Source organism: Streptosporangium sp. NPDC049644 (genome assembly GCF_040675205.1).
Taxonomy (GTDB): domain Bacteria; phylum Actinomycetota; class Actinomycetes; order Streptosporangiales; family Streptosporangiaceae; genus Streptosporangium; species Streptosporangium fukuiense.
Window position 1 is genome coordinate 1 of record NZ_JBFAOJ010000028.1, and the last position, 55,184, is coordinate 55,184.

Here is a 55,184-nt window from a genome sequence, read left to right on the forward strand (position 1 = left end):
GCGGGCGTCGGCGGCGCCCCCGGCCCCCCCCCCCCCCCCCCACGACCGGAATTCGACCCTCGCGGGGGTGTTCAGGCGTTGGCGGCGGCTATCTCGTCGATGCGGGCGGCCAGAGTGAAGTCCATCTCGGTCAGCCCGCCGGCGTCGTGCGTGCTGAGCGCGAGATGGAGGGTGCGCCAGCGGATGTCGATGTCGGGGTGGTGGTTTAGCTTCTCGGCCTCGACCGCGATCTCGTCCACGATGCGGATCGCGGTCGGGAAGTCGGCAGCGGTGATCTTCCGGCGGATCTCGTCTCCCTCGCGCCGCCATTCGGGCAGGCCGGTGAGCCGGTCGTCCACCGCGGAGTCGTCAAGCAGGTTCATCCCCCCAGGAGACCACGTCCCCGGCGAGGACACCAAGCCTGGGCAGGCTTCCGGCGCGCCGGGCCATGGCCATGATGCCCTGGGCCATGGCGGTGGCGTGGCTGGCCCCCTCCAGGAGGGGCTCCAACTCGGACAGCAGATCGGGCAGCCGGGACAGGCTCCAGTCGTGCCAGCCGGACAGCCGGGTGCCACCGCTGTCGGGATCCTCGGCGCGGTAGGCGGCCAGGATCGGGCACTCCCGGTGAATGCGGAGCAGCCATCTCTCGATGTCGGCGTTGAGCGCGGCTATCCGGGAAGGTGCGGCGTACAGCCAGCCGTCCTCGCCGATCCGGTCGGACTCGCCGCCGAGGGCGGGGTAGGAGCGGGCCACCGTGCCGTGCAGGAACAGGCCGCTGGCCACCATGAGCTGGCGCCCCTCGCACCAGTCGAGCGCCCCGCGCAGGGGTGCCGGGACGGTGTCGACGATGACCGCGCGCTGGGAGGCCGTGGGCTGCCGGGCGAAGCGGACGTGCACCTCGGCCCACATGTAATAGCTCGCCTCCCCCGCTCCGAAGAAGGGGAAGGGGAAGTCCTGGTCGGGGTGGGCCATGGGTCGGGTTTCTCCGTGGAGAGGGGACAGGAGTCGTTCCGAATATGAACGACTCCCGACCTCGGCCCCGGGATTACTCGCCGACGCCGGTAGTTTGACCGGATCCGGTCACTTGACCGCGCCAGAGGTGAGACCCGACTGGATCTGGCGCTGGAAGATGATGTAGACGATCATGACCGGGATGATGGCCATGCTCAGCGCGGCGAACAGGCCGGGCCAGTCGGCCTCGTAACCGGCACTGGTGGAGATGTTGGCGACGCCCTGGGTGATCAGCCACTTGTCCTCGACGTTGCCCGACAGCAGCACGATCGGCAGAAGGTACTGGTTCCACTGGCCCAGGATGTTGAAGATCGTGATGCTGATCAGCCCCGGCCTGGCCATCGGCACCATGATCTGGAAGAACGTCCGGGTGTGCGAGCAGCCGTCCATCATCGCCGCCTCGGCCACCGAGGTGGGCAGTGTCTTGAAGAACGCCGACAGGAAGAAGACGGTGAACGGCAGCGAGTAGGCGATGTAGACCAGGATCACGCCGAGATGGGTGTCGATCAGGCCCAGGTTCTTCACCACGAAGAAGAGCGGGACCAGCGCGAGGAAGACCGGGAACGTCATCCCCGACACGAACAGGAAGTAGATCGCCCGGTTGCCGGGGAAGCTGTAGCGCGCCAGCACGTACGCGGCCATCGAGCCGAGCAGCATGGTGCCGGCCGTGCTGCACGCCACCACGAAGACGGTGTTCAGCATGTACTGCCCGATGTGCGCCTTCGCCCATGCCCGGCCCCAGGCCTCCCAGCCGAAGGAGGAGGGCAGCGTGATGGCGTCCCCGAAGATCTCGGCGTTGGTCTTGAAGGAGGCCAGGAAGGTCCAGAGGATCGGACCGACGATCAGGATCGCCCAGACCAGCAGCGCGAGGTGGGAGAGCACCCCGAAGGGGCCCAGCGAGCTCCTGGTTCGCCTGGCACGCGCGGGGGCGGCGGGGCGGGAGGCGGCGGGCTTGCGAGCCGTGTCCGTGGCCATCAGAACTCGATCCTCTCGCGCCGGGTCACGCGCAGGGTGAGGGCGGCGAACGTGATGGTCATGAAGAACAGCGCCACGCCCATCGCCGACGCGTAGCCGAACTTGGAGAAGTTGAACGCCGTGCGCCAGATCTCCATCGGGAGCACCGTGGTGGCGTTGTCGGGCCCGCCACGGTCGACCGAGAGGACCTGCACCAGGGCGAAGGCGTCGAAGGCGGCGATGCCGAGATAGACCCAGGCGACCTGCATGGTGTCCCAGAGCAGCGGGATCGTGATCCTGAAGAACAGGGTGAACCTGCCCGCGCCGTCGAGGGCGGCGGCCTCGAACACGTCCTTGGGGATGGAGGACATGCCCGCCGAGAACAGCACCACGTAGAAGCCGACGGCCTGCCAGACCATCACGCCGATGATGGCCAGCAGGGCGATGTCGGGATCGATGAGCCAGCCGACCGGCTCGATGCCGACCTTGCCGAGCAGGCCGTTGATCACGCCGGTCCCGTCCGGGCGATAGATCGCCTGGAAGAGCACGCCGACGATGGCGACCGCCAGGACCTGGGGCATGAAGAAGATCACCCGGTAGACCTTCGAGCCCCAGATCCCGGTCATCCGACCGCCCCGCTGCCCCCCGCTCAGGTTGAGCAGGAAGGAGAAGAACAGCGCGATCGCGATGGTGACCAGCGGCATGACAAGCAGCAGAACACCGTGGTGACGCACCGCAGCCCAGAAGACCTCGTCGTCGAGGAGCCTGCTGAAGTTCTCCAGGCCGATGAACTGAGGGTTCGCCGAGATGCCCTTCCAGTTGGTCACCGCGATGTAGAAAGCCTGGATGTACGGGCTGACCACGAAGACCACGTAGAGGAGCACCGGCGCGGCGAGAAAGCCGACGATGAACGGATACCTGCCGTGCCGCATCGGGGGCTACACCGTCCGGTTCTGCTTGGTGATGGACGAGTCGGCCTTGGTCTTGTCGGCGGCCTTCTGCATCTTCTCGCAGAACTCGTCGGCGGAGATGCGGCCGAACATCAGCGCGTTGGTCTGCTTGCGCAGCTCGGTCTCGAACTCCTTGTACCAGTTCTCGAAGCTGCTGAAGGTGACGATGTTCTGGCCTGCGGCGGTCTGCGCGGCGCTGAGGCTGGCGTTGCCCGGCGACAGCTCCAGGCCGTCGGCGGCGCCGGTCACCACGGTGATGTTGCCCGACTTCTCGGTGAAGCCCCTCGCGCCCTCCTTGGAGAGCATGATGCGCAGGTACTCAAGGCCGCCCTTGGGGTTCTTGGCCTTGGCCGGGACGATGTACGCCTCGCCGGCGGCGGCGCGGATGGCCTCGAACGGCATCTTGTCGGCCGCGGTGACGCTGGGGGTGGGCGACAGCGCGTACTTGAAGCCTTCGGGGGTCTGCTCCTTCTGCTCGTTCTCCAGCCAGGAACCGGAGGGGTAGAGGGCGACCTTGCCCTGGTTCTGGCGGAGCTGCACCTCGGTGTGGATCAGGCCCTCGAAGGACTTGTCCATGTACTTGGCGATCTCGGCCCAGGCGGCGGCGGACTGCTTCATGGCGTCGCGCTGCCAGACTCCGTCGACGAGGTTGTCGACGTCGAGCAGGATCTGGTTGCCCTCGATCTTCGCGGCGGAGATGAGGATCATCCAGTACGCGTAGTAGGCGGCGTTCTTGCCCGCGTACGCGAACGGGGTGATCCCGGCGGCCTTGGCCTTCTCGGCGAAGGCCTTGAACTCCTCGAAGGTCTTCGGCGGGGTCCAGCCGTTCTTCTCGAACAGCGCGGAGTCGTACCAGAGGCCGTACGCGGAGAAGACGTAGTTCATCAGGTACGGCTTGCCGTTGATGAGGCCCGACTCCACGGTGCCCGGCGCGACCAGGTCGCGGACCTTCTTGCTCGGGTCGTCGATGGAGGGGGCCTCCCACAGCTCGGTGAGTTCGAGGAGCTGGCCCTCCTGCTGCAGGGCGCCGTTGTCCATCAGGTCGGTGCCGGAGTTGGCGATCACGTCGGGGACGTCGCCGCCGGCGAACCGCGGCTGCAGGGTCTGTGCGATCTGCTGGGTGGCGACGTGCTTGACCTGCGCCTGGGCGAACGCCTTCTTGTACAGCGGCTCGTGCACCTCGGTGGCGTAACTGTCACCGAGGCCGCCCTTGAAGATGACGACCTCAAGCGGGGCGTCGGCGGCGACGCCGAACGGGTTCGCCGCGGAGATCGCGCCACCCGCGGAGGGGGCCGCGGAGGTGCTGGCCGCCGGAGCCGCGCCACCGGTGGCGCAGGCGCTGAGCAGCCCGGCGCCCGGGCCGACGATCAGAGCGCTCATGCCGATCCGGCGGAGCAGCTGCCGCCGGGTGATGTCTCCGGGCGTACCGGCCGAGTTTGACATGCAACCCTCCTGAACGGGGGATCAATTAGGAAAGTTTCCTAAACGTTTGCCCGAAGGTACGTATCCGCGGAGTCCAGCGTCAAGACTTCCCGGCCGGTCTAGACCGAGCCGTGATGTCCTCGCGACCTATCCGCTAGCTACCAAACGCCAAGGAGGTGCAATTGAATGACAGAACGGTACACAGTGCTCGATATTTCCCTGGAACCATTGACGCCGACACCGCCAGGGAGATAAAGGAACCGTGCTCACCGGCAGCCCAGGGACGAAAACCGGTCTAGACCAGATAATGAGGGTTTGCCGCCCGGTACCGCAAGCCCCTACTTTTGACGGCATGTTGCTGGCCGAGCAGCGCCGCCTGCTGTGTGAGTACGGCCGCCGGGCCGCCACGACCGGACTGGTCGTCGGAACCGCGGGAAATCTCAGCGTGCGCGCGGGCGAACTCGTCGCCGTGACGCCCAGCGGCGTCTCGCTCGACCGGCTGGAACCCGAGTCCTGCCCGATCGTCGACGTCGAGGGCCGTCTCGTCGAGGGCGACCTGCGGCCGTCCTCGGAGACCCCCATGCACCTGGCGGTCTATACGACCACCGATGCGGGCGCGATCGTGCACACCCACTCCGTCTTCGGCACCGTGGTCGCCACGACCATGAGCGAGCTGCCGCCCATCCACTACAACACCCTGCTGCTCGGCGGGACCGTCCGCGTCGCCGAGTACGCCACCTACGGCACGCCCGAGCTCGCCGCCTCCGTCCGGGCCGCGCTGACGGACCGGCGCGCGGCGCTGCTGGCCAACCACGGCGGGGTCACGATCGGCGACGACCTGGACGGGGCCTTCGAGGCGACCAGGCTGCTGGAGTGGCTCTGCGAGGTCTACGTGCGGGCCAAGGCGATCGGTGAGCCACGCGTGCTCACCGAGGAACAGCTCGCCGCGGTGGTCCGGCGCGCCTTCGAGCCGCCCACGTTCCCCCGCCGCGAGCACTGACCGCGACACGACCGCCCTCTGCCCGTACGCCCTCGTCGCGAGGACCCAGCGCGACGCGACCCCCGCCCCGTACGCCCCCCCTTCGCGAGGACTGACCCGATGCCTCTCCAGCTCACCGGCGCCCCGAGCGATCCGGACCTCATCCGCCTGCCCTGGGACGTCCCGCTGGAGGACTGGCCCGAGCATCGCCTGGTCTCCCTGCCCCGCGGCATCTCCCGGCACGTGGTGCGCTTCACCCGCCTGGCGGGCAGGGTCTACGCGATCAAGGAGATCAGCGAGTACTACGCCAAGCGCGAGTACCGCCTGCTGTGGGACCTGAGCCGGATGGACACCCCGTCGGTCGAGCCGGTGGCCGTGGTCACCGGACGGACCGACGCCGCCGGTGAGCCGCTCGACTCGGCGCTCATCACCCAGCACCTGCAGTTCTCCCTGCCCTACCGGGCGGTCATGTCCGGAACGGTACGCCCCGAGACGCTCAACCGGCTGCTCGACGCCCTGGCCGTGCTGCTGGTACGGCTGCACCTCAGCGGTTTCTACTGGGGCGACTGCTCGCTGTCGAACATCCTGTTCCGCCGGGACGCGGGCTCCTTCGCCGCCTACCTCGTCGACGCCGAGACCGGCGAGCTGCATCCCATGATCAGTGAGGGCCAGCGGCTGTACGACATCGAGGTGGCGCACACCAACATCTTCGGCGAGATGCTCGACCTGGAGGCGGGCGGCCTGCTGCACTCCTCCATCGACCCCGAGCAGGTCGCCGACTCCATCTGCGAGCGCTACCACCGCCTCTGGGGCGAGCTCACCTCCGACGACATCATCGACGAGGTCGACTGGCACATGATCGACCAGCGGATCCGCCGGCTGAACTCGCTGGGCTTCGACGTCGCCGAGATGATGGTCCGCCGCAAGGCGGGCACCGGGCGGCTGATCGTCCGCCCCAAGGTGGTGGACGCCGGGCACCACCAGCGCAGGCTGCTCCGGCTCACCGGCCTGGACGTGGAGGAGAACCAGGCCAGGCGGCTCCTCAACGACCTCGACTCCTTTCGGGTGTCGTACGGCCTGCGCCACGAGGACGAGGCGATCGTGGCCCACCGCTGGCTGGCCGAGGTCTTCCAGCCCACGGTGGAGGCCGTCCCGCAGGATCTGCGCGGCAAGCTGGAGCCCGCCCAGTTCTTCCACGAGGTGCTCGACCACCGCTGGTTCATGTCGGAGGAGGCCGGGAACGACGTCGGCCTGCCCACCGCGGTGAATTCCTATGTGAAGAACATTCTTGTTTTCAAGCCGGACGAAAAGGCGATTATCACCGACCAGCCAACGAGTTGATTTCCACCCGGGGTGTATATCTTCCTACTCGGTTGGTGAATCCTACGCTTTTTCCTATCAAGACCCTGGCTGGAAAGGACGAATCCCGAGAGCTTTCCCTACGCTGACCGGGCGACGCCTGAAGTCGCCGGCAAGGGAGAGCACGTGCTCGGAATCGAAGACTGCCTCACTGAGGTAATGGCCATCCCCGGCGCCCTGGACGCGATCCTCATCGATCAGACCAGCGGGACGGTCGTGGCGACCGGTGGCGCGAGCCGCCACGGTGACGTGGAGCGATCGGCCGCGGGACTGAGCGAGACCCTGCGCGCGACGCTGGACGGACTCGCCGTCACCGCACCGGGCGGCGCGGTCCGGATCGACGACATGATCATAACCACGGACGGCGGCCACCATTTGCTACGGCCGTTGGAAACGCTTTTCGACGGCCCCCTGGTGATTTATGTCAGGCTCGACCTTGAACGATCGAACCTGGCACTGGCCCGCCACCGCCTCCAGGCCCTTTCCGGCCGCCTGATATCGACGTGAAGCCGTGCCGAGCGTCGAGATCATCCTCAGCGGGCTCGCCAGTGATCGCGCCACCGGCTCGCTCCGCCTCGGCAAGGCGGGCGCCATCTATCTCACCGACGGCCGCGTGACCTACGCCGAGAGCGCGGCGGCCCCCCGGCTGGAGGACCTGCTGGCGGCCTGCCGCGGGATCTCCGCCCACGCCGTACGACAGGCCAGGCAGGCCGCGACCGAGGATCTGCGGGGCGGCGAGCCGCCGGTCGCCGCCCCGCAGATCCTCGGAGGCGACCGGCTCCTCGCCCAGGGGCTGCTCACCAGGGGCGAGCTGGAGTTCTGCGTGCTGAGCACGGTGCTCGACGCCAGCTACTTCCTGCTGGAGTCGACCGGGCACCGGCCCAGGTTCCGGCGGGGAGAGCGGCACTGGCTCGGACCGCAGTGGTACTTCGACGCGGCCGGCCTGCTCCGGGAGTGCAAGCGGAGGAAGGCTCAGTTGGAACAGACCTGGCCGTCCGCGGAGCTGGACACGCTCCCGGTCATCCCGCGAAGGCGCATCGCCGCCCAGCGGGTGGTGTTGAGCTCGCTGCAGTGGGAGGTGCTGGTCGGCGCCGACTCCACGGCGACCCCGGCCGACCTGGCACGCAGGCTGGGCCGCCCGGCGTACTCGGTGCTGCTCGCCGTACGGCAGCTCGCCTCCCGTGGGCTGCTGCGCGTCCCGGAACCCGACGCGGCCGCCGCACCCGCCGCGCAGGACCCGCTGCCGAGACGGACGAGGGGTGCCTCGGAGATCCCGGCGGCCGGAACGGGCTCCCTCGCGACGCCCGCGTCGCTCCCCGGAGCCACCGGGGACCCGACCGACGTCAACCTGCTCATCCGGCTCAGGAACGCATTGGAGGCACTGACTTGAGCCTGGTTCGATGCCGCCGATAAGGCTGCGGACGCTGAAGCTGATCGGAAGGAGGGTGCCGGTGGAACTGCGTGAGGAGATACGCCAGGAGATGGCGCTGCTGCGAGAGCGCATCCCGGACGTGGACGGGAGCGTCGTGTGCAGCGTCGACGGCCTGACCCTGGCCAGCGATCTGGGCCGTGACATCGCCGCCGAGCAGACCGGCGCGCTCTCCTCCGCGCTCCTGGCCCTCAGCCGCCGGATGACCGACATGGCCGGCAAGGGCACCTTCGAGGAGACGCTGATCTCCGGCACCAACGGCTACACGGCCTGCTACGCCGCCGGACCCAAGATCGTCCTCACAGTCCTGGCACGCCCAGGGACCAATCTCGGGCTGCTCCGGCTGGAGGGCCGCAAGACGGCGGCCAGGTTGGCCGCCATCACCTCGCGTATCTCGATAACCCAGTGATCGGAGACAGAAATGGGCAACATGGACATCTCTCTCAAGGAGATGATGGCGATCGACGGTGCCATCGGCGCGGTCATCGTCGACTACAACAGCGGGATGGCGCTGGGCGCGCTCGGCGGCTCCAAGGATCTCGACCTCCAGGTGGCGGCTGCGGGCAACACCGAGGTCGTCAAGGCCAAGATGCGGACCATGGAGTCGCTCGGCCTCAAGGACGGCATCGAGGACATCCTCATCACGCTCGGCACGCAGTACCACGTGATCCGCCCGCTCTCCGGCCGGAGCGGCAAAGGCCTGTTCATCTACATGGCCCTCGACCGGAACCGGGCCAACCTCGCGCTCGCGCGGCACATCCTGCGCGGCATCGAGGAGAAACTCGAGATCTGATCCTGTCGAGGCCCGTGCCCTTCCGGAAGGGCACGGGCCTCGACAGGAGCTCACCGCCCGGACGTCACCCCGGCGGTGAGCTCATCGACCGCGTCGGTGCGGGGTGGGCCGGAGATCGCGCCGGGCCTCAGCTCTCCTCGGCGACCGCCCTGCGGCGGAGACGGCCGGCGACCAGGTAGGTGCCGCCGCCCGCGGCGAGCACTCCCGCCAGGGCCAGGGAGGCGGCCGTGGAGGGACCGGTCGAGGTCTCGGCCGCCACCGGGGCGTTGGCGCCCAGGTCCCGGACCCCCTGCTCGGCGGCCCCGGCGGTGCCGGACAGGGCGAGCGGCTTGGCGGCGATGATCGCCTCGGGCGCGGTGAGGGGCTCGGACATGATCTTGGGCTTGGCGAACGTCTGGATCGCCTGCTGGGTCTTCACGGACTTCTTGGACTGCTCGGCCTTGACCAGGGCCGTCTGCGGGGGCTTCGCCGGGTTCGCGTCCCGGTAACGCCAGGCACCGGTGGAGAACGCCACGGGGTGGTTCTTCTTGCCCACGCCGTCCCCCCACTTGGTGACCACGTACTTGACGTCGATGTGGCCCATGCCGCCGTTGCCGTCCACGCCGAGCGTGGCGGGGTTGAACCGGCCGCCGGTCAGGTCGGCGAAGGTCTTGGCGTCGAGGTCGATCATGACGCCCGAATTGGAGGGCACGCCGGGACCGCGGTCACCGACGAAGAACTTGGCCTTCTTGCCCTTGTAGACGACGTAGCCCTCGGTGAACAGGGGCCAGCTCGGGCTGGCGATCATGCCCTTCTGCATCGGCTTGCCACTGGCCGGCAGACCGGTGTCGCCGGCCCTGCCCGAGGAGTCGTCCCAGAAGTAGGAGGCCCTGGTCGAGCCCTGGAGGAGCACGACCCCGTTGGCGACCGGCTCGGTGTCCGCTCCGGGGGAGGCGACGGAGGCGGGGGCGGCGGCCGCGGGGGAGGCGGGCAGCGCGGAGACGACGCCGCCGGAGACGAGCAGGCCGGCCCCGACGAGGGCGGCGGTGGCGAGGCGGTTCTGGTACGGGAGGCTCTTGGGCAGGCCGTTCTCGGGCAGGCCGAAAGGAAGACGCATGAAGAATGGGCTCTTTCGCGAGGGAACGGGACAACCAGCTGCGACACACGGCAAGAGGTGCACTGGCGGGGACGCGCTCTTCGGAAAAGTGGCGTGGCGAGATCAGCGGGTCGTCACGCGGAGCACGGTCCAGACGCCGCGATCAGGCGCGGCGTAGGAAAGGACGAGGTTCAGGTGGTCGGCACGGGCAGGGCGGGCACCGACGTGGTGACGCGGTGATCCATGAGGGGGATCTCCTCTCCAGCTCGTCTACCGGGTTAGCTGACGGGTTCGGGCGGTGGAGTTGCCCTACCGCCGCACGTTCGCAGCGGATTCACCCCAGGAAAGTGGTTCCCCGGTTCCCTGGCCCCTGGGGGCCGGTGGGATTCGACGTCGGCCGGCCGCTCCCTCTTGTGAAGGGCAGGTCGCCAACCGATATCCGTGGACACTACCTGCCGAAATCGGACAAAGCAAAGCAAATGCCATGAAAACCCCAGAAGATCTACCTGCAAGCTTCAAGAAAGCCCCACCGGAGACCCCGTCCCACCAACAGTCGCCCTACCAGCGAGAACGTCTTGCCGATCCCGGGTTTCGCCCCCGAGCCCCGCATCCGAGGCCTTTCCGCGCCCGCGGGGAGCCCGGTCGCCCGAAGGTCGTCCACACTCGAAGCCCTTTCACGCCCGGAGGGACCACCTCCGAGGTGGACCACCGCCAAAGACGCGCGTCGCCGGAAGCCGCGCCTCCGGGGGCGAACTCAGTCCCACCAGAACGACCAGGCGTTCCTGCCCTTGATCTGCTCGGCGTAGTCGACGAGGGTCCCCGCGCCCTGGATGATGCTGTCCGGGCAGAACGTCCAGTGCTCCGCGGCGACGTGCAGGGCGTGCTCCGAGGTCGTCGGGGGCGCGGCGACGCTGAGGTCGAGGGTGTTGAACCCCATCCCGACCAGCCGCACCCCGAACCTGTCCTCCCAGCTCCGCACCACCGCCGCGAGCGGGACCATCCACTCGTTGTGGTTCAGGGCGCCCTGCCAGCCCATCACGGCGAGGGCGTCGGCCCCGCGCTCGACCGCGACGAGCCCGAGCGGGGTCCGGCGCTCGGCCACCAGGCCGGCGTACCAGTCGGCGACCACGCCGGGATCGGCGGCGAGCCTTCCCGCCGGGGCCGGACCCGGACATTCGACTCCGAAGGGGTCGAGGATTTCGAGCTGGTCGACGTGCGCCTTGGCGATCCAGTCGGACCAGACCTCGGCCATGAAGGCGGCCGCATGGTAGTTGTCGATCTCGACGGCGGTGTCCGGGGCGATCTGACCGGCCGACCAGGGCTGCACCGAGTCCTCCAGCAGTACCGGCCACAGGCCGGAGTGCTCGTGCTGCGCCCGCAGCCGTGCCCAGTACTCGCCGGAGACCGCCACCTCGCTGAGCCAGAACGCCGGACGGCGACGAAAGGAGAGCTGAGCGTAACCGGGGTCGGGCCACACCACGTCACCCGGTGGCAGGTCCACCGAGAGCCTCCGGCCCTCTCCCCCGCTGCTCCCGTCGGCCCCGTCAGCGAACAACTGGCCCAGAACTGGCGGAAGCCTCCCACCCTCGCAATCGCTCATTCCTACCGATCCGATCCTGACCACGGACCAATTTTGGCCTGTCAACCATCCCGAGGGACAGTTCTGCCCTGGTCCAGGCAAAAATTATCGGTACGGGAGGGAACGGCGCCTGGCGGGTCTCACCCCTTCCCCACTCTGTGAACGTCACTCTGTGAACGTCACTCTGTGAACGTCACTCTGTGAACGTCGCGCCACACGACAGCCCGGGAGACCGGACCCGGCCGGTCTCTCTCCTTTTCCGCTCCGCGAACGTCGTGCCGCACAGTGGCCATCGGGGACCGTACTCGCCTATTTTGCCGTTGATCACCACTATGGGGACACGCCGGTCGACCGGGCCTCCACCCGCTGATCGGTCGAGCCGGGCACGGCCCGCCCACCGACCTACCGAGGAGACGTTTTCCGATGACCGACCTGGTAACGCTCGGCGAGAGCATGGCGCTGTTCAGCGCGCGGCGCACCGGCCCGCTCAGGCACGCCCGCGACTTCGGGCTCGGCGTGGGCGGCGCGGAGTCCAACGTGGCCATCGGCGTCTGCCGCCTCGGCGGGCGCGCGGCCTGGATCGGCAGGGTGGGCGCCGACGAGTTCGGGGAACTGCTCCGCTCGACGCTGGCCGGCGAGGGCGTCGACGTGCGGGGGATGCTGGTCGACCCCGAGGCGCCCACAGGCCTGATGATCAAGAGCAGGCGTACCTCCGAGGTGGTCGACGTGCGCTACTACCGCTCGGCGAGCGCCGGGTCCCGGCTCCGCCCCGCCGACCTGGACGTCTCGCTGATCCGCTCGGCACGCGTGCTGCACGTCACCGGCATCACCCTCGCGCTGTCGGCGTCGGCCGCCGAGGCGGTGCGGGCCGCGATCGCCGAGGCCCGCGACGCGGGCGCGACCGTGTCGATGGACATCAACTACCGCCGTGCCCTGTGGACACCCGCCAAGGCGTCCGCCGCGCTGCGCGAGACCGTCGCCGCCGTGGACGTCCTGTTCGCCACCGAGGCCGAGGCCAGGTTGATCGTCGAGGGCGGCGACCCGCTCACCCTGGCCCGCGCCCTGTCGGACCTCGGCCCGCGCCACGTCCTCATCAAACGCGGCGCCCTCGGCGCGATCGAGCTCTCCGACGGCACCGTACGGCACGCGGAGCCTCACCGGGTCGCCGAGCTCGACCCGGTGGGCGCCGGGGACGCCTTCGCCGCCGGCTGGATCGCCGAGACCCTCGCCGGGGCCACCTCCGAGCGGCGCCTCGCCACCGCCTCCGCCGCCGGGGCCTTCGCGGTGACCGCCGACGGCGACTGGGAGAGCCTCCCCCGCCGTGCCGACCTCGACCTGCTCCGCCCGTCCGACGGGGTCAGCCGCTGACCGTGGCCGACGCCGATCGGGAACGACGCCAGCCGGCCGTCACGGCGCGGAGAGCAGGTCGCGCAGGGCACGGCACTCGCGGATGACCTGGGTGGAGCCCTTGCGCCGGGCGACCGCCGTGACCTCGGGGATCTCGCCGGTCGCCTTCGCCCGCCGGGCCACCCGCCGGGCGAAGGCCAGGAAATCGACCAGTTCCTTGGGGGGCCGCCCGCCCGAGACGGCCAGCAGACCGGGCAGGGCGGCGGCGATCATGGCCCACGCCTCGCGGTGGGTGCCCACGCAGACCGCGTCCTCCATGATCGCCTGGAGCCTGGAGATCGAGAGCCAGGACCGGCGTATCCGCTCCCCGAACTCCGTACCCATCCGGGCGGCGGGCAGGTCACCGGTGGCCAGCAGGTACTGCACGGCCCGGCGCCGGTACACCGACATGCTCGGGGCGAGCCGTTCCACCAGCAGCAGGGCGGTCGCCTGCCCGACCGGTCCCCGCGCGCACGCGAGGTCGGTGAGCCTCGGCCCGTCGACGAGGCCACCGGTCCAGTCGCTGCGGTACCGGAGCGGGACCATGTGCGCGGCGATCACCTCGCGGTGGGACGGCATGACCCCCGGCCACCAGCCGATCAACCTGCCGTGATGGCCGCGTCCCTCCTCCAGGAACCGGGGCGGCGAGACCAGGAGTCCGGCGATCAACGACGCCGCGGCACGGACCGCCTGCTCACCGGCCGACCTTCCCGCCTCCTCGTCCGGGCAGTCGCTCGGGGTGATGTCGGTCGGCGTGCAGTCGCTCGGGGTGATGGAGGCCACCGCCAGGGTCTGCCATGCCTGGAGAGGCTCCTTCGGCTCGCGCTCGTCGAGCCAGTGCCCGGCCGGATCCTCCGCGAGCCTCCAGTCCGGCTTCGCGCCGGGAGAGCAGAACCGGCGGACGGTCACCACCGGATCGGGCAGCCCGTTCCCCGCCAGCCAGCGGGCGGTCTCGCGCCCGGCCGCCGAGGTCAGCGCGGCGGCCCGCGCCACCGCGACGGGATCGGCCCCCCTGGGCAGCCGGAGCAGCGCCTGCGCCAGATCGGCCGGAAGCGGCTCCACACCCGCCCGCTCCAGTTCCTCGATCCTGGCGACCAGTTCCACCGGGTCGAGGTGGCCGGTGGAGAGGGTGGGCGTGGCCAGCAGCAGCGGCGGCAGGACGCCCTCCTTGAGCGCGACGAGGATCTCCGCGTGGCGGCGCAGCACCAGCCACTCCGGCGCGCAGACCTCATCCCGGCCGGGAAGCCTCGTCCACGGTGACTCCGACAGCGACTCCGACGTTGACTCCGACGGCGACTCCGGCCGCACGTCGGTGGGGAGGCCGACCCCTGACCCGGGCTCCAGGGGCTCCGCGCCGGGATCGACGAACTCCGCCACGATCGCGGCGCCCCAGCACTCGGGACTCGTCCAGTCGCCTTGCGTCGGCGGCCTCTCGGAACGTGCCGCCAGCGCGTCCCGGAGCCCAGTGGGATCTCCGGCGGCGAGGCGGACGAACCCTCCGAGGAATCCCTCGGCCTCGGCCCAGTCCTTCTTCCCGAACAGGGCGGCCACCTGCTGGGGCGTCCGCGGCACCGGGAACACCGTGGCGGGCGGCGGTCCGGGGATCTCGGCGGGAACGAAGGGCTCCTCCGGCTCCGGCTCGGGCTCGGGTTCCTCCTGGAGATCTCCGCCGAAGACCGCGACCAACCTGTTGGACAGGCCGGCGGGAAGCTGCCCGGAGGCGTCCCGTACGGCCTCGGCACCGAGCGGGCCGAAGGCCGCCGCGTGCCCGACCAGCAGGCGCACGGCCCGCTCCTGGACGGCGGGCGCCTCGTGGCCGAGCGCCGACGCCAGGGCCGGCGACAGTTCGTCGGCCCGTTCCGGCTCCCGCTGGAGGAGCCGGTCCAGCCAGGCCAGCCCGGCCCTGACCAGTCCGCTCTCCGCGCGGAACAGCAGGCCGGACAGGGCCTCGCTCACGTCGTCGGGGTCGAGGTCGGCCGCGTCGTCCCCGGAGAGGGAGTCCAGGTGACGCAGGTGCCTGAACGACAGTTCGGCCACCGGCCCCGGCGCCGTCGGCAGCAGCCGCAGGTAGTCGCGGGCGCGGGAGGCCACCTCGGCGGGAGTCGGTTCGAGCAGTTCGTGCAGGCGGGCGAAGAACCGCAGGTCGGTCGCGCCGCCCCCGCGCAGGAACCGGCCCACGCAGCCTTCCAGCAACGCCTCCCGGCTCACCCTTCCCTCGGCGGCCAGGGTGTGCAGCGCGCCCAGCCACGATTCGGCGGCGAGCGGGTCGGCCCGCTCCTCGCGCAGCGCGCGGCCCACCCCCTGCGCCTGGAAGAGCCTGGGCAGCAGCACGTCGAGCAGCGGGTCCTCGCGCAGCCGCTCCGCGGTCGGCGGTGTGCCGGCCCAGGCGACCACGAGCGGGTCGTGCTCGGGCGGCGTGGCGCCGGTGCGGCCCAGCAGTGCCAGGGTGAGCGGCAGGTTCCGGTCGCGGGGATCGCCCTCCCAGCCTCCGCGCCGGACACGCACCCGGAGCGCGAGCCGTACGGCGAGATCGGCCTGCCACTCGGCAGGGCGGGTGGCGACCGCCTGGAGCACCGGCTCGACGAGGTCGGCGGAGCGATGGCGGCGTTCGAAGTCGCGCCGGTTGAGCCAGGCGACCACGGCCGCCGCACCGGGGAGCGTGCCCGCCCCCGCGACCCGCATCGGGTCGATCCAGGCATCGGCGTCGAACGTGGACGGGAACGCTCTGTAGTACTCCCGATTGTTCTTGGGCCCCTCCCAGGTGCCCTCCATGTCGCCGCCCCAGCCGAGGGTCTCTGCCCACCGCCGGTGGATCTCACGCTCGGAGACCCCGCGTTCGCGGGCGAACCGCTTGTACGCCTCCCCCCGGGCCAGCCTGATCCGGTCGTACTCCTTCCCGCGCTCACGCAGCCGCCGTGCCACCTCCTCGCGGGCCTCCTGGATGTGACCCGGCAGTTCCAGGGCCACCTCCCTCCGCCCGGCGTCGTCGAGGTCGGCGACCCTGGCCGCGACCTTGAAGGCATCACCGGTGCCGATGAGGTCGCGGACTTCTTCCCACACGGTCATGACGGCATCTCCCGAGAACCGGTCCGGATCGCCCGGACGCAAACGTGCGGCGCCTTCGCCATGAGGGGACACTAGGCAGCGGCCCGGACAGTAACGGGCCGTTGGAGCCCCGGCGAGCAGAAGATCAACCGCTGAGCGGACACCGTCTCCCCCCGGAGGCGGACGCGCTCTGGGCGGAGGGGGCGCCCCGGTCACCCGTCGCCCGCCTCCCGGGAGTCGATCGCGCCGGGCCTACGGTTCGAACAGCACCAGGGGATGCCGCCGGGCCAGCTCCAGCACCACGCGGCACACCTCTCCTGAGCGTGGGAAGACCGCGTCCATCAGCACGAACTCCTCCCCCACGACCAGCGGTGCGGACCACGGCGAGACCGCGTAGTTCTCGGCGGTCAGGTCCGGGAAGAGCGAGGTCAGCTCCTCGTAGAAGGCCGCCGTCTCCGGGCGCGGCTCACCGGGCGCGGCGTCGCTCCGGCTCCAGACGAGATACCTGCGAAGCGCCTCGTCCGCGGTGATCGGTTCGGGCCCAAGCCAGGCTCCAAGCTCAAAGCTCACGTCGCGTCCTCGCACTCGCCCCGGTCATCCGGCTGTCGGATCATATGTGTCCGATGGATGCCCGGCACTCCTCCCTGGAGTTGGACCGTCGCGGCTTTCGCCGTGAGATCGCCGTTCCCACCGGCCGGTGAGACGCCCGCGACTTCCCGTATGAAGGAAGGCCGGACACCGGCCGGAGCCGGCCCGGTCGCGCCGGATCCCGCCAGTCGACGGCGGCGGTGCGGGTCCAAGGCACCAGCAGACTATCTTTGGAAAAAAAGGGGGTCCCGCCATGACCGACAAGCCCATCCTGCAGCCCGGCCCCGATCATCCGATCACGATCGAGGCGAACCCGGCCCGGATCGTCGTCTCGCTGGGCGGCCGGGTGATCGCCGACTCGCGGCGGGCGTTGACGCTGCGGGAGGCGTCGTACCCGCCGGTTCAGTACATCCCGATCGCCGACGTCGACCGCTCGCTGCTGGAACGGACCGGCACCGCCACCTACTGCCCGTACAAGGGCGACGCGGGCTACTACACCGTCACGGTGGACGGGAAGCGGTCGGTGGACGCGGTCTGGTTCTACGAGTCGCCGCACCCGGCCGTCGCCGGTATCAAGGACCATGTCGCCTTCTATCCCGACCGGGTCGACTCGATCGCCGAGGAGACGGCCAGCTGAGAGCCGGGGACACCCGTCCCGACGCGAGTCCATCGTGGTCGGTGTCGTCCACGGCACGGAGGCTAGAGACGCCCGCGGTGGATGAGAAGGCGGTGCGACTCCTGCATCTCCTCCGGCAGCTCGTCCGGCGCGAACCATCTCGCCTCCAGGATCTCGAAGTCGTCGATCTCGAGCGTGCCACCGACGAACTCGGCCTCGTACGCCACCTCCAGGCGCAGCTTGTAGCCGCTCTTCAGCCGGACGAGCTCTCCGACGCGGACCTGCAGCCCGGTCTCCTCCCGCACCTCGCGGCAGACCGTGTCCTCGAAGGTCTCCGAGCTGTTCGCACAGCCGGTCGGCAGCCCCCACTGCCTGCCCTCCGGCCAGAAGCGGTGCTTCAGCAGGAGCACGTTGCCTTCCGCGTCGCGTACCACTCCGGTCACACCGACCGTGAACTTGGCGTGCCGGAGCCAGAGGATGCGCCACTGGAGCGAGCCGTTGACGAGCCTCCAGAGCCGGACGATCAGCTTCTTCACTATGGGTCCATCCGCGGTTCGGCGCCTGTCTGAAGATCGGACGCTACCGGGGAAAGGCGGCAGGGCACCTTGGTTTCGGCTTCTGACGCCTCCCGGCGGCGGGACGCACCGCGTCCGGCGCGGCCCTGCCGCGAGATGATCGCGATCACCCCGGGGTCGCACGGCACTAGACTTGGATTGTTCGTTCTCTTGTATCGTTCGTGTTTATGACGGTAGGTTTGGCACCATGACCGCACCCAGGACTCCGAACACCGCCGAGGAACTGCGCGGGGCAGGCCTGCGGGTGACGGCCGCCCGCGTCGCACTGCTCGAGACCGTCCGGGACGGTGATCACCTCGGCGTCGAGGCGATCGCCTCCGGGGTGCGCGATCGCGTGGGCCACATCTCCCTTCAAGCTGTGTACGAAGCCCTGCACGCGCTCACCGCGGCGGGACTCGTACGCCGCATCGAACCGGGCGACAGCCCGGCCCTGTTCGAGGGACGCGTCGGAGACAACCACCACCACGTCGTGTGCCGATCGTGCGGTGCCGTCGCCGACGTCGACTGCGCGGCCGGGGAGGCTCCCTGTCTGACCGCGTCCAACGACCACGGCTTCTCGATCGACGAGGCCGAGGTCATCTACTGGGGCCTGTGCCCCGACTGTTCCACCGCCCGTAGTTCCTGAGCACAGTGATCTTCTTACTTCAGAAGGATTCCATGTCTGAGAACCATGACGCAATCGTCGTAGACGCGAAGACGGAGGGCGAAGGTGGCTGCCCGGTCGCGCACCAGCGCGCCCCGCACCCGACCCAGGGTGGCGGAAACCACCAGTGGTGGCCGGAGCGGCTCAACCTGAGGATCCTCGCCAAGAACCCCGCCGTCTCCAACCCGCTCGGCGAGGAGTTCGACTACGCCGAGGCGTTCGAGAGCCTCGACCTCGCGGCCGTGAAACAGGACATCGCGGAGGTGCTGACGACCTCGCAGGACTGGTGGCCGGCCGACTACGGCAACTACGGCCCGTTCATGATCCGGATGGCGTGGCACAGCGCGGGCACCTATCGGATCAGCGACGGCCGCGGCGGTGCCGGGGCCGGCCAGCAGCGCTTCGCGCCGCTCAACAGCTGGCCGGACAACGTGAACCTCGACAAGGCCCGCCGTCTGCTGTGGCCGGTCAAGAAGAAGTACGGTCAGAAGATCTCCTGGGCCGACCTCATGATCCTGGCCGGCAACGTCGCCCTGGAGACGATGGGTTTCAAGACCTTCGGCTTCGCCGGCGGCCGTGCGGACGTCTGGGAGTCCGACGAGGACGTCTACTGGGGTCCCGAGTCCACCTGGCTCGACGACCAGCGCTACACCGGCGACCGGGAGCTGGAGAACCCCCTCGGCGCGGTCCAGATGGGCCTGATCTACGTCAACCCGGAGGGCCCGAACGGCAACCCGGACCCGCTGGCCTCGGCCCGCGACATCCGTGAGACGTTCCGCCGGATGGCGATGAACGACGAGGAGACGGTCGCCCTGATCGCGGGCGGTCACACCTTCGGCAAGACCCACGGCGCGGGCCCGGCGGACCACGTCGGCGTCGACCCCGAGGCCGCCCCCATCGAGCAGCAGGGTCTCGGCTGGAAGAGCACCTACGGCACCGGCAAGGGCGCGGACACGATCGGCAGCGGTCTGGAGGTCACCTGGACCTCGACGCCGACGAAGTGGACCAACAACTTCTTCTGGAACCTGTTCGGCTACGACTGGGAGCTGACCAAGAGCCCGGCCGGCGCGCACCAGTGGCGGCCGAAGCACGGCGCCGGTCAGGACTCGGTGCCCGACGCCCACGACCCGTCGAAGCGTCACGCGCCGTCCATGCTGACCAGCGACCTCGCGCTCCGGTTCGACCCGATCTACGGCCCGATCTCGCGACGTTTCTACGAGAACCCCGACGAGTTCGCGGACGCCTTCGCCCGCGCGTGGTTCAAGCTGACCCACCGCGACATGGGCCCGGTCGTGCGCTACCTCGGCCCGGAGGTCCCGACCGAGACGCTGCTGTGGCAGGACCCCCTCCCCGAGGTGACGTACGAGCTCGTCGACGCCGCGGACATCGCCTCCCTCAAGGAGCGGATCCTCGCCTCGGGCCTTTCGGTGTCCGATCTCGTGTCCACCGCGTGGGCGTCGGCCTCGACCTTCCGCGGCGGCGACAAGCGCGGCGGCGCCAACGGCGCGCGTATCCGCCTTGAGCCGCAGAGCGGCTGGGAGGTCAACGACCCCGACCGGCTCGCGACGGTGCTGAGCACCCTGGAGGGGATCGCCGAGGCGTTCAACACCGCCCAGACCGGTGGCAAGCAGATCTCGCTCGCCGACCTGATCGTGCTCGCCGGTGGTGTGGGCGTCGAGCGGGCCGCCAAGGACGCCGGTGTCGACATCGAGGTCCCGTTCAGGCCGGGCCGGGTGGACGCGTCGCAGGAGCAGACCGACGTGGAGTCGTTCGCCGCGCTTGAGCCGACCGTTGACGGGTTCCGCAACTACCTCGGAAAGGGCAACCGGCTGCCGGCCGAGTTCCTGCTGGTCGACCGGGCGAACCTGCTGACCCTGAGCGCCCCCGAGATGACGGTCCTGGTCGGTGGCCTCCGCGCCCTGGACGCGAACCACCAGCGGTCGCCGCTCGGTGTCCTCACCGCGACCCCCGGGGTGCTGACCAACGACTTCTTCGTCAACCTGCTCGACATGGGCACGGCGTGGAAGGCGACCTCCGAGGACGCGAACGTCTTCGAGGGGCGCGACACCGCCACCGGCGAGGTCAAGTGGACCGGCACCCGCGTCGACCTCGTCTTCGGGTCGAACTCCGAACTGCGCGCGCTCGCGGAGGTCTACGCGAGCGACGACGCGAAGGAGAAGTTCGTGAAGGACTTCGTCGCGGCGTGGGACAAGGTGATGAACCTGGACCGGTTCGACCTCGTCTGATCAGGTGACGTCCAGGTCGGCCCGCGCGGGCCGACCTGGACGTTTTCCGTTACGTCGCGGAAAGGCGATGACGTTTCCGCTCTACGGTGCTCGCCGCGAACGGGACGGAACGTAGCGGGATGCGGGTGGGTCAGCCGGCGACGTCGGCGGTGGCCCAGGAGTCACGGAAGGCGTAACGGGCCGGGGCGCTCGCGTAGCGCAGGAAGGCCGAGCTGGAGGTAGTGCCCACGGCGGTGTTCGTGTGGTAGAAACGGCAGCCCTCGTAGATCATCTTTCCGTTCGTCACGGCGGAGCCCGCAGCGTCCACCAGGTGGTACCCGGCCAGCGTGCAGTCCTGGTAACGGGCGATCGGCAGCCGGTTGGAGGTGGCCGCGTACCGGTGCAGGTTGAAGCCGGCGGCCGACGAATACTGGAGGGCGGCCAGGTCGGAGCAGGAGGTGAAGAGGACCGAGCCGTTGTTCCAGTTACAGTCGATGATCTTGTGGTTGGCACTCTTGGGCTCGAAGCGCACCCCGCTGACGTTCAGCCGGGTCGCGCCGATCTCCCCGTTGGCGAGCGGCATGTAGAAGTACCGGGCGGGGCTGGAGCCGACCATCGACCAGGAGCCGCCGATCACGTTGATGGAACCGCCCCGGTCGAAGCGGAAGAAGTCACCCCCCGCGAGCGCGAAGTTGCAGGACAGCATGAAGTAGTTGAGGAACTGGTTCTGCTGGTTGCGGCTGGACGGGCTGGAGATCCCGCAGTGCAGGAAGGCGTCGGTGTAGACGGAGGCGGTGTCGGTCGAGCACAGGATGAAGTGGTGCTCGCTGTTGTTGTTGGCCTCGTGGTCGCCGTCGATGCCGATGACCCGGTCCCAGGCGCCCTTCCATTCGATGTTCTGGTAGACGAAGTACTGGTTCTGGCCGTTGCCGTACTCGGGGTACTGAGAGGTGTCGTCGATGGTGTCGACCGACCAGTAGTACGCGAAGCGGTTGTTGGGGTTGGTGGACTGGAAGGCCATGTCCTGGAAGTAGGCGTACCGCAACCGGACGGCGGCCGTGATCAGGTTGTTCTCGCGGGGGTCGCTGTTGGCGGTGAAGTCGGTGGCGAAGTTGATGGTGGTCACCCGCGGGCCGGCGCCGCGGAAGCGCAGACCGAAGATCTGGTCGGCTCTTCCGCCGGTGGGCGACCACATCAGGGTGTCCTTCTTGGTCACCTTGTACGTGCCCGGCGGGAAGTAGATCTCCTTCTTCACCACGCCATTGGTCCGGCCGGCGATCGCTGCGGTGACCGCGGCCTTGATGGCGTCCGAGTCGTCGGTGACGCCGTCCCCCTTGGCGCCGTGATCCTTGACGTCCACGATGAACACCGACGGATCGGTGTTGGCCGCGGCCGGTTCGGCGGCCCACAGCGACATCGCGCCCACGCCGGTGGCGGCCAGGCCTCCCACCAGCGCGCGGCGGCTGAACCCGTCTCTTTCGTTTTCGGACATGCTGACACCGCTCCTTGACTGAGGGGTTCAAGATCGCGACCAAAGCTAGACCCCGCCTATTCGATCGGCAACCCCCAATATGCATTTACGGGCAAACCAATTCCGGGTGCCGAATTAAGCAGATTTAGGACAATCAGCTATACAAGCTGACAAATACCTGTAAGCAGGCGCTACATTCGTAGATCTTGAGGGAGAGGGGCGCCGCGCCGTCAGTGGTGGCCGATCGATGTCCGGGACGCCAGGGCGACGTCCTCCGGACAAAACCGGTCGACTCTCCGAGCTTGATCGCCTTAGCGTGGCGGCATGTCCGAACTACGTACCGACCGCCTCCTGCTCCGCCACTGGCGGGACTCCGACCTGGACCCCTGGGCGGCGATGAACGCCGATCCCGAGGTCCGGGAGCACTTCCCGGACCTGCTGACCCGTGAGCAGAGTGCCGCTTCGATCGCGCGCTTCCAGTCCGGACTCGAACAGCGGGACTACGGGTGGTGGGCGGTGGAGGTCCTGGCGACCGGTGAGTTCATCGGCTTCACCGGCCTGGACCCGGCGGACGAGGGCATGCCGTTCACCGAGATGGAGATCGGCTGGCGGCTGACCCGCTCGGCGTGGGGCCACGGCTACGCCACCGAGGCCGCCCTGGCCTGCCTGGAGTTCGGTTTCAAGGCCCTGGAACTACCGGAGATCGTCGCCATCACGACCACCACCAACCTGCGCTCCCAGGCGGTGATGCGCCGGATCGGCATGACCCGCGACCCCGCCGCCGACTTCGACCACCCGAACGTGCCCGAGGGGCCGCTACGCCGGCACGTGCTGTACCGGATTCGCCGCTGAACAGTTCGTACGGCACCTCGCCTCTCATCTTCCACGCCCAGGTGACGGCATCAACGTAGACTTCATCTAAGTAAGATTGATTATTACTAAGGTGGAATCGATGAAGTTTACCGGCAGGGCTTTCGATCTCGATCAACTCGACGCGCAGTTGCGGCTCGCGACAGAGGGCAGAGGAGGGACGCGAGGCCGAGCAGTGATCATCACTGGCCGCAGGCGAGTGGGCAAGTCCCGCCTGGTGCAGGAGTTCTGTGATCGTTCCGGTCTGCCGTACGTCGTCTTCCAGGCCACGAGGGGCCGTAGTCCGGTCGCGGAACGCAATGATTTCGCCGAGACCGTCGCCTGCTCCGGACTCGCAGGCGCCGAGTTCCTCCAGGGCGCCGCGCCGCAGGACTGGAACCACACCCTCCGGTCGCTGGCGCTGGCCGCGGGTGACGAGACCCCGTGCATCGTGGTTCTTGACGAGGTTCCGTGGCTGATCGAGCAGGACGGGGAGTTCGAGGGTGCCCTGCAGACGGCCTGGGACAGGTATCTCTCAGCCCGGCCGATCCTGTTGATCCTCGTCGGAAGCGACCTGTCGGTGATGGAATCCCTGCAGGAGTACGGCCGCCCCTTCTTCGGCCGGGCCGCTCACATGACGCTGAGGCCTCTTGCTCTCCAGGACGTCGCCGACATGACCGGGTTGCCCGCCGCCGACGCCGTGGACGCGCTGCTCATCACCGGAGGCTTCCCCGAGGTGGTCCGTTCCTGGGAGCGCGGCATGTCCAGGATCGACTTCCTGCGCGACAGCCTTGCCAACCCGCTTTCACCTCTTCTCGCCGCCGGCGAGTTGTCCCTGCTCGGAGAATTTCCGTCGGCGACCTACGCCCGGACCGTGCTGGAGGCCATCGGAACCGGAGAACGCACCTTCAGCACGATCGCCGCCAATGTGGGAGGAGCGACACCGTTGCCGTCCGGCACCCTGGCACCGATCCTCACGAATCTGATCGCCAAGCGCGTGGTGGCGACCGACCTCCCGCTCTCCGACCGGCCCGACACCAAGAACAAGCGGTACCGGGTGGCCGACCACTATCTCCGGTTCTGGCTGGCGTTCCTGCAGCGGGCCATCGCCGACAGTGAGCGAGGCCGGCCGGATCTGGCGCTGCGACGGATCGAGCGTTCCTGGACCACCTGGCGAGGACGCGCGGTGGAGCCACTCGTACGCGACTGCCTGGTCAGGATGCTTCCGGACGACGCGTGGCCGGACACCGAGGCCGTGGGCGGGTGGTGGAACCGGCAGAACAATCCCGAGATCGATCTCGTGGGCGCGGACCGGGAACCCGTCGCGAGCAGGGTCCACTTCGTCGGATCGATCAAATGGCTCGACGCCCGGCCGTTCGACCGCCACGACTACGACGCGCTGGTCCAGGCTTCCGCGGCCGTTCCCGGGGTGACCACGGAGACGCCGAAAGTGGCGGTGTCGAGGTCGGGATACGAACCGGGACTTCCGCTGGCCGCGGCCTGGACACCGGAGGATCTGCTGACGGCGTGGCAGCGCTAGGCCCGTTTGCGGTCGGTGGACGCGCTCTGGTTCTACGAGTCGCCGCACCCTGCCGTCGCCGAGATCAAGGACCACGTCGCCTGCTATCCCGACCGGGTCGACTCCATCGCCGAACAGCCGACCGCCTGAGACCCGGGAAGGGACGGGCACCGGGAATTCCCATACCTCTGACGGCTTGTGAATCCTCTGCGGCTTTTCCACTGTTCGCGGTCATAATGATCTCTGCTTTGTAATATCTCACCTCAATACTTGTTCTCGGACGAGACATGGACAGTCGGGAAGGAACCGGTGGAGGCCAAAAACGGCACGGCTGAGATCATGGTCGCTGAGGCCCGCAAGGCATTCTGGGTGATGGTCGGGTTCCTGGCGTTCATCTGGGTGATACAGATCGCCAACTGGGCGTCGAACTACTCGCTGAGCTGGGAGCACGGCGTGCAGCCGTGGAACCCGGCGAGCCTGCCCGACATCGCGTCGGCACCGTTTCTGCACTGGAGCTGGGAGCACATCCAGGCCAACTCGGGGCCGCTGTTCATCTTCGGCTTCCTGTCGGCCTACCGGGGCGTCGCCAAGTTCCTCGGCGTGACGGGGCTGATCATCCTGGTCAGCGGCCTCGGCGCCTGGTTCACCTCCGACCCGCAGACCACAGGCGCGGGCGCGAGCGGCGTCCTCTTCGGCTACTTCGGCTACGTGCTGGTGCGCGGCGCGTTCGACCGGCACCTGATCGACATCGTGATAGGCGTGGTCATCGCCCTGTGCTTCTCCTACCAGTTCACCGGGCTGCTGCCCGAGGAGGGCATCGGCTGGCAGGCCCACCTGTTCGGCTTTCTCGCCGGAGTGCTGGGTGGCTGGCTCTTCCGCGACCGCAGGCGTCCCCGGCCGGTCCCCACCTCCTCGCCCCAGGATTCCCGGACCGCCCTGCGTAAGGAACTGGACGAACTCGGGCTCTGACCGGCCGAGACACTCCGTACCTCCGATCAGGCCGGCGGGTAAGGATCCGGCGGCGCTGGATCGACCGCCCTGGTGCTGTTCGGGCCTACGGTTCTGACAGCACCAGACGACGCCGCCGCGCTCGCGCCGCTCACCCCGCTGTGGGCAACGAAGATGGCGGGCGCATACGCGGCGTCTTCCGGCACGGACCGTAGCCCCGTGCCTTCAACAGGCTCTGCGGGACGAGCCTCCCCGCTCAGTTCCGGCAGGGCTGATCAGGGATGCGAGAAAGGTCCAGCACCGTATACCGGTTGCCCCGTTCTCTCCAGAACAGGATCGGCGCCTTCGCGCTCGACGCTCCCCAGCCGATCTCCTCGGAGTCTTCGACCTCATGCTTCACACCGACCCGCATCGACCTGGCGGCACATCGATCGTACAGGAGCGCGGATGAGCCCCAATCCTTGATAGGGGCTCGCTCCTCGACTCCATAGACGTACGGCAGCTCGAAAAGACCGAACCTGTCATCGATCAGAGGACCTTCCCCCAGCGCGGGGAACGTGGTGCGCCCCGAACCGTCCCTTCGCTGGACGAGCATCGTGGTCAGTTCATAGTCGCGCGGATACATCTGGCCCACGCACCATTCGACCCCGCAGGTCATATACGGCACATCCGGATCGAGCCGGTCTGCAGGCGTGCTTCCGGCCGGAACAGTGATCTCCTGCGGCTTCCCGCCGGAGAGCGGGATCCGGTAGGAGCCGTTCTCGTTCCGCCAGGTGATCTGATCGCCGTCGATCGTCAGCTCATCCTGGAGAGGGAACTCGTCGTAGTGGCCCGTCAGCCAGGTCACCAGACTCATCTGCCCGCCCGACCTCGGCATGGTCCACAGCTCGACGTGCCGCAGGCCCGGGTTCCAGCGCTCAGAGCGGTAGACCCCGACGGTCCAGACGATCTGCTCCTCGCCCACGGCCACGCTGCGGATCTCGTAACACAGGCTGCAGTCGCTCCACTTCGGAGCCGTGGCCAGCACCCGGTGCCGACGCGTTCGGCGGTCGTACGCCACGAACTGGGGACGCGAGGCGAACGGGGCGACCATGAGGGCCTCGTTCGCACTAAGCATGGCGACCGGCTGGACGTTAGGCCCCTTCCTGAGCTTGGCCGGCAGGGTGAACACGGCCTCGGGCCACACCTTGACAGCGGGGTTCAATTCGGGCGGCTTCGGTAGCTTCGCAGGCCGAGACGGCAACGGCCGACGGTCGGTGACGGTGACCGTACATGCCGACACCGCACCGACTGCGACGGCGAATAACGCCACAACCGCGAGCAGTCGAAAAATCCGCGTGTGATTCACGGCCTGTCAGACGTACAGAACACTTCTCGGGTTCCGATTGTGCGCAACTCTTCAAAGAAGGACATCGCCTTCCTGGGCATACGCTATCCCGATTATCCCAGCCGTGAGCATGGCGTGGCGGAGCCAGAGGATGCACCGTTGGAGCGGGCTTTTGTGTTGGCCCGGTTCTGGTCGAGTCGGGTCGCTACCCTGATATCCGGGCACGCAATGCCTGGATGAACCAGTCGAGTACTCCCGTCAGGCTTTCCGGAGCCGGCCAGCCGTTGATCACTGCGAGCAGCCGAAGGTACAGCTCCCGGCGAGGGTCGTTCGCGGTCTCCAGCCGGGCCAACAGCCGGCGCCGCAGGTCGACGTCGTCCACGCAGCCGAAGACCTGCGCGTACTGAGCCGTGACCGCCGCGACGACCGGATCGGCCTGGGGCGAGACCGGGTCGATGCCGACTGCCAGGGCCGGGCCGACCTGGTCACGGACCATCGCGGCGGAGTCGCGGCGCAGGACCGTGGTGTCGCCCTGGGCACGCTCGGCCGCAAGATGCTCGGCCATGCGCCGCATGACCGCGCGAAAATCCGGGTCCCGGGACAGTTCGGCCAACTCCACCCACGCCTCGACCTGTTCGGCATCGGGATCGTCGGGCAACTCGGGGGTCATCGAGCGCATGATCCCCGCGAATCCGGCGTCGGCGTCCAGGCCGCCGAAGGCGGTGCCGAGGAAATCACCGATCAGACGTCGCCGTTCGTCCTCGGAAAGCCCGGCCAGCTGGTGCATGAGATCCATCTCCTCAGGGGTGGACCCGCGCCTGGCCACCGCCGTCAGCACCGCGTGCCGCAGACGTAGCACGTGGATCTGCGCCGCCAGTGCCTCGGCGTGCGCCGCGGCGACCTCGGGAAGCGAGATCTCCCGATTCACGACCCTCCGGATCGTGGGAAGGTCCAGTCCCAGGTCGCGCAGCGTCCGCAGCAGGTCCAGGCGTGCGACGGCATCGAGGCCGTAGAGGCGGTGGCCGGCCGGGTTGCGGTCGGTCGGCGGCACGATCCCGCGGTCGGAGTAGAACCGAATGGCCTTGACCGTCAGCCCGGTCCGCCGGGCCAACTCACCGATCGAGTAGAGCGTGTCACCGTTCATGCCCTCACCCTCGCGCCTCCCCCTGCGGGAGATGCAAACCCGTTCGCCTGCCGGATGGAACCGGTCGACTCACCGGCCAAGCTCCCCTGCGTCGGCGCCTCATGGAAGGGTGCCGTTCGATTCCCGGCAGCCGACGGACACGGCTGCCCTGTCTGTGCGAGGCAGGGCAACCGTGAACTGTCGCGGTGACGACGCCGGGGCGACGAGGGGCGAGGTCGCCGGCCCTCATGCCGAGCGGCGGTCCGCGCTGTCGGATCGTCGGTCGCGGACCTGCTGGAGCTCGGTGTTGATGCGCAGGGCTTCGGCGAGCTGGTCTTCCAAGATGATGATGCGGCAGGCGGCCTCCAGGGCGGTGCCCTGGTCGACCAGTTCTCGTGCGCGGGCGGCCAGGCGTAGCTGGTAGCGCGAGTAGCGGCGGTGACCACCCTCAGAGCGCTGCGGCTCGATCAGTCTGGCGGTGCCCAGGTTACGCAGGAACGCCGGGGTGACGCCGAGCATCTCGGCGGCGCGGCCCATGCTGTAGGCGGGGTAGTCCTCGTCGTCGAACCGGTGACCGGAGATGTCACTCGGCGTGGCGGGGAGCCCTTCGGCCCTTCCCGCGGTGTCGGCCTTGTCGGCCGTTTCAGCCTTGTCGGCGGTGTCGCGGAGCCGGGGCTCTGAGCGGACGGCCGACGCCATCAGTGTTTGATCCATACAACCTTCCCATAATGCCAACAGGGGCCCCGGCGCCATGATGCGCCGGGGCCCGCGAGGTTCAACACCATCTACCGGCCCTGGGGCCGACCTGTTTCTTCCGCATTGGCCGCCCGATGGGGGCGGGGATGCGGGGATCGCGTATGCGTGACCGTAGACCACCTTCCAATCTGTGGGACTGCGGTACCCGTGCGGCGGAACATCAGCCGGCAACGGGCGATCCTGATGGCGTTCAACACTCCTTTCGCTATCACTTGCTGTCTTGACCTCATGCATCACTTGCCGCAGCTGCGCGTCCACGGCCGGAACCCTTCACCTGCGCTGGCCCCGGCACGTCCGACGTTGTCACTCGTTCACTGCTGTGGCAGCGCGTCCACGGCTAGGACCCTTCAACCGCTTCGGTCCTGGCACGTCCGACCTTCTGCCCGTCAATCACTTGCCGCAGCTGCGCGTCCACGGCCGGAACCCTTCACCTGCACTGGTCCCGGCACGTCCGACGTTGCTCCTTCTTCACTGCGTTGGCAGCGCGTCCACGGCCAGGGCCCTTCAACTACTTCGGTCCCGGCACGTCCGACCTTCTGCCCGTCTTTCTGCGTCGTCTTCTGCTATCCACACTCGTCCGGGCAGTTCGTCGTGATGCCTACGTCCTGCTCTGCCCTGGTGGATCCGTTCCTTGCGATGTCAGAAACTCTACCCCCACCCAACACTGATGTCTACTCTGGCCACTACAGATTTTCGGTTCCGGAGAAGTCAAGACTGAGCTTTCACGCCTCGGTGAGCAGGTCAGCGGCGGGACGCGGCCCAGTCGTGGACGGCCTCGGCGGTCTCGTCGGTGAGGTCGGAGTCGGGCAGTTCGTCGGGAGTGATCCACCGGTAGGAGTCGTGCTCATCGGACAGGACGATCGGACTCGCGTTGCCGGGAAGGGCGAGAGTGAACTGGCGGGCCTTGCGCCCCGAACCGGACACGTAGTCGAAGGCGGCGACGAAATCCCGGTCGCGGACAAGCGGGCCGCTCCAGCCGATCTCCTCGGCCAGTTCCCTGGCCAGCGCCGACCGAAGATCCTCGCCGTCATCGACACCACCGGAGGGCAGTTCCTCGATGCCGGGCAGGAAGTCGTCACCGGAGGAACGGCGCAGGATCAACACCCGCTCGTCGCGATACACGACGGCGCCGACCACAAGCTTCCGGAGATCGGCCACAATGCGCCGGATTCAGTTTTCGGCTACTCGTGGCCGGGCCGACTCTCGTAGGTGAGGAGATCGCCGGGCTGACACCTGAGCTCGCGGCAGATCGCGCTCAGCGTGGAGAATCGGATCGCCTTGGCCTTGCCGTTCTTGAGGATCGACAGATTGACGATCGTCACGCCGACTCGATCCGCCAGCTCGGTGAGCGTCATCTCCCGCTCGGCGAGCAAGTGATCCAGGTGGACGCGGATGCGGTGCTCGGCATCGGGCGGCATGTCAGACGAGCCCTTCCGCGTCCTCTCGCAGGCGGGCGCCCTTTTTGAAGATCGACCCCAGTGCGATCAGGAGGAGGGCAAACCCGATGGGCGCCGGAGTGAACGGCCAATCAGTGTCGATCATCCCCCCAGCGGGGGTCCCGTCCACCACGATTACCGCCACCAGCGTCCTGATCGGCTCGACGAGCAGGCCGTATCCGGCTACGCATCCGGACATGACGAAAATCCGGCGAGCGTTGTGCGGCACGAAGGGATCACCGGACCTGAGGGTCCGGGCGATCTGCCACAGCAGAAAGGCGATGATAGCGGTCAGCAGCGCCGTCACCACCGATGGCATGTTCAGCAGAAGGATCTGCCACCGCGCCGGGCGGTCAAGCGAGAGATAGGCGCTGTACTCCAGGCCGATCCTCAACGGCCCTACCTGCTGAGGGTTGGCGAAAGGCCACTCCCGTAGCTGAGCGGCGGGACCCGTATAGGTCACTCCCGAGGCCATCCATCCGGTGCCGAGCAGGGAGATGACACCAACCGCGAAAGCCAGATAGATCAGATTCTCAAAGATCGCCCACCAAGTACGGACTGACCATGCTCGCAGTCTCGCCCACATCACAAATCACCTCCTTATCGTTTATCGATAAAAACGATAAACGATAAGGAGTGTTCGGTGAAGAGCCGATCTCTTGGCCTACCAGGCTGGTGGCGGCCGGCCGAGTCCGGGACGCCGGATAGGCGAGGAGATGTCAACGGCCAAGTGCGTGCGAGTCTGGCCACTCTCCGCGATCGGGCTACTCGGAGAGATCACAGATCACTCTCCGCGCAACGCGATTTCTCGGATTTCATATCCCGACTCACCCTGGCGCCGTTACTGGACACACAAAACCCCCGACCGGTTGACCGATCGGGGGTTGCGATAGCGAAAAGGACGAAATCCTATTCGCCATTAAGGGATAACCGAAAATGATTCAATCCCGGCAATCAGCTCAGGTGGTCGAAGTCTCCCGCCTTGATGCCGTGGACGAAGGACCGCCATCCGGCGGGGGTGAGGAGCAGGTTGGGGCCGCGCGGGTCCTTGCTGTCACGGACCGCGACGGCACCGGGCAGGTTGGCGGCGACCTCGACGCACTGGCCGCCGTTGTCTCCGGATCGCGACGACTTCCGCCACACGGCGGCACTCAGATCCATTTCCCCTCGCTTCCTACGGACGGCCTCCAAGGAGGTCAGACCAGACGATCGAACTCGCCGGACTTGATGCCGCCGACGAAAGACCGCCATCCGCCGGGGGTAAAGAGCAGCTTGGCGCCATCGGGGTCCTTACTGTCACGGACCGCCACCGCACCGGGCAGGTTGGCGGCGACCTCGACGCACTGAGCGCCGTCGTCTCCGGAGAGCGATGACTTCCGCCATACCGCGACACTCAGGTCCATTCCTGCCTCGCTTCCTCGATCATTTTTAGGGACATATGCTCAGGATAAGCCCATCCACGTATCGCTTCATAGCGATTCCATATTGAGGTTACGACGCTGGGGTCGGCCGAAACGTGTCCTTCCGCTGAAGAGCCTGCCTGAATCGCGTCCGGTTGCCCGTCCGGAAGTTTCGCGATCATGAAAGGACCTAGCACGCCGGAGAGGCAGAGCTGATCGACGAGTTGGATGGAGATGGAGGGGCGCTGGGTGATCTCCAGCAGGTAGGCGAGTTGTTCCTGCATTACCTTTGGGCCGCCGACATTACGGCGCAGCACGCTTTCGTCGATGAGGACCAGAAAAAGCGGTGGGTTGTCCCCTTCAAGGATTTTCTTCCGAAACATCCGGCCCTTAACCCGCTCCTCTATCTCCTCCGGGGTGATCCGAGGGGCATGCTTGAAGATCGCTCGGGCGTACGCCTCGGTCTGCAGGAGGCCGGGGACGAGCAGCGGATCCCACGAGCGCATGACGAGGGCGAACGGCTCGACCTCCTGTGCCCAGCTCATGAACCAGACCGGGCCGCCATAGCGGGCCACGATGTGTTCGCGCAGGTCCACGAAGTACGTGCTGCCGTTGGTGCCGAAGAGGGCGTCCAGGCGCTCGGCGTCGGACTTGGACGGGGTGCGGGTGGCGCTCTCCAGGCGGCTTATCTGGGTCTGGGTGCAGCCGAGGCGTCTGCCCACGGCGCTCTGGGAGAGCTGGGCGGCCTCGCGCAGGCGGCGCATCTCGGCGCCGAAGCGCGCGCGGGGAGAGCCCGGGTCCGGGGGGATCTCGTCGCTCATCGCATTCCTCCTGAAATAGAGAAAAACGGATTTTTAGTTATAGCGGCGATTCCAGGCCCTGGTATGAGGAAACCCTCACCCGACATTCCAGAGCATCCACCGGGGTGCCAATCCAGCCATGAATCCACCTGCCACGCGGGCAATCTAATCACACGTCTTCTCGGCCCGACAGGACGGAAAAGAAAGCATCCTCATACCTTTAAATCAGAGGCGAGAACGAGCGGTCAACGACCCCCTCCCGAAGGAGGGGGCTTGAGGCACAGCGATGCGCTTTGAAGCCCCGCGTTGACCAGCCCTAGCCGTCACGAACTGGAGATGTGATCCAGATGGCTACGTTTCATGTAGGTGAGCAGACCCACCGGCGGGTACTTCCTCAGCCTGCCGCTCTGGAATCCGTGGGAGCAGACACGCCCGAGGGTGGGCACGAAACGGCTCACGGACTCCCGGCGACGCCGGGCGCTGGCATGGAACCTGGGCGAGGGGAGATCGGTTCGGCCGCACCACCGGACCGGCGTCACCCCGAGGGCGCTTCGGTGTCCGAGGGAGCGAGCCGTGAGGTTCACTCGGCCGTGTTCGTCCTGGACAAGCACGGCCACCCGCTTACCCCCTGCCATCCCGCCCGTGCCCGCCGCCTGCTGACGGCCGGGCGAGCGGTGGTGGCCCGTCACACCCCGTTCGTCATCCGCCTCAAAGACCGGTCGGTGGCCGATTCCACCGTGGCAGGCGTGCAGGTCGGTATCGACCCCGGCTCCAAGCACACCGGCCTGGCCATGTTCACCGACCATGACGGGAGCCGGACAGGGAGGTACTCGATCCAGCTCGACCACCGAGGCGCGCTGATCCGCGACAGGCTCGCCTCACGGGCCGCGTACCGGCGAGGGAGACGCTCTCGGAACCTGCGCTACCGCGCCCCCCGGTTTCTCAACCGCACCAGACCGAAAGGAGGGCTCGCGCCGTCGCTGCGCCACCGCGTCGACACCACCGTGTCGCAGGTGGCGCGGCTGACCCGGTGGACGCCCGTGGCCGCCGTCCACGTGGAGAAGGTCTCCTTCGACACCCACGCCCTGTCTGCTGGGCGGCCGTTGGAAGGCGTGGAATACCAGCGGGGCACCCTCGCCGGGTACGAGGTGCGCGAATACCTGCTGGCCAAGTGGGGGCGGGCGTGCGCATACTGCGGCCAGCAGGACATGCCGTTGAATATCGATCACATCCACCCCCGCAGCCGGGGCGGCTCCGACCGGATCAGCAACCTCGCCCTGGCCTGTATCCGGTGTAACCAGGCCAAGAACGCCATCTCAGTGGAGGAGTTCCTCAAGGACAAGCCCGCCCTCCTGGCGAAGATCCTCAAGCAGGCGAAAGCACCGTTGCGCGACGCCGCCGCCGTCAACGCCACCCGCTGGGCACTGTGGCAGGCGCTGAAGACCACCGGCCTGCCCGTGGCAGGCGCCTCCGGCGGGCGCACCAAATGGAACCGCTCCCGCACCGGCGCCCCGAAGTCCCACACGTTGGACGCGCTGCACGTCGGCCACCTCGACGCCGTGACCACCTGGCCGTCCACCGTGCTCGTGGTCAAGGCGACCGGGCGCGGCAGCTACGCCCGTACCCGCACCGACCGCTACGGCTTCCCCCGGCTACGACTCCCCCGGATCAAGCAGGTCAAGGGGTTCGCCACCGGCGACCTGGTCCGCGCGACCGTCCCGACCGGCAAGAACACCGGAGTCCACACCGGGCGGGTCGCGGTCCGCACCACCGGCAGTTTCAACATCACCACCCGGCACGGCACCGTGCAGGGCATCGGCCACCGCCACGTCCGCCTGCTCCAACGAGCAGACGGCTACGGCTACACCACCCATCCGGAAGCGCGGCACCGTGCCGCGTCTCCTCCCTCGTCTGAAGGCGGGGGTCTCCCCGCTGGAGGTATCCGATGAACGATCAGAGCGGCGACCTTTCACACTTCGGCAATGCTCGCCGCCGGTATTCCGGGGGTAAAGGCGGGCCGGCGGCCGAACAGCGCGAGCAATTCATGCATTTGACCCAGCTTGGCTGGGATCTGCACGGTCTCGGGGTGTGCACCTCGCTGGTCCTTCCGGTGGCCGGGCAGCCGATTCTGGAGATTCGGACGACGACGGGCACGGCGCTGGTCAGGATCACGGTCGTCCGGCGCCACTGTGGCTGGGTGTTCGTCTGGCGGCCCTGGTGGGCGCGACTCTGGCAGCGCGGCGAATGGGTCTGGGCCGAAGCCGACAACGCGGCCGACATGATCGTGTCGGCGGTGACCGCTTGAGATCCGAACGGGAGGCATCGGGGGAAGAGGACCACCTCGGCCACCGTGGCAACGGAGCCTCGAAAACGCCGGGAGAAGAGACCGACCGCCCCGGACGCCGGGGTGACAGAGCTCCGAAAACGCCGGGGGAAGAGGACAACTGCCCCGGACATCACGCCGCGATGCCGTGGGCGGGTGGGCCGTACAGCGCGTGGCGGCAGGTCTTTCCCGGCCGGGTGGCATCCGTGCCGGAGGTGCGGGCCTGGGCGCGGGACCTGCTGGCCGGACGCGTCGCGGCCCCACTCCTTGACGACGTGCTGCTCCTGCTGAGCGAGCTGGCCACGAACGCGGTGGCCCACTCCGACTCCGGGCGTATCACGGACGGGCGCCTGACCGTCTACCTGGCCCGTACCACCACGATGGTCCACGTGGAGGTCACCGACGACGGCTCCGTCACGAGCGCGCCCGCCGTACGCGTACCGGAGGCCGACGACGACGGCGGGCGGGGGCTGTGGCTGGTGGACCTGCTCGCCGCCGAGTGGGGCTCCCACCACGACGGAGCGGGCAGATCGGTCTGGTTCCAGGTCATGGGTTAGGGCGGGGCGCGCTGACAGTGTCAGCGGAGTGATGGGGAATCACCGCCCGTTTCGGGAAGCGCGATTCTTGACTCGGTGGATGTGCTCCACTCCCTGTGCGATGACGGTCTTAGGAGGATCGGCCACCGATCCCAGGGGCATCGCCGCCATCAGCGCCCCGGCCGATGCCCATCAGTCGAGATCGACTTTCCGGGGAAGGTCTTGTTTCCGCGAGAACTCCACGTCGTCGTCCCAGTCAGGATCAGCGAGAAGGGACTTCCCGAAGTCCGGAGCATCGCCTTTGTCGATGACGACTGTCATATCTTCTCCGTGCCGGGGGACCACCTCAGGCTCCTCGTTCACCACACGCTGTACGACCTCGCTGAAGCGTTGTTCCGCCTCCTGAACCTGCTGTCCGCTCACACGTGTCCTCCTGTCTGGGCCCAAGGTAGCCCCAGCATGAGATCACGCGAGTGATCTCGACCACGGAGGAATGACCCCCCGCGCTCGGACGGACAGCCCTCCGGTTCCAGGGGACGGCCCTCTGGTCCCGGAGGGGAGCGGTCCGATCAAGCCGTCAGTTGTCCCAGGCCGCGTTCTTCAGGATGGTGGCCAGGCCGGGGGTGGCCCACTGGTCGACGATCAGGATCTTCGACTTGGGCAGGTACCACTCGCGCTGGTTGAACGTCGACTTCTGCTCGCCGCCGGTGTACGTCACGCACCGGCCGGGCCAGACCCGGTAGTGCGCCTTGTGCGCCACCCCGATGTTCCGGTAGCCGACCGCGATCGCCTTGCCGAGGACCTGGCCGTACCTGGGGTTGGTCGCGCAGGGCACCACGTCGGACGCCGGGTAGAACGGCCCCTGGTCGGGGTTGTAGCGACCGAAGCCCTCGGCACCGGTCTTGAAGGCCTTCGGACCCATGATCCAGAAGCTGTCGCATTTGGGCTGGAAGTAGCCGCCGTTGGGCCGCGCGCAGGCACCGGTCACCACCCGGACCTGGTCCGCGGTCCCGTACACCCGCCAGGAGTTCGGGATCTCCAGCGTCAGACCGCCGCGCAGCCGGAGCAGCGCGGTGGAGGAGCTCGCGGACGCGGGAAGCTGGGCCGCCAGCACGGCGGCTCCGGCGACAGCGGTCACCGCGATCGTTCTTTTCATCATGGCGGCGATGCTAGTGAGGACGGCTTGCCGTTTGCATGCATTCCTCTTGCGAAAAGGGCATATATCGCTACTTGAGATGTCGAACCGGGACGTGCCGGCGATCCCCGAAGTCGGTTTTAAGAGGTACCCAAGTGGCCGGGGTCACGATGGCCGCATGAACCTCCTGAAAAGCCTGATCAGGGCCGTCGCGGGGGCGGCCCTCGTGGTTCCGCTGCTCGCCCCCGTCACCCCCGCCTCGGCCTCGACCATGGACGCGGCCCCGTACGTCCGGATCACCCTGAACGCGATCATCCCGTGGCGGACGCTGGGGAACAACGGTGACGAGATCTTCGTCAAGATCTCCGGCCCCGGGCTGATACCGCTCACGACCATGACCTACCGGGTCTGGCCGCCCAGCAATGCGGTCCTGCCGGTCAACTCGGGCTACTGCTACAGCTTCGAGAACGCCCCATGCCCGCCGGGCAGCGACGACAGCCGCTCCTGGACGGTCGGCACCGCGAGTAAGCCCGTCTTCCTCGCCAACGGCGGCCTGGCGACCATCAACATCCGGGACAACGACGTCATATTCGCCGATGACGACGTCTTCCTCCAGTCCTTCCACCTCAACCCGCTGACCCAGGAGAGCCGCTACACCCTGAGGCCGAACGCCGGCCGGACCGACACCTCCGACTACCAGGTCAACATCACGCTGACGCCCAGCATGACCCCCTTCTGACCTTCCCCCTGAGGGGTCGGCAGGCGGGTAAACGGGCATCAAGTGTCACGGAGTACCGCGTACGGCTTCCCGTGCCACCGGTAAGATCATCGAGAGAGGAGCCGGGCGTGTTCAGCACTCCGAGCAACCCCGAGTCCGTCTTCACCTACGGCGCCCCCGCCCTGAAGTTCGGCTCCGGTGCCTCGGCCGAGATCGGCTTCGATCTCGGGCAGTACGGCGCCCGGCACGTCCTCGTCATCACCGACCCCGGGGTGGCCGCCACCGGCGCGCCGCGACGGATCGCCGAGCAGCTCTCCGGGTTCGGCATCCAGGCGAGCGTGTACGAGGGCGTACGCGTCGAGCCGACGGACGAGAGCCTGCTGGCGGCGGTCGAGCACGCCCGCGCCGGTGGGCCGTGGGACGCCTTCGTCGCCGTCGGGGGCGGCTCCAGCATCGACACCGCCAAGGCGGTCAACCTGCTCACCACCAACCCGGGTGAGCTGATGGACTACGTCAACGCGCCGGTGGGCGGCGGCCTGGCCCCGTCCCGGCCGCTCAAGCCGCTGGTCGCGGTGCCCACGACCACGGGCACCGGTTCGGAGAGCACCACGATCTGCGTGCTCGACGTGCTCGACCTGAAGGTGAAGACCGGGATCAGCCATGCCCGGCTCCGCCCGGTGCTGGCCGTCGTCGACCCCGACCTGACGATGAGCCAGCCCGCCGGGGTCACCGCGGCCGCCGGGATGGACATCCTCTGCCACGCCCTGGAGAGCTACACCGCCCGGCCGTACACCTCCTACGAGCGCAGGCGCCCCGAGGAGCGGGTGCCCTACTGCGGCTCGAACCCGGTGGCCGACATGTGGTCCGAGCGCGCCATCGCGCTGCTCGCGCGGTCCTTCCGCACCGCCGTACGCGACGGGGACGACGCGGAGGCCAGGGGGCGGATGGCGCTGGCGGCGACGTTCGCCGGGCTGGGGTTCGGCAACGCGGGCGTGCACATCCCGCACGCCAACGCCTACCCGATCGCCGGGCGGGTCAGGGGCTTCCACCCCGAGGGCTACCCGGCGGGCGAGCCGATGGTGCCGCACGGCATGGCCGTCGCGCTGACCGCTCCCGAGGCGTTCAGGTTCACCTTCGAGGCGCTGCCGGAGCGGCACCTGCGCGTGGCCGAGCTGCTCGACCCGTCCGCCGCCAGGCCCGACGACCTCTCCGAGTACCTGCCCGGCGTGCTGACCAGGCTGATGCGCGACATCGGCCTCCCCGACGGGATCGGTGGCGTCGGCTACACCGAGGCGGACGTCCCCGCGCTCGCCGAAGGCGCGATGAGGCAGCAGCGCCTGCTCGGCACCGCTCCCCGGCCGGTCGCCGAGGACGACCTCACCAAGATCCTGACCCGCTCCATCGCGCTCTGGTGACGGGGAATCCGCTCCGCCGACGCTCAGCGAATGGTGAAGGTGCGGTCCAGGCCGGTGATCCGGAGCAGGGCCGCCGTCTGGTGGCGAGGCGCGGACAGCTCGAAGGTGACTCCGAGTGATCTGGCGCGGCGCTGGATGCCGACCAGTACGGCCAGCCCCGAGGTGTCGAAGAACGACACCCCGGACAGGTCGAGGATGAGCGGGTTCGCTCCGCGCCGCAACGCGCGGAGCAGTCGCTCGCGCAGTGCCGCGCTGGTGAAGACGTCGATCTCGCCGTGCAGATGAATGACGGTGGCGGCGGGGCCGGCGGCCTGGGGACCCACTCCGTGAGAAGTCTGAGTTTGCAGGACGGTCATGATGTCTCCTCTCGGAGGGCATCCGGGCCCTGGTGACCGGCGATCTGTCCCCCCTCGTCCTCCCAGACGGCCTGGCTGTCATCCCGGGCGATCGAGCTGACGTCCGAGGAGGCCGCGGCGGTGAGGATGTCGATCGGGCGGGTGGCGCCCGCGCACCTGGTGGCCAGAATGAGCGCGTGCGCGGCCGTGTCGCTCTCGGTGCCGGGTGGAATGACCAGCAGGTTGACGGGTTCCATGGCCTCGCAGATCAGAGTGACCACGTGCGGGTTCATGTTGCGGAACCAGCCCACCTTGACCTGGCGGCCGGGGGCCACGACACGGTGCGGGATGTCGTCCCAGGACCCCAGGGGCAGACCCACCCGCCCGACGGGCCGGTCCAGCCGCCGGTCGACGGCGGCGATGAGGTCCGGCAGTTCCACCGCCGCGTCCTGTGAGTAAGGCCACCAGGCCCCGTCCACGGCGCCCCTGCGGCCGAGGGTGGGATCCAGGCTGAGGCGTGCCTCAGGAGTGGTGTCGGTGAGCGGTGTGCTGTGGGAAAGAAGCTCCGGCGTCATGATCGCCCGGCCCGTCTCGGTCCGTACGGGGACCGAAGTTGCCTATCGCCTTGGGCGACGTCGACCTGAATGTCAACGCACGAAATGTCCTTGGTACCCCCAACTCTACGCCTGTTTTCCGCTCCGCGAGGGGGTCGAGGCTGGGGCCTGGACAGTGATTCGTTCCGGCGGAGTCTGCCCCGACGGAGCCTGACGTCGTCATCGCCTCCCTCGCCGTACCAACGTCCGCCGCCGCCGAACCGTCCCCGCCGGGATCCACCGAGCGGGTGGAGGTCTTCTCCCCCGACGGCACGATCCAGCAGGTCGAGATCCCGCGGCGGCAGGTGCCTCCCGCCCAGCGCTTCGACCTGGTCTTCGTGGGCGTCGGTCTCGACGCGATGACCAAGGCGATCCTCGCCAAGACCGGATGACGATCCGGCCCTGAACGCACGAGATCGCCGAGAGACGCCCGCTCCCGTGGAGCGTCTTTCGGCGGTCGCGGTCCTGCCGCGCCCCGCTCGGGGCGCGGCAGGACCGTCCGGTTCAGTGCTTGCTGACCGTCCAGGTGATCGACTGGGTCAGGACCTCCGCCTTGTAGGCGGGGTTCCGCACGAAGTCGGTGGAGTCACCGACCTGCACCGAGTAGGCGCAGTCGCCCTTCTTGGCCTTCAGGTCCTTGCGCCCGCACCACGGCGCCTCGGGCTTCCCGTGGCCCTTGGGCTTCTTGGTCAGGGCCACCGCCGAGGTCCTGCCCGCCCACTCGGTGATCTCGTGGCCGTTGATGAACCAGCGGGTGGACACGGTCGGCAGCCCCACCGGGGTGACCGTCAGGGTGCTGTCCGGCTTGACCTTGCCGCTCGGGGTGGAGTCGTCGATCAGGCCGGTCGTGCCGACGAAGGTGCGGACCATCTCCTCGCGGCCGACCAGGTTGAACTCCCGGTACAGGGTGCGCATCAGCGAGTTGTCGCTGGGCCGGTAGATGCCGAGGTTGTAGTAGGCACCGCCCTCGAAGGTGTCGATCACGCCGCCGTCGGGGGTCTGGGCGCCCAGCCAGTACCACCACTTGGTCCGCTGGGCGGTCTGCTGCCCGGCGTTGTGGATCGAGACGTTCTTCTCGACCGGCTCGTCGTCGGTGTAGGTGCTGCCGTCGTCCGGGTAGGCCCAGTAGGGGTACTCGTCGGCCAGGTCTCCGATGGAGTGGCCGAACTCGTGCGGCAGGATCTCCGGGCCGCTCCGGTGGCTTCCGGAGAAGGTGACCAGGTTCTCCTCGATGTAGCCGGCACCGCCGTAGGTGGGGCTGTTGATCACGACGGCGATCTGGTCGAAGGCGGGGGCCAGCGCGGCGTAGGACTCGGCGGTGGGAACGTCCACGCAGACCAGGCGCTCCAGGTCCTCGCACCAGTACTCACCGCCCAGCGCGGTGTCCTTCTGCACCCCTCTGACCGGGTCGTTGTCGACGCCGGACTCGCCTGAGACGACGTTCACCTGCCAGACGTTGAACAGCTTTCGGTAGCTCTTGAACGGCTCGCGCTGGATGAGGATGTTCCAGCTGTTGGCCACCTGGGCGGCGTAGGCGGCCTGCTCGGCCTCGGTGAAACCGTCGCCGAGATAGACCAGGTCGATGCGTTTGTCACTGGGGCCGTTGACCTCGATCGGCGTCACCGTGGCGGACGGCGCGGCCAGGCCCCTCGCCTTGCCGCTCTCCACCGGAACCTCGGTGTAGCCCTGGGGGGCGTTCTCGCCGAAGACCTCGACCTTTCGCGTCTGACCTGGATCCTCGGCGTGAGCCGGGCCGGTCGACAGACACGCCATGACCATGAGCGTGGCGACCACCACGGACGATCTGCGCACGGGTTCTCCTTGCTTGGGGAATGTCGCAGATTGTCACCGGTGTCGGATAACGGGGTGATCACGCGAGAGTGTCGAGCTTGCCGCCCCGTTCGCGCCCGCCGGGGAGCCGCAGGTCAAGGCCGCCCATAACCGACGGGTTATGGGCAGTTGAGATGGAGTGATGGGATCACCTGCGGACCATCGTGACGAGCCGGTCCAGCACGGCCCCGCCCGAGGCGCTCAACCCGTCGTGGGCGTACTCGTTGGTGATCCAGGAGGACAGGTCGCGCACCGCGCCCGCCGTGCGGAGGGAGCTGTCGCGGTCCACGTACAGGTCGTCGTGGTAGATCACCGCCGCCACCGGGACGGTGTTGCCGCTCAGCCGGTCCAGGTCGTAGAGGCGCGGCCAGGACTCGCAGGCGGCCAGCACCTCGGCACAGGCCCGCAACGGGACCAGCGCCGGGTCCTCGTCGAAGAACCACGGGAAGATCATCTCACCGAAGAACCGGACGGGCCCGCCCTGCTCCACATCGAACTCGGGGAACTCGCCCAGCGCCCGGTGCGCGGCCCAGCCGGAGGCCTCACCCTGGCAGTAGGACGCCTCGTGCAGCACCGCGTACAGCGGGTGCTCGGCGTAGGAGACCGTCGCGTCCACCCGGCGCAGGAAGACGTCGGACAGCTCCTTCTCACCGGCGAACGCCTCCTCCAGCAGATGGTGCAGCGTGTCGAACCTGCCCTCCGTGCCGAACGTGATCCCGAGGGTCTGGAAGCGCCGCGGGGTCAGCCGCTCCCCGCCGGGCAGGAACACCTCCTGCCGGTGCAGGTGGTCGACCACCTGACGGGCGATCGCCAGGTCACCGGGATAGCGGGCGAAGAACCGCTCGTTGTGCGCCAGGACGCGGGGGTAGGCCGCCCGGTACACATCCTCGGGCCGGCCGGTCAGCGGCGGCAACCCACCCGCGATCATGACTTCGCGCAGCCCCTCGGGTGCCAGCGACAGGTAGGTCAGCGCGCAGAACCCGCCGAAGCTCTGCCCCAGCAGGCTCCACGGCCGGTCCCCCGCAAGGTGCGCGCGGAGCAGTTCGGCGTCCCTGACGATCGAGTCGGCCCGGAAATGGCGCAGGTAGGCGGCGGGGTCGTCGAGGCCGGCCAGGGTCTGCCGGTTGGCGGGAGTGCTGCGCCCGGTGCCGCGCTGGTCCAGCAGCAGCACCCGGTACTCCCGGGTGGCCCGGTGCAGCCACCCGACCGGCGAGCGGGGGGCGCTGTGGCCGGGGCCGCCCTCCAGGTACAGCAGCCACGGCAGGCCGTCCCCCTGCCGCCCCGCCGCGACCACCTCCCGCGCGAACACCTCGATCGTCGCACCGTCCGGGCTGGAGTGGTCAAGCGGGACGGTGATCGTGTGATCGGTGAAGACGAGGTCGGAACGACGGTAGGTCACTGGCATAGGGTTTCCTTCGAAAGTCGGGATCACCGTTAACTGTGCGCCAAACCGAGGAGCCTCGTCTTATCCCAGAGACATATAAATCCAGCGTTATGCCGCACTATATTTGGCCCATGCAGCTGGAGCTACGGCACCTTCGAGCGTTATGCACCATCGCCGGCGCGGGGAGCCTCAGCAAGGCGGCGGCCTCCCTGGGCGTCTCCCAGCCCGCCCTGACCGCCCAGCTGCACCGGATCGAGTCCACGCTCGGCGGCCAGGTCTTCCGGCGCAGCCGGTTGGGCGTGACACCGACCCCGTTCGGCCAGTTCGTGCTCACCCGGGCCAGGTCCGCGCTGCACACCGTGGACGAGCTGATGACAGGCGCCCTGCCGCCCAGCGGCCAGACGAGCGTCGCCCGCATCGGCGGCTACGCCAACCCCCTGTTCAGTGGCCTGCTGCGGCGGCTGTTCGAGGTCCCGGGAGCCTCGATCACCGTGCACACCGAGCACTCGCCCCGCCTGCTGCTGGATCTGCTGGCCTCCCGGCGGCTGGACGCCGCGACCCTCATCGACTATCCCGGCCACGAGCTGGTCATCCCGCCCTCGGTGGGCGTGCGTCCCATCGCCGTGGAACCCGTCTTCGTGGCGATGGCCGAGGCCCATCCCCTCGCGGTGCTGGAGGAGGTGCCGCTGGCGGAGCTGGCGGACGACGACTGGGTGCTCTCGCCACCGGACGGCGCCGGATGGCCGGAGTGTTTCGTGACCACCTGCCAGAACGAGGGCTTCGTCCCGAAGATGCCGTACATCATGATCGAGCCGATGATGATCCGTAATCTCATCGCCGAGAAGCACGCGATCTCGCCCTGCCAGGCCAGTTTCCCCTCGGGGCAGGGGCTGGTGGTCCGCCCGCTCGCCGGATCACCGCTGTGGATCAGGCACCTGGCGGCCTGGCGCCGCGACGGCGCCCTCGCCCACCGGGCCGAGGAGCTGACGCGCCTCGCCACCGAGGCCCACCGCGAATCCCTCGAAAGCCAGCCGCACTACACCGCCTGGCGCGCCCGCCACCCGGCGGACCTCCGGCCGTGACGGGGGCACGGGCGCGCCCATCCGGACGTCAGCCGCGCTCGTAGGGGATCTTCTCGCCCGCCTCGATCGCGACCGGCAGCCGGTTCTCCGCCGGCGGCAGCGGGCAGGTGGCGAAGTCGGTGTAGGCGCACGGCAGGTTCGTGGCCCGGTTGAAGTCCACGGTCACCTGGTTGTCGGCGTCGGGCACCCCCAGTTGCAGGACGCGGTTCGCGGCGTAGGTGGTCACGCCGGAGGTCGCGTCGGTGAACAGGGCGATCAGGCTGCCCGGCGCGTGGCCGTTGAACACCGTCAGGCTCAGTGTCCGCCCGTCGAGCTCGAACTCGACCCGCCCTGGCGCGTCGTAGACGTGCCGCAGCCCTTCCACCGCGGCCCCGACGTCCGTCGGCCGGGGCTCGTCGAACGGCAGGTAGCGGCCGGTGACCAGCCATCGCGGGTCCGGCGGGAAGACCGGGGTGCCGGCGAACGCGACCCGCGGCGGGTGGTCCGGGTGTCTCGGCCTGACGATGTCATGCCCGCCCCGCCTGGCCACCTCGATCACCGCGTCACCCCAGGCGGTGTTGATCCCGCCGCGTTCGGGGATGGGGCCGAACACGTACCGGCCACGCACCGGCGTGCCGTCCACGACCAGTTCCTCCTCGTCGCCGAGGGTCACCACGACGCCCTCGCCGCCGGTCGACCACTCCCCCGGGGCGTCCGGCAGGCGCTGCGGTTCGGACGTCAGCCAGTGCAGGTTCGTGACGGCGAGGAATCCGTGGGGATCGGCCAGCACCGCCTCGTGCCGGTGGTGCCAGTCCTGCCATTCCTGGACGTACGTGGCCACGTCGATCACTTTGGCTGCCATGGCTGCTCCCTGAATGTCATGGAATCTTTCATATTATCCCTACCGTTTATATCGGTTTATGTCCAGTGCCGGTCTCCGGGCCACCCGCCCGAACGCCGTGGAGCGGCTCGACGATGTTTTCTTTCATTGTCATTGATTTGAAAGTAAGTTTCTGCCAATGTCACGCTCGGCGCCTTCTTCTTCAGCCTCCGGAGGTCCGCATGAGCGCACCCACCCGACGTTCCGTCCTGAACGGTCTGGCCCTGGCCTCGGCCGCGACGATCCTCCCCCTGTCGGCCCTCACCTCGATGCCCGCCTTCGCCGCCGAAACCCCCGACGACAGCACCACCGATAGTGTCCCGCCGCTGCGGCAGATGCGCGGGATGTGGATCGCCTCGGTGCTCAACATCAACTGGCCGTCGAAACCCGGCCTGACCGTCGAGGCGCAGCAGGCCGAGTACCTGGCCTGGCTGGACCTCGCGCGGGCCCATCGGCTCAACTCGGTCTTCGTCCAGATCCGGCCGACCGCCGACGCCTTCTGGCCCTCGCCGCACGAACCGTGGTCGGAGTACCTGACCGGCGTTCAGGGGCAGGACCCGGGCTACGACCCGCTGGCCTTCCTGGTCGAGGAGACGCACCGGCGCGGCCTGGCCTTCCACGCCTGGTTCAACCCGTACCGCGTGTCGATGCAGCCGGACCCGGCCAAACTGCACCCCGAGCACCCGGGCCGCAAAAACCCGGACTGGATCGTCTCCTACGGCGGCAAGCTGTACTACAATCCGGGCATCCCGGCGGTGCGGGCGTTCGTCCAGGACGCGATGATGGACGCGGTCACCGGATACGAGATCGACGGCCTGCACTTCGACGACTACTTCTACCCGGTCAACACCACGGCCTTCGACGACGCCGCGGCCTACGCGCGCTACGGCGCGGGCTTCCCCGATCTCGCCTCCTGGCGGCGCGACAACGTGGACCTGCTCGTCCGGGAGATGCAGCAGCGGGTCCGGCAGGCCAAGCCGGAGGTCGCCTGGGGCATCAGCCCCTCGGGCATCTGGCGGAACAGCTCCACCGACCCCCTCGGCTCGGACACCGCCGGCAGCCAGTCGTACGACAACCTGCACGCCGACACGCGGGGCTGGGTCAGGAAGGGCTGGCTGGACTACATCGCACCGCAGATCTACTGGTACATCGGCCAGTCGAACGCCGACTACGCCAAGTTGATCCCCTGGTGGTCCGGCGTGGCGGCGGGCACCGACGTCCAGCTCTGGATCGGCCAGGCCGCCTACAAGGCCGGTGCCGCCGGGCAGCCCGCCCAGTGGTTCCAGCCGGACGAGCTCTCCCGGCACCTCACCCTCAACCTGGACAACCCCCAGGTCGGCGGCGATATCTGGTACAACTCCGGCGATGTGCGTGAGGACCGGCTGGGCAGCGTCAGCACCGCCGTGACCGACCACTACACCCGCCCGGCCCTCGCCCCGCTGCTGCCGCGCCTCGCGGGCGGCCGGCCACCTCGCCGCCCGGTCCTGGCCGCCGCCCACAAGGTGGCCGGGGGCGCCGAGTTGCACATCGTCGCCCCCGGCAGGGACATCCCGTTCCAGTTCGCGGTCTTCCGGTTCGACCGGCAGGCCGGTCCCGGCGACTTCGCCGACGCCCGCAACCTGGTCGCGGTCATCCCCGCGGGCCGCGACGTGCGCTGGGTGGACCCCGAGGGAGCACGAGGCGCGAACTACCACGTGACGGCCGTGGACCGGGCGAACCGCCAGAGCGAGCCCAGCCCCGGCCGCCGGGTCCGCTGACCCGGGTCAGCGAGGATTCACACAGAGAAAAGCCCGGATCGGCGATGCCGATCCGGGCTTTCCCGCAGGTGCGCCGCCAGGGACTCGAACCCCGGACCCGCTGATTAAGAGTCAGCTGCTCTAACCAACTGAGCTAGCGGCGCTTGAAGCCCTTGAAGGATAGCGCACATCGGGCAGGGCTTCGAAATCCGCGACGATCAGCGGCTAAGCTAGAACAACATTCGGTCCTGTACTGGGAGCACACATGTGGTTCGCCTCGCCCGCCGACGCCAGCGAGCGGCTCAGCGCCGTCGACTACCTATCCGACGACTCCATCGCGACCTCGGTCTTCCTGGCGGGAGCACTCGGCAAACCACTCCTCGCCGAGGGACCGGCCGGCGTGGGCAAGACCCAGCTCGCCAAGGCCGTGGCGGCGGCGACCGGGGCGGAACTGGTCAGGTTGCAGTGCTACGAGGGGCTGGACGAGGCCAGGGCGCTGTACGAGTGGAACTACAAGAAGCAGCTGCTGCGCATCCAGGCCGGGCAGGACGAGAGCTGGGACGCCACCCACGACGACATCTTCACCGAGGAGTTCCTGCTGGAGCGGCCGCTGCTCGCGGCGATCCGGTCCCGGACGCCCACGGTCCTGCTGATCGACGAGACCGACAAGGCGGACGTCGAGGTGGAGGGGCTGCTGCTGGAGATCCTGTCCGACTACCAGGTCACCATCCCCGAACTCGGCACGATCACCGCCGTGCGCAGGCCGTACGTGGTACTGACCTCCAACGCGACCCGCGAGCTCTCCGAGGCGCTGAAGCGGCGCTGCCTCTACCTGCACCTGGAGTACCCGACGCCGGAGCGCGAGCGTGACATCGTGCTGGCCCAGGTGCCCACGATCACGGCCGCCCTGGCCGAGCAACTCGCCCGTACGGTGGCCACCATGCGCGCCCTGGAACTGAAGAAGGCACCCTCGATCGCCGAGACGATCGACTGGGCCAACACCCTGATCGCGCTGGGCAGGACCGAGCTGGACGAGGCGGCGATCGGGGCCACCCTCGGCGTCGTGCTCAAGCACGCCTCCGACCAGACCCGGGCACGCAAGGAGCTCGCGCTGTGACCGGCGTGGAGCGCTCGGCCCACAAGGCGGGAGGCGGAAGGTGAGCCTGCTCGACCGGCACGTGGGGTTCGTGCACGCGCTACGCGAGGCGGGACTGCCGGTGTCGCTGGCCGAGGGGCTGGACGCGGCCAGGGCACTGGAGGTGATCGACCTGACCGAGCGGGAGTCGCTGCGGGCCGCGTACGCCGCGACGCTGGTCAAGCGGCCCTCGCACCGGCCGGGCTTCGACACGCTGTTCGACCTGTGGTTCCCCGCCTCCACGACCGGCCTGCGGCCCTCGCACGAGGCCGAACTCGACCTGGAGACCGCCGAGCTCCCCGAGCTGCGCGACCGGCTGGCCGGGCTGTTGCTGGGCGCCGAGGGGATGAACGAGTTCGCACGGGCCATGGTGGAGCGCTTCGGCCGCCAGGCGGCGAGTCCCGGCAGGCAGAACTGGTTCTCCTACTCGGTGATGCGGGCGCTCTCCCCCGAGACGCTCATGGCGCGCCTGCTCGCCGAGGTCCTCGCCGGCCAGGAGCGCGGCGGGCTGGCCGAGAAGGTCGCCCGGCAGCGGATCGGCGAGAACACCAGGCGCTTCGAGGACGCCGTCTCCCGCGACGTGCGCCGCCGGATCGCCGAGGACTCCGGAATCGAGCGGATCGCCCGATCCTCGGTACGCCCGCCGCTGGAGCAGCTCGACTTCCTGCGGATCACCAAGGCCGACCTGGCCAGGCTCCGCAGGGAGGTCCACCCGCTCGCCCGGCGCCTCGCCGCCAGGCTGACCGTCAAGCACCGGCTCGGCCACCGCGGCCGCCTCGACTTCCGCAGGACCGTACGGGCCTCGCTGTCCAGCGGCGGGGTGCCGCTGACCACCTTCAACAGGCCGCGCCGCCCGCACAAGCCCGAACTGGTCGTGCTCTGCGACACCAGCGACTCGGTCGCCGCCTTCGCCCACTTCACCCTGCTGCTGACCTACGCGCTGCGCGAACAGTTCACCAAGGTCCGCGCGTTCGGGTTCGTGGACACCGTGGACGAGATCACCCGGTTCTTCGTGCCCGGCGCCGACGTGGCGGAGGCGATGACCCGGCTGGCGCGGGAGGCCGACATGGTGCGGTTCGGCCGGACCAACTACGGCCACGCGCTGGAGAGGTTCGCCGAGCGGTACGGCGACGCCATCGGGCCGAAGACGTCGCTGCTGATCCTGGGCGACGCCCGGTCCAACTACCAGCCGCCCGCGCTGGAGACGCTGAAGCGGCTGACCGGGGAGGCCCGGCACAGCTACTGGCTCAATCCGGAGCCGACCGCCCAGTGGGACACCGGCGACTCGGTGGCGACGGCGTACGGGGGGATCGTGCCCATGTACGAGTGCCGGAACGTCGCGCAGCTGGCGGCCTTCATCGAGGAACTCGCCTGATCAGCTCATCCGGCGCAGCACCCGGGCCGCGGTCCTGGCGAGCACCTCCACCTGGGCGTCGTCGAAGTCCGCCCGCGGACCGTCCTTGATCCAGCGCGCGACCAGGCGGGGCTTGAGGAGGGTGAGCCCCTCCGCGGTGACCGACCGCCTGAGCTGCCCGCCGTGCACGGCGAGCAACGGCTCGATGGTGACGGGGATGCCCGACTCGCGGGAGAGCACCTCGGCCAGTGACTCGGAGACCTCGACGAGCGCCTTCGCCGTTTTCGTGCCGTACTTCTCGCCGAGGAACAGCCGGTCACCGTACCGGGCGATCTCGGTCTCCGGGTGCCACGCCTCGTTGTCGACCACCCAGACGCCGCCGGGACCGATGACGAGGTGGTCGATCGAGGCCTTGCCCGGGATGGCCCGGCCGTCGAGGATGTGGTAGCCGGCCCTGCGCAGCCTGCGGCGGAGCAGCCTGCCGGTGATGGTCTCGCCCCTGCGCCTGCCGCGCCAGACGGCGGTGGCGTCGTACTCGCGCCAGGTCCAGAACGCGTCCGCGGCACCGACGAGCAGCCCACACAGCAGCCCGAGGATCGGCGCGGACAGGTCGAACCGGTAGGCCAGCGCGACGCCCACCACCAGGCCGACCGCCGCCTTGACCCCGCGCATCCTCCTGCGGTGGACGACCTCCTTGAGCCAGAACTGCTCGTACATGACCTGGGGTGACAGGCCGTGAACCTGGTCGACTGGCGTCACGTAGATAGATCCGCCGGGCATGACGAACCCCCATGGCTCGATGCGATCGTGAAGGAAGTGTGGGGGACCTGCCACACTGAAGATCCTTGGACTATGAAATACCCAATTGGGGGCTCCAGCTATCGCGTAAACGCGAAGGTGACGCAAGTAACACGTCTCCGACAATCGGCCGCCTGTTTGACCAACCAGTCGGTACGCTTTCCCTCACCACACCATGGGGGACACGTATGACTCAGGACCAGGAGCCGGTACGGCAGCGCCTGCTCGGCGAGGCCACCCGCCTCTTCGCCGAGCGGGGCTTCGAGGGCACGTCGGTGCAGGGGATCGTCTCGGCGGCCGGTGTCACCAAGGGCGCCATGTACCACTACTTCGACTCCAAGGACGACCTGCTCCGCGAGATCTACGGCCGGGTGCTGCGCATGCAGATGGAGCGGCTGACCCACTTCGCCGAGAGCTCGGGGCCGGTGGCCGAGCGCCTGCACACCGCCGCCGCGGACGTCGTGGCGACCACCGTGGAGAACCTGGACGACTCCAAGATCTTCTTCCGGTCGATGCACCTGCTCGCGCCCGACATCCGCAAGGTCGTCCGCGCCGAGCGGCGCCGCTACCACGAGCGCTTCCGCGACCTGGTCATCGAGGGACAGCAGGAGGGCACCTTCAGGAAGGACGTGCCCGCCGACATCGTCGTCGACTTCTTCTTCGGCTCCGTGCACCACCTGGGCACCTGGTACAGCCCGGAGGGCCCGCTCTCGGGTGCGGAGCTGGGGGCGCACTTCGCCGACCTGCTCCTCACCTCGCTCCGCCCGGAGCCGACGCTCCCCTTTACGAAGTAAGTCCCCTACCCGGCGCACGGGGCAAGCCCCGCTCCCCGCTCGCGTGCCGGATGACACAGACCCGCGAGCGGGAGCGGAGCGGCGGGATCAGGCGGGCGCGGGCAGGTCCGCGAGAGCCGCCACCGCCTCCCGGTGCGCGCCGGGGGTGCCGAGTGCGATCTCGGTCGCCTTGGCGCGCTTGAGATACAGGTGCACCGGGTGCTCCCAGGTCATCCCGATCCCGCCGTGCAGCTGGACGCTCTCCTCGGCGACGTGCAGCGCCACCTCGGAACACCACGACTTGGCCACCGCCGCGGCCAGCTCACGGCTCTGGACCGTCTCCGCGTCACCGAAGCCGACCTGGTCCCCGGCCAGCAGGTCGGCCGCGTTCCTGGCCGCCGCGCGGGCGCGCACCACGTCCAGCCAGAGATCGGCCATCCGGTGCTTGATCGCCTGGAAGGACCCCACCGGGCGGGCGAACTGGTGACGCTCCTTGATGTAGGCGAGCGTCGTGCCCAGGCACCACTCGGCGACGCCCAGCTGCTCGGAGGCGAGCAGCCCCGCGCCGAAGCTCAGCACCCTTCGCACGTCGAGCCTGCCGAGCGCCGACGCGGGGGTGTCCGAGAAGGTGACGGTGGCGATCGGCCGGGTCAGGTCCAGCGAGGGCGGCACCTCGATCCGGACGTTCTCCGCCTCCACCTGGTAGAGCGCCGTTCCGACGGGCACCAGCAGCACGTCCGCCACGTCCGCGCCGGCCACCGCCCTGATCTCCCCGTTCAGCAGCCCCTTGTCGGTGACGGTGACGGTCTCCGGCAACGGCCGGTACGGAGACGCCGCCAGCGACACCGCCAGCGCCGCCGTCGTCTCGCCCGAGGCGAGCTCCTGGATCAGGTCCTCCTCGCCGACCTGCAGCAGGGCCTTCGTGGCGAGCACCGAGCTGGTGAAGAACGGCAGCGGCGCCACCGCCCGTCCCAGCTCCTCCAGCACCACCGCGACCTCGCGCGCCGACGCCCCCGCCCCGCCGTGGTCCTCCGGCACCAGCAGGCCCGCCACCCCGATCTCCCGCGACAGCGTCTTCCACAGGTCCATGTCGTACGGCGTCTCGGACTCGACCCGCTTCAGCACGGCGTCGGCCGGGCAGCGGTCCGCGAGGAGGCCTCGTACGGAGGCGCGGAGCTCCTCCTCGACCTCGGTGTAGAGCAGTGTCACCGGTCGCTCACCACTTTCGCGTCGTACGTCATCGGGGCAGGTCCTTCCAGGGCACGTCCTTGTCGACGCGGGGTTCCGAGGGCAGGCCGAGCACGCGCTCGGCGACGATGTTGCGCAGGATCTCCGAGGTGCCGCCCTCGATGGAGTTCCCCTTGGCGCGCAGGTAGCGGTACCCGGAACCCCGGCCGACGAAGTCGACGCCCTCGGAGCGGCGGAAGGTCCAGTCGTCGTAGGCCAGGCCCTCCTCGCCGCGCAGCTCGACGTCCAGCCCGGACAGGGCCTGGTTGAGCGAGGCGAAGGCGAGCTTCATACCGGAACCCTCGGGGCCCGGCTGCCCGGCGGACAGCTGCTCGCGCAGCCGCGTCCCGGCCAGGCGGGTCACCTCCGCCTCCACCCACAGGCGCAGCAGCCGCTGGTGGAGGTCGTGGGTGCGCGCCTCGGGCCGGGAACGCCAGACCTCCGAGAGCAGGCCGACCATGCCGCCGCCCCGCTTGACCGGCGTGCCACCGATGGCGACCCGCTCGTTCATGAGCGTGGTCTGCGCGACCCGCCAGCCGTCGCCGATCTCTCCCAGCCGCAGGTCGTCGCCGAGCCGCACCCCGGTGAGGAAGACCTCGTTGAACTCGGCCTCGCCGGTGATCTGCCGCAGCGGCCTGACCTCGACCCCGGGGGCGTGCATGTCGCACACGAAGTAGGTGAGCCCCCGGTGCTTGGGCACGTCCGGGTCGGTCCTGGCGACCAGGATCGCCCACCGGGAGTGGTGGGCACCGGAGGTCCACACCTTCTGCCCGTCGACGACCCACTCGTCCCCGTCCCTGACCGCGCGGGTGCCGAGCGTGGCCAGGTCGGAGCCGGCGCCGGGCTCGCTGAAGAGCTGGCACCAGATCTCCTCGCCCGTCCACAGCGGGCGCAGGAACCGGCCGCGCTGCTCGTCGGTGCCGAACGTCAGGATCGTGGGCGCGGCCATGCCCAGCCCGATCGTCTGCAGCCCGAGGTTGATCTGCGGCGTCCCCGCGAGCTCGTGCTCCACGACGTGCTGCAGCTCGCGGGCGGCTCCGAGCCCGCCGAGCCCCTCGGGGAAGTGCACCCAGGCCAGCCCGGCGTCGAACCTGGCCCGCAGGAACTCCAGCCGATCCCCCGCGGGATCGTGCGCGGCCAGGAACGCGACAGCGCGCTCCCTGACCGCCTCTTCGTCCAGCGCCACGAACGCTCCCTTCGTCGATCTTCGTCGATTCGGGCGCCCGGCGACCCCGGGCCCCCTGGCACCGCCCGCAGTCCCGGCACGCGGGAGGGGGAACGGCGAGGTCAGGTCAGGTGCTTTTCAGAAGATCCTCAGCGCCCGGCGACCCGGGCCGCGAGCACCGGACGGGCGAACCCGTCCATGACGTCGGGCAGCCGCCCCCGCGACTGCCCGGTCCCGGCCTGGAACACGAAATCCATGGGATCTCCTCACGGTCTGCCGAGAGTGTACCGACCAGACGGTACGCCTGTCGACACGCCCGACCATGCCGAAATTCACGGGATCCCCGCTCCACGACGGAACAGGACCCCCGAGTGGTCGCCGGAAAGTCCTGCCGAGTGGACCTTCGAGCAGGTCCACTCGGAGTCCTAGAGTCACCTGCCATGACCGCGCAGATGCCCACTCCCCTCACCCTCGAAGGCGACACCGTACGGCTGGAGCCGTTGACCGACGGCCACATCCCCGACCTGTTCGCCGCCGGCGGCGACGACGACGAGGTGTGGCGCTGGCTGCCCGCCCCCACCCCGCACACCGAGGCCGAACTGGCCGGGATCGCGACACGACTGATCGAGACACCGGACCACGTGCCGTTCGCGGTGGTGCCGAAGGAGACCGGCCGGGCGGTCGGCTGGACCACCTACATCGACACTCCCGGATACGCCGACAGCATCGAGATCGGCTGGACCTGGTACGGCAGAACCGTGTGGCGCTCCGCGGTGAACACCGAGTGCAAGATCCTGCTCATCGACCACGCCTTCGACAAGCTGGGCGCGAACCGGGTGCAGCTCAAGACCGACAACCTGAACATCCGCTCGCAGAACGCGATCAGGCGCATCGGCGGCGTCCCCGAGGGGATCCTGCGCCGCCAGCGCCGACGCCCCGACGGCACCTGGCGCGACACCGCCTATTTCAGCATCCTGGACGACGAGTGGCCCGCCCACCGCGCCCGCCTCACCGGCCTGACCCGCTGAGCGGCTCCCGAACCGGCCCATCCGCCCTTCCGGGCCTCTCCGGCCTCCCGGATCGCCGCTGAACCTTTCGGGCCCCGAACCTTTCGAGCCCCGAACCATTCGAGCTCCGAACCTCTCCGGTCTCCGCGACGCTCCGGCCGATCCCTACCCTTCCCGGTCTTCCCGGTCTTCCCGGCCGAGCATGCCGCGCAGCAGTTCTCCGATCCCCAGGCGGAGGTCGTCCAGGGTCGGTTCGGCTCCGGCACCGACCATGGCGTCGAACATCATCCCCTCACCGAAGGCCACGACCTGGCGTCCGTGCCGTACCGGATCGGCCGACCCGGCGGCGGCGAGGATCGCGACCACGGGATCGCGGAAGCGCTCGCCGGCCCGGTCGTAGATGGTGCGCAGTTCGGGACGGCGGGTGGCCTCTAGGGCCAGCTCGTAGCGGGCGACCGTCCGGCGGCGGCCGACGGTCAGCTGCGACCAGAGCAGCCGGGCCGTCATCTCGGCGAGCACGTCGACCGCGTCCAGCCCCGGCGCGTCGAGGATCGGCGCGAACAGGGCGGACTCCAGCCGGGTGAGCCGGTCGAGGGTCAGCTCCAGCAGTGCGGACCGGGTGCGGGCCAGGTTGGAGGTGGAACCCGGCGGCAGCCCCGCCGCCTCGTCCACGGCCCGGTGGGTCAGGCCGCGCATCCCCCGCTCCACGAGCAGGTCGATGGCGGTGTCGGCGATGAGCTCGGCGCGCTGGGACTTCACCCTCGAATACTACATTTGTAGTTTAACTACGGACGTAGTAACTTTCACTACATCCGTAGTGAGGAGAGGGCCATGGCACACGCGGCGATCATCGGAGCGGGCATCGGCGGGCTGACGGCGGCGGTGGCGTTACAGCGGCGGGGCTGGCAGGTGACGGTCTTCGAGCGGGCCGCGTCCCTGGAACCTGTCGGCTCCGGTCTGGCCGTGGCCGCCAACGCGCTCAGGGCGCTCGACACGATCGGGGCCGGCGACGAGATCCGCGGGCTGTCGGCGATCCAGGGCGCGGGCGGCCTCCGGCGCTCCGACGGCAGGTGGCTGGCGAAGACCAGTACGGAGGCCGTCTCCGCGCGCAACGGCGGCGACTTCGGGGTGCTACTGCGCCGCGCGGACCTGGTCACCGCGCTCTCCGCACGCCTCACGAGCGGCACGGTCCGGCTGAACACCGAGGTCACCGGGGTCGACGCGGACAGCGGTCTGGTGACCTTCGCCGGCGGGCGGACGGAGGCGGACCTGGTGGTCGGGGCCGACGGCATCCACTCCCCCGTCAGGTCCACGCTGTTTCCGGCGCATCCCGCCCCGAGCTACTCGGGCGTCACCGCCTGGCGGCTGCTCGTCCCGGCTCCGGGCATACCCGGCCAGGCCTACGAGAGCTGGGGACGTGGAAAGGTCTTCGGGGTCATGCCGCTGGCCGGGGACACGGCCTACTGCTACGCCACCGACACCGTCCCCGCGGGCGGCGGTGGCGGGGACCAGTCGGCCGAGCTGCGCCGGTTGTTCGCAGAG

58 protein-coding genes, 1 tRNA gene and 1 riboswitch (1 of these 60 running past the window's edge) are annotated in these 55,184 nt (G+C 69.0%); of the genes, 27 read left to right on the forward strand and 32 right to left on the reverse strand.

The features are described from left to right. Positions 1–71: 71 nt before the first annotated feature. The 5 genes from AB0J58_RS17970 to ngcE form a co-directional block, all read right to left on the reverse strand. Entirely contained in the window at positions 72–362 is a 291-nt protein-coding gene (locus tag AB0J58_RS17970; protein ID WP_364216756.1) for a 4a-hydroxytetrahydrobiopterin dehydratase, read from the reverse strand. After that, the gene (locus tag AB0J58_RS17975; protein ID WP_364216759.1) at positions 349–951 is read right to left on the reverse strand and encodes a hypothetical protein; all 603 of its coding nucleotides are present in this window, start codon (positions 949–951) and stop codon (positions 349–351) included. Before AB0J58_RS17975 ends, AB0J58_RS17970 begins: the two co-directional genes overlap by 14 nt. A 108-nt stretch (positions 952–1,059) precedes the next feature. Next, positions 1,060–1,965, reverse strand: a complete 906-nt coding sequence (locus AB0J58_RS17980; RefSeq protein ID WP_364216761.1) for a carbohydrate ABC transporter permease — start codon at positions 1,963–1,965, stop codon at positions 1,060–1,062. Beyond that, entirely contained in the window at positions 1,965–2,876 is a 912-nt protein-coding gene (locus AB0J58_RS17985) for a sugar ABC transporter permease (protein WP_364216763.1), read from the reverse strand. Before AB0J58_RS17985 ends, AB0J58_RS17980 begins: the two co-directional genes overlap by 1 nt. A gap of 6 nt (positions 2,877–2,882) precedes the next feature. Then, positions 2,883–4,337, reverse strand: a complete 1,455-nt coding sequence (gene ngcE, locus AB0J58_RS17990) for an N-acetylglucosamine/diacetylchitobiose ABC transporter substrate-binding protein (protein WP_364216765.1) — start codon at positions 4,335–4,337, stop codon at positions 2,883–2,885. A 331-nt stretch (positions 4,338–4,668) separates the two neighbouring features. On the opposite strand from ngcE, the gene AB0J58_RS17995 reads away from it, so the two are divergent. From AB0J58_RS17995 to AB0J58_RS18020, 6 genes are all read left to right on the forward strand, one after another. Continuing rightward, entirely contained in the window at positions 4,669–5,316 is a 648-nt protein-coding gene (locus tag AB0J58_RS17995; RefSeq protein WP_364216768.1) for a class II aldolase/adducin family protein, read from the forward strand. 99 nt (positions 5,317–5,415) lie between these two features. Beyond that, positions 5,416–6,636 (forward strand): DUF4032 domain-containing protein, encoded by a 1,221-nt coding sequence (locus tag AB0J58_RS18000; protein WP_364216771.1) that lies wholly within the window; start codon positions 5,416–5,418, stop codon positions 6,634–6,636. Positions 6,637–6,780: 144 nt separating this feature from the next. Beyond that, a complete protein-coding gene (locus tag AB0J58_RS18005) occupies positions 6,781–7,161 on the forward strand; it encodes a roadblock/LC7 domain-containing protein (RefSeq protein ID WP_343969686.1) in 381 nt (126 codons plus the stop codon). Positions 7,162–7,165: 4 nt separating this feature from the next. Further along, positions 7,166–8,044, forward strand: a complete 879-nt coding sequence (locus AB0J58_RS18010; RefSeq protein ID WP_343969683.1) for a hypothetical protein — start codon at positions 7,166–7,168, stop codon at positions 8,042–8,044. 61 nt (positions 8,045–8,105) lie between these two features. Further along, positions 8,106–8,492 (forward strand): roadblock/LC7 domain-containing protein, encoded by a 387-nt coding sequence (locus AB0J58_RS18015; RefSeq protein WP_343969680.1) that lies wholly within the window; start codon positions 8,106–8,108, stop codon positions 8,490–8,492. Positions 8,493–8,504: 12 nt separating this feature from the next. Then, positions 8,505–8,876, forward strand: coding sequence for a hypothetical protein (locus tag AB0J58_RS18020; protein ID WP_030911906.1), 372 nt, complete (start codon positions 8,505–8,507; stop codon positions 8,874–8,876). Between the two features lie 127 nt (positions 8,877–9,003). Here AB0J58_RS18020 and AB0J58_RS18025 read toward each other — a convergent pair whose 3' ends face one another. Continuing rightward, positions 9,004–9,972, reverse strand: coding sequence for a hypothetical protein (locus AB0J58_RS18025; RefSeq protein WP_364216774.1), 969 nt, complete (start codon positions 9,970–9,972; stop codon positions 9,004–9,006). Positions 9,973–10,203: 231 nt separating this feature from the next. Continuing rightward, a riboswitch (cyclic di-AMP (ydaO/yuaA leader) is annotated at positions 10,204–10,354 on the reverse strand. 351 nt (positions 10,355–10,705) lie between these two features. After that, positions 10,706–11,452, reverse strand: a complete 747-nt coding sequence (locus AB0J58_RS18030; protein ID WP_343969671.1) for a DUF4253 domain-containing protein — start codon at positions 11,450–11,452, stop codon at positions 10,706–10,708. 501 nt (positions 11,453–11,953) lie between these two features. Here AB0J58_RS18030 and AB0J58_RS18035 point away from each other — a divergent pair. Then, positions 11,954–12,898 (forward strand): sugar kinase, encoded by a 945-nt coding sequence (locus AB0J58_RS18035; RefSeq protein WP_364216777.1) that lies wholly within the window; start codon positions 11,954–11,956, stop codon positions 12,896–12,898. A gap of 39 nt (positions 12,899–12,937) precedes the next feature. On the opposite strand, the gene AB0J58_RS18040 is transcribed toward AB0J58_RS18035, so the two are convergent. After that, positions 12,938–15,982: a DUF6493 family protein gene (locus AB0J58_RS18040; protein ID WP_364216780.1), complete on the reverse strand. Its 3,045-nt coding sequence runs from the start codon at positions 15,980–15,982 to the stop codon at positions 12,938–12,940. A 231-nt stretch (positions 15,983–16,213) separates the two neighbouring features. Beyond that, a complete protein-coding gene (locus tag AB0J58_RS18045; RefSeq protein WP_364216783.1) occupies positions 16,214–16,531 on the reverse strand; it encodes a hypothetical protein in 318 nt (105 codons plus the stop codon). A 271-nt stretch (positions 16,532–16,802) separates the two neighbouring features. On the opposite strand from AB0J58_RS18045, the gene AB0J58_RS18050 reads away from it, so the two are divergent. Next, the gene (locus tag AB0J58_RS18050) at positions 16,803–17,186 is read left to right on the forward strand and encodes a DUF427 domain-containing protein (RefSeq protein ID WP_364216786.1); all 384 of its coding nucleotides are present in this window, start codon (positions 16,803–16,805) and stop codon (positions 17,184–17,186) included. Between the two features lie 62 nt (positions 17,187–17,248). Here the strand turns inward: AB0J58_RS18050 and AB0J58_RS18055 are convergent, their stop codons facing one another. Beyond that, the gene (locus AB0J58_RS18055; RefSeq protein ID WP_364216789.1) at positions 17,249–17,701 is read right to left on the reverse strand and encodes an NUDIX domain-containing protein; all 453 of its coding nucleotides are present in this window, start codon (positions 17,699–17,701) and stop codon (positions 17,249–17,251) included. Between the two features lie 226 nt (positions 17,702–17,927). Here AB0J58_RS18055 and AB0J58_RS18060 point away from each other — a divergent pair, with 226 nt between their 5' ends. Both AB0J58_RS18060 and katG read left to right on the forward strand, forming a co-directional pair. Further along, positions 17,928–18,365 carry a Fur family transcriptional regulator gene (locus tag AB0J58_RS18060; RefSeq protein WP_030911883.1) on the forward strand — a complete coding sequence of 146 codons (438 nt, stop codon included), beginning with the start codon at positions 17,928–17,930 and terminating at the stop codon, positions 18,363–18,365. 32 nt (positions 18,366–18,397) lie between these two features. Next, positions 18,398–20,629 (forward strand): catalase/peroxidase HPI, encoded by a 2,232-nt coding sequence (katG, locus tag AB0J58_RS18065; protein ID WP_364216792.1) that lies wholly within the window; start codon positions 18,398–18,400, stop codon positions 20,627–20,629. 130 nt (positions 20,630–20,759) lie between these two features. Here the strand turns inward: katG and AB0J58_RS18070 are convergent, their stop codons facing one another. Next, positions 20,760–22,100 (reverse strand): glycosyl hydrolase family 28-related protein, encoded by a 1,341-nt coding sequence (locus AB0J58_RS18070; protein WP_364216795.1) that lies wholly within the window; start codon positions 22,098–22,100, stop codon positions 20,760–20,762. Between the two features lie 303 nt (positions 22,101–22,403). On the opposite strand from AB0J58_RS18070, the gene AB0J58_RS18075 reads away from it, so the two are divergent. From AB0J58_RS18075 to AB0J58_RS18090, 4 genes are all read left to right on the forward strand, one after another. Next, positions 22,404–22,931: a GNAT family N-acetyltransferase gene (locus tag AB0J58_RS18075; protein WP_364216797.1), complete on the forward strand. Its 528-nt coding sequence runs from the start codon at positions 22,404–22,406 to the stop codon at positions 22,929–22,931. A 100-nt stretch (positions 22,932–23,031) separates the two neighbouring features. Next, positions 23,032–24,468, forward strand: a complete 1,437-nt coding sequence (locus tag AB0J58_RS18080; protein ID WP_364216800.1) for a DUF234 domain-containing protein — start codon at positions 23,032–23,034, stop codon at positions 24,466–24,468. A gap of 15 nt (positions 24,469–24,483) precedes the next feature. Continuing rightward, positions 24,484–24,597 carry a DUF427 domain-containing protein gene (locus AB0J58_RS18085; protein WP_364216803.1) on the forward strand — a complete coding sequence of 38 codons (114 nt, stop codon included), beginning with the start codon at positions 24,484–24,486 and terminating at the stop codon, positions 24,595–24,597. Positions 24,598–24,756: 159 nt separating this feature from the next. Continuing rightward, complete coding sequence (locus AB0J58_RS18090) at positions 24,757–25,416, forward strand: rhomboid family intramembrane serine protease (protein ID WP_364216806.1); 660 nt, start codon at positions 24,757–24,759, stop codon at positions 25,414–25,416. Between the two features lie 235 nt (positions 25,417–25,651). On the opposite strand, the gene AB0J58_RS18095 is transcribed toward AB0J58_RS18090, so the two are convergent. The 9 genes from AB0J58_RS18095 to AB0J58_RS18135 all read right to left on the reverse strand — a co-directional run bounded on the left by AB0J58_RS18095 (position 25,652) and on the right by AB0J58_RS18135 (position 32,258). Continuing rightward, complete coding sequence (locus tag AB0J58_RS18095; protein WP_364216809.1) at positions 25,652–26,743, reverse strand: hypothetical protein; 1,092 nt, start codon at positions 26,741–26,743, stop codon at positions 25,652–25,654. 184 nt (positions 26,744–26,927) lie between these two features. Continuing rightward, positions 26,928–27,866: a MerR family transcriptional regulator gene (locus AB0J58_RS18100; RefSeq protein ID WP_364216811.1), complete on the reverse strand. Its 939-nt coding sequence runs from the start codon at positions 27,864–27,866 to the stop codon at positions 26,928–26,930. A gap of 225 nt (positions 27,867–28,091) precedes the next feature. After that, entirely contained in the window at positions 28,092–28,382 is a 291-nt protein-coding gene (locus AB0J58_RS18105) for a MerR family transcriptional regulator (RefSeq protein WP_364216998.1), read from the reverse strand. Positions 28,383–29,342: 960 nt separating this feature from the next. Further along, a complete protein-coding gene (locus AB0J58_RS18110; protein WP_364216814.1) occupies positions 29,343–29,759 on the reverse strand; it encodes an NUDIX domain-containing protein in 417 nt (138 codons plus the stop codon). Positions 29,760–29,782: 23 nt separating this feature from the next. Beyond that, positions 29,783–30,019, reverse strand: a complete 237-nt coding sequence (locus AB0J58_RS18115; RefSeq protein WP_364216817.1) for a helix-turn-helix transcriptional regulator — start codon at positions 30,017–30,019, stop codon at positions 29,783–29,785. Position 30,020: 1 nt separating this feature from the next. Continuing rightward, positions 30,021–30,623 carry a DUF2975 domain-containing protein gene (locus AB0J58_RS18120; protein ID WP_364216820.1) on the reverse strand — a complete coding sequence of 201 codons (603 nt, stop codon included), beginning with the start codon at positions 30,621–30,623 and terminating at the stop codon, positions 30,021–30,023. A gap of 368 nt (positions 30,624–30,991) precedes the next feature. Next, a complete protein-coding gene (locus AB0J58_RS18125) occupies positions 30,992–31,198 on the reverse strand; it encodes a DUF397 domain-containing protein (RefSeq protein ID WP_364216822.1) in 207 nt (68 codons plus the stop codon). Positions 31,199–31,233: 35 nt separating this feature from the next. Further along, positions 31,234–31,440, reverse strand: coding sequence for a DUF397 domain-containing protein (locus tag AB0J58_RS18130; RefSeq protein WP_364216825.1), 207 nt, complete (start codon positions 31,438–31,440; stop codon positions 31,234–31,236). Next, positions 31,431–32,258, reverse strand: coding sequence for a helix-turn-helix transcriptional regulator (locus tag AB0J58_RS18135; protein ID WP_364216828.1), 828 nt, complete (start codon positions 32,256–32,258; stop codon positions 31,431–31,433). The genes AB0J58_RS18130 and AB0J58_RS18135 overlap by 10 nt, the downstream gene beginning before the upstream one ends. A gap of 533 nt (positions 32,259–32,791) precedes the next feature. Between AB0J58_RS18135 and iscB the strand changes: the two genes are divergently transcribed. The 3 genes from iscB (at position 32,792) to AB0J58_RS18150 (ending at position 35,117) form a co-directional block, all read left to right on the forward strand. Next, positions 32,792–34,186 carry an RNA-guided endonuclease IscB gene (gene iscB / locus AB0J58_RS18140; protein WP_364216831.1) on the forward strand — a complete coding sequence of 465 codons (1,395 nt, stop codon included), beginning with the start codon at positions 32,792–32,794 and terminating at the stop codon, positions 34,184–34,186. Beyond that, positions 34,183–34,542, forward strand: a complete 360-nt coding sequence (locus tag AB0J58_RS18145; protein ID WP_364216834.1) for a hypothetical protein — start codon at positions 34,183–34,185, stop codon at positions 34,540–34,542. The genes iscB and AB0J58_RS18145 overlap by 4 nt, the downstream gene beginning before the upstream one ends. Positions 34,543–34,703: 161 nt before the next feature. Further along, on the forward strand, positions 34,704–35,117 hold the full coding sequence (locus AB0J58_RS18150) for an ATP-binding protein (protein ID WP_364216837.1): 414 nt from the start codon (positions 34,704–34,706) through the stop codon (positions 35,115–35,117). Positions 35,118–35,288: 171 nt separating this feature from the next. Here AB0J58_RS18150 and AB0J58_RS18155 read toward each other — a convergent pair whose 3' ends face one another. Then, positions 35,289–35,519, reverse strand: coding sequence for a prevent-host-death protein (locus AB0J58_RS18155; protein WP_364216840.1), 231 nt, complete (start codon positions 35,517–35,519; stop codon positions 35,289–35,291). Positions 35,520–35,673: 154 nt separating this feature from the next. Further along, positions 35,674–36,255, reverse strand: coding sequence for a hypothetical protein (locus AB0J58_RS18160; protein WP_364216843.1), 582 nt, complete (start codon positions 36,253–36,255; stop codon positions 35,674–35,676). A 154-nt stretch (positions 36,256–36,409) separates the two neighbouring features. Between AB0J58_RS18160 and AB0J58_RS18165 the strand changes: the two genes are divergently transcribed. Next, positions 36,410–36,970, forward strand: a complete 561-nt coding sequence (locus tag AB0J58_RS18165; RefSeq protein WP_364216845.1) for a hypothetical protein — start codon at positions 36,410–36,412, stop codon at positions 36,968–36,970. A 107-nt stretch (positions 36,971–37,077) separates the two neighbouring features. Next, positions 37,078–38,364: a hydroxyacid-oxoacid transhydrogenase gene (locus AB0J58_RS18170; RefSeq protein WP_364216848.1), complete on the forward strand. Its 1,287-nt coding sequence runs from the start codon at positions 37,078–37,080 to the stop codon at positions 38,362–38,364. Between the two features lie 23 nt (positions 38,365–38,387). Here AB0J58_RS18170 and AB0J58_RS18175 read toward each other — a convergent pair whose 3' ends face one another. Both AB0J58_RS18175 and AB0J58_RS18180 read right to left on the reverse strand, forming a co-directional pair. After that, complete coding sequence (locus AB0J58_RS18175) at positions 38,388–38,720, reverse strand: STAS domain-containing protein (RefSeq protein ID WP_364216851.1); 333 nt, start codon at positions 38,718–38,720, stop codon at positions 38,388–38,390. Next, complete coding sequence (locus AB0J58_RS18180) at positions 38,717–39,274, reverse strand: DUF5994 family protein (protein ID WP_364216854.1); 558 nt, start codon at positions 39,272–39,274, stop codon at positions 38,717–38,719. Before AB0J58_RS18180 ends, AB0J58_RS18175 begins: the two co-directional genes overlap by 4 nt. Positions 39,275–39,540: 266 nt before the next feature. Between AB0J58_RS18180 and AB0J58_RS18185 the strand changes: the two genes are divergently transcribed. Next, a complete protein-coding gene (locus tag AB0J58_RS18185; RefSeq protein WP_364216857.1) occupies positions 39,541–39,684 on the forward strand; it encodes a hypothetical protein in 144 nt (47 codons plus the stop codon). A gap of 112 nt (positions 39,685–39,796) precedes the next feature. Here the strand turns inward: AB0J58_RS18185 and AB0J58_RS18190 are convergent, their stop codons facing one another. After that, a complete protein-coding gene (locus AB0J58_RS18190; protein WP_364216860.1) occupies positions 39,797–41,104 on the reverse strand; it encodes a M64 family metallopeptidase in 1,308 nt (435 codons plus the stop codon). Positions 41,105–41,270: 166 nt separating this feature from the next. After that, positions 41,271–42,527: an alpha/beta fold hydrolase gene (locus tag AB0J58_RS18195; RefSeq protein ID WP_364216863.1), complete on the reverse strand. Its 1,257-nt coding sequence runs from the start codon at positions 42,525–42,527 to the stop codon at positions 41,271–41,273. Between the two features lie 110 nt (positions 42,528–42,637). On the opposite strand from AB0J58_RS18195, the gene AB0J58_RS18200 reads away from it, so the two are divergent. Continuing rightward, entirely contained in the window at positions 42,638–43,588 is a 951-nt protein-coding gene (locus AB0J58_RS18200) for a LysR family transcriptional regulator (protein WP_364216866.1), read from the forward strand. Positions 43,589–43,616: 28 nt separating this feature from the next. Here AB0J58_RS18200 and AB0J58_RS18205 read toward each other — a convergent pair whose 3' ends face one another. Then, positions 43,617–44,429: a DUF1684 domain-containing protein gene (locus AB0J58_RS18205; protein ID WP_364216869.1), complete on the reverse strand. Its 813-nt coding sequence runs from the start codon at positions 44,427–44,429 to the stop codon at positions 43,617–43,619. 200 nt (positions 44,430–44,629) lie between these two features. Between AB0J58_RS18205 and AB0J58_RS18210 the strand changes: the two genes are divergently transcribed. Beyond that, positions 44,630–46,204, forward strand: coding sequence for a family 10 glycosylhydrolase (locus tag AB0J58_RS18210; protein WP_364216872.1), 1,575 nt, complete (start codon positions 44,630–44,632; stop codon positions 46,202–46,204). Positions 46,205–46,273: 69 nt separating this feature from the next. On the opposite strand, the gene AB0J58_RS18215 is transcribed toward AB0J58_RS18210, so the two are convergent. Further along, positions 46,274–46,347: transfer RNA gene (locus AB0J58_RS18215), tRNA-Lys, on the reverse strand. A 101-nt stretch (positions 46,348–46,448) separates the two neighbouring features. Here AB0J58_RS18215 and AB0J58_RS18220 point away from each other — a divergent pair. Further along, positions 46,449–47,300, forward strand: coding sequence for a MoxR family ATPase (locus tag AB0J58_RS18220; protein ID WP_364216875.1), 852 nt, complete (start codon positions 46,449–46,451; stop codon positions 47,298–47,300). A gap of 40 nt (positions 47,301–47,340) precedes the next feature. After that, positions 47,341–48,693, forward strand: a complete 1,353-nt coding sequence (locus tag AB0J58_RS18225) for a VWA domain-containing protein (protein WP_364216878.1) — start codon at positions 47,341–47,343, stop codon at positions 48,691–48,693. Here the strand turns inward: AB0J58_RS18225 and AB0J58_RS18230 are convergent, their stop codons facing one another. After that, positions 48,694–49,452, reverse strand: a complete 759-nt coding sequence (locus tag AB0J58_RS18230) for a nuclease-related domain-containing protein (RefSeq protein ID WP_364216881.1) — start codon at positions 49,450–49,452, stop codon at positions 48,694–48,696. A gap of 206 nt (positions 49,453–49,658) precedes the next feature. Between AB0J58_RS18230 and AB0J58_RS18235 the strand changes: the two genes are divergently transcribed. Further along, a complete protein-coding gene (locus AB0J58_RS18235; RefSeq protein WP_364216884.1) occupies positions 49,659–50,264 on the forward strand; it encodes a TetR/AcrR family transcriptional regulator in 606 nt (201 codons plus the stop codon). Positions 50,265–50,351: 87 nt separating this feature from the next. On the opposite strand, the gene AB0J58_RS18240 is transcribed toward AB0J58_RS18235, so the two are convergent. After that, positions 50,352–51,452 carry an acyl-CoA dehydrogenase family protein gene (locus tag AB0J58_RS18240; protein ID WP_364216887.1) on the reverse strand — a complete coding sequence of 367 codons (1,101 nt, stop codon included), beginning with the start codon at positions 51,450–51,452 and terminating at the stop codon, positions 50,352–50,354. Between the two features lie 28 nt (positions 51,453–51,480). Beyond that, positions 51,481–52,650, reverse strand: coding sequence for an acyl-CoA dehydrogenase family protein (locus tag AB0J58_RS18245; protein WP_364217001.1), 1,170 nt, complete (start codon positions 52,648–52,650; stop codon positions 51,481–51,483). A gap of 425 nt (positions 52,651–53,075) precedes the next feature. Here AB0J58_RS18245 and AB0J58_RS18250 point away from each other — a divergent pair, with 425 nt between their 5' ends. Further along, positions 53,076–53,663, forward strand: coding sequence for a GNAT family protein (locus AB0J58_RS18250; protein ID WP_364216890.1), 588 nt, complete (start codon positions 53,076–53,078; stop codon positions 53,661–53,663). A gap of 144 nt (positions 53,664–53,807) precedes the next feature. Here the strand turns inward: AB0J58_RS18250 and AB0J58_RS18255 are convergent, their stop codons facing one another. After that, positions 53,808–54,401, reverse strand: coding sequence for a TetR/AcrR family transcriptional regulator (locus tag AB0J58_RS18255; RefSeq protein ID WP_364216893.1), 594 nt, complete (start codon positions 54,399–54,401; stop codon positions 53,808–53,810). A gap of 72 nt (positions 54,402–54,473) precedes the next feature. Between AB0J58_RS18255 and AB0J58_RS18260 the strand changes: the two genes are divergently transcribed. After that, positions 54,474–55,184: the 5' portion of an FAD-dependent oxidoreductase gene (locus tag AB0J58_RS18260; RefSeq protein ID WP_364216896.1), read on the forward strand. The gene runs 432 nt beyond the window's last position; the window shows 711 of its 1,143 coding nt (coding positions 1–711); its start codon is at positions 54,474–54,476; the stop codon falls past the right edge of the window.

What these genes read in the sequence shown, in the direction of transcription:
- AB0J58_RS17970 (WP_364216756.1), bottom strand. Translation starts at nt 362, where the DNA reads ATGAACCTGCTTGACGACTCCGCGGTGGACGACCGGCTCACCGGCCTG.
- AB0J58_RS17975 (WP_364216759.1), bottom strand. Translation starts at nt 951, where the DNA reads ATGGCCCACCCCGACCAGGACTTCCCCTTCCCCTTCTTCGGAGCGGGG.
- AB0J58_RS17980 (WP_364216761.1), bottom strand. Translation starts at nt 1,965, where the DNA reads ATGGCCACGGACACGGCTCGCAAGCCCGCCGCCTCCCGCCCCGCCGCC.
- AB0J58_RS17985 (WP_364216763.1), bottom strand. Translation starts at nt 2,876, where the DNA reads ATGCGGCACGGCAGGTATCCGTTCATCGTCGGCTTTCTCGCCGCGCCG.
- ngcE (WP_364216765.1), bottom strand. Translation starts at nt 4,337, where the DNA reads ATGTCAAACTCGGCCGGTACGCCCGGAGACATCACCCGGCGGCAGCTG.
- AB0J58_RS17995 (WP_364216768.1), top strand. Translation starts at nt 4,669, where the DNA reads ATGTTGCTGGCCGAGCAGCGCCGCCTGCTGTGTGAGTACGGCCGCCGG.
- AB0J58_RS18000 (WP_364216771.1), top strand. Translation starts at nt 5,416, where the DNA reads ATGCCTCTCCAGCTCACCGGCGCCCCGAGCGATCCGGACCTCATCCGC.
- AB0J58_RS18020 (WP_030911906.1), top strand. Translation starts at nt 8,505, where the DNA reads ATGGGCAACATGGACATCTCTCTCAAGGAGATGATGGCGATCGACGGT.
- AB0J58_RS18025 (WP_364216774.1), bottom strand. Translation starts at nt 9,972, where the DNA reads ATGCGTCTTCCTTTCGGCCTGCCCGAGAACGGCCTGCCCAAGAGCCTC.
- AB0J58_RS18035 (WP_364216777.1), top strand. Translation starts at nt 11,954, where the DNA reads ATGACCGACCTGGTAACGCTCGGCGAGAGCATGGCGCTGTTCAGCGCG.
- AB0J58_RS18040 (WP_364216780.1), bottom strand. Translation starts at nt 15,982, where the DNA reads ATGACCGTGTGGGAAGAAGTCCGCGACCTCATCGGCACCGGTGATGCC.
- AB0J58_RS18050 (WP_364216786.1), top strand. Translation starts at nt 16,803, where the DNA reads ATGACCGACAAGCCCATCCTGCAGCCCGGCCCCGATCATCCGATCACG.
- AB0J58_RS18060 (WP_030911883.1), top strand. Translation starts at nt 17,928, where the DNA reads ATGACCGCACCCAGGACTCCGAACACCGCCGAGGAACTGCGCGGGGCA.
- katG (WP_364216792.1), top strand. Translation starts at nt 18,398, where the DNA reads ATGTCTGAGAACCATGACGCAATCGTCGTAGACGCGAAGACGGAGGGC.
- AB0J58_RS18070 (WP_364216795.1), bottom strand. Translation starts at nt 22,100, where the DNA reads ATGTCCGAAAACGAAAGAGACGGGTTCAGCCGCCGCGCGCTGGTGGGA.
- AB0J58_RS18075 (WP_364216797.1), top strand. Translation starts at nt 22,404, where the DNA reads ATGTCCGAACTACGTACCGACCGCCTCCTGCTCCGCCACTGGCGGGAC.
- AB0J58_RS18080 (WP_364216800.1), top strand. Translation starts at nt 23,032, where the DNA reads ATGAAGTTTACCGGCAGGGCTTTCGATCTCGATCAACTCGACGCGCAG.
- AB0J58_RS18100 (WP_364216811.1), bottom strand. Translation starts at nt 27,866, where the DNA reads ATGAACGGTGACACGCTCTACTCGATCGGTGAGTTGGCCCGGCGGACC.
- AB0J58_RS18105 (WP_364216998.1), bottom strand. Translation starts at nt 28,382, where the DNA reads ATGGGCCGCGCCGCCGAGATGCTCGGCGTCACCCCGGCGTTCCTGCGT.
- AB0J58_RS18115 (WP_364216817.1), bottom strand. Translation starts at nt 30,019, where the DNA reads ATGCCGCCCGATGCCGAGCACCGCATCCGCGTCCACCTGGATCACTTG.
- AB0J58_RS18120 (WP_364216820.1), bottom strand. Translation starts at nt 30,623, where the DNA reads ATGTGGGCGAGACTGCGAGCATGGTCAGTCCGTACTTGGTGGGCGATC.
- AB0J58_RS18125 (WP_364216822.1), bottom strand. Translation starts at nt 31,198, where the DNA reads ATGGATCTGAGTGCCGCCGTGTGGCGGAAGTCGTCGCGATCCGGAGAC.
- AB0J58_RS18130 (WP_364216825.1), bottom strand. Translation starts at nt 31,440, where the DNA reads ATGGACCTGAGTGTCGCGGTATGGCGGAAGTCATCGCTCTCCGGAGAC.
- AB0J58_RS18135 (WP_364216828.1), bottom strand. Translation starts at nt 32,258, where the DNA reads ATGAGCGACGAGATCCCCCCGGACCCGGGCTCTCCCCGCGCGCGCTTC.
- AB0J58_RS18145 (WP_364216834.1), top strand. Translation starts at nt 34,183, where the DNA reads ATGAACGATCAGAGCGGCGACCTTTCACACTTCGGCAATGCTCGCCGC.
- AB0J58_RS18150 (WP_364216837.1), top strand. Translation starts at nt 34,704, where the DNA reads ATGCCGTGGGCGGGTGGGCCGTACAGCGCGTGGCGGCAGGTCTTTCCC.
- AB0J58_RS18160 (WP_364216843.1), bottom strand. Translation starts at nt 36,255, where the DNA reads ATGATGAAAAGAACGATCGCGGTGACCGCTGTCGCCGGAGCCGCCGTG.
- AB0J58_RS18165 (WP_364216845.1), top strand. Translation starts at nt 36,410, where the DNA reads ATGAACCTCCTGAAAAGCCTGATCAGGGCCGTCGCGGGGGCGGCCCTC.
- AB0J58_RS18175 (WP_364216851.1), bottom strand. Translation starts at nt 38,720, where the DNA reads ATGACCGTCCTGCAAACTCAGACTTCTCACGGAGTGGGTCCCCAGGCC.
- AB0J58_RS18180 (WP_364216854.1), bottom strand. Translation starts at nt 39,274, where the DNA reads ATGACGCCGGAGCTTCTTTCCCACAGCACACCGCTCACCGACACCACT.
- AB0J58_RS18195 (WP_364216863.1), bottom strand. Translation starts at nt 42,527, where the DNA reads ATGCCAGTGACCTACCGTCGTTCCGACCTCGTCTTCACCGATCACACG.
- AB0J58_RS18200 (WP_364216866.1), top strand. Translation starts at nt 42,638, where the DNA reads ATGCAGCTGGAGCTACGGCACCTTCGAGCGTTATGCACCATCGCCGGC.
- AB0J58_RS18205 (WP_364216869.1), bottom strand. Translation starts at nt 44,429, where the DNA reads ATGGCAGCCAAAGTGATCGACGTGGCCACGTACGTCCAGGAATGGCAG.
- AB0J58_RS18210 (WP_364216872.1), top strand. Translation starts at nt 44,630, where the DNA reads ATGAGCGCACCCACCCGACGTTCCGTCCTGAACGGTCTGGCCCTGGCC.
- AB0J58_RS18220 (WP_364216875.1), top strand. Translation starts at nt 46,449, where the DNA reads ATGTGGTTCGCCTCGCCCGCCGACGCCAGCGAGCGGCTCAGCGCCGTC.
- AB0J58_RS18230 (WP_364216881.1), bottom strand. Translation starts at nt 49,452, where the DNA reads ATGCCCGGCGGATCTATCTACGTGACGCCAGTCGACCAGGTTCACGGC.
- AB0J58_RS18235 (WP_364216884.1), top strand. Translation starts at nt 49,659, where the DNA reads ATGACTCAGGACCAGGAGCCGGTACGGCAGCGCCTGCTCGGCGAGGCC.
- AB0J58_RS18250 (WP_364216890.1), top strand. Translation starts at nt 53,076, where the DNA reads ATGACCGCGCAGATGCCCACTCCCCTCACCCTCGAAGGCGACACCGTA.